Below are 56,507 nucleotides of genomic sequence, written 5' to 3'. Positions count from 1 at the left end.
GATCAGGATCGGAATGGTCCAGACCACGGCTTCCACTTTGTTGGAGTGTGACCAGTTAGGGCTGTATTTGGCATTAGTGTTCGACGCCCGATATTTCCAGGCAAACACCACGGCCATCAAGACTGCAGGTATCACGACGATCATCATCAGACCAAAAGCGGTCAGTATCAGCGAACGTTGCTCCAGCGCAATCTGTCCTTTGGGATTTAACAATGCATTATCGCAGCCACTCATTAATAAAGTGCCTGCGATTAATGACAAAATCCCCAAACTTTTATTGTATTTACTGAGTCTCATTTAACGACCTCAATGACAAAGGGCTCTATTGTCGTTTAAGTGTGCGCGCATTTTACGGGAAGGTTTATGCAGTGTAAACCAGCTTAAGGATGTGTCAGAACCATGTTGACACCTTTTGCTAAGGGTGTCACAGATGTTGTTCTCGGTGACAAATTATTAACGTGGACAAGCAGTTGGCGGCAATATAACAAAAAGAGATGGATATAGGGTTAAACAAAAGTAGTAATGGTATAACCCTGACTTTAATCACCCAATTATTTAACAATATTGCATCATTTATTCGATTAATTTTAACCTAATTAATTGCGCACCGGTTTTAAATATTCTGATCGAATGCACCCACTGACCGAAATATTTTTTTGTAAATTGACACGCAAAGACAAATTAGGCGCGCTTAACCGATTGTACGAAATTTAACCAAAATCCCACCCTGTTAGCGAATGCCGGGAAGATCCCCACGCTGATGCAGGGAGCGATAATCCAGCACCACACCGCAGAGTACACCACAGAGTGCCAACGTCATGCCGGCTTCAAACAGCGGGACCAGTGCTGTCGACAGACGGGGTAAGCCCGCTGCATTCAGCGCCAGTGCCAGCAGCCATAAAGCCAGCAACCCGCAGCCGCTGGCGAACAACCGGTTTGTCCAGCGGTAGCCCGCTGCGAAACGGGTACGCGGCAAAAACTGCCCGGTTGTTTGTGTGAAATCCAGCGTGCCACGGCAAAATGCTAACAGCACCAGACCCGGTAAGCCAGCCAGTACCGTAAACGCATAGAAGGTCGGCCAGCCCCACAGTTCAACTAAGAAGCCCGCCGCAGGGCCAACGTAAACCCGACCTACCGCCGACAGGGCCGACAGCAGCGCGAACTGCGTTGCCGAAAAGGACTTGTTGCACAGCGTCATCAGCAGCGCGACAAACGCAGCCGTGCCCATACCGCCACACAAGTTTTCGATAAATACTGCGCCTGCCATGCTCCACAGATGCTTGTCGGTGACTGCCAGCAGCCAGTAGCCAAAATTGGATACCGCCTGTAGCAGGCCAAAAATCATCAGCGCGCGAAACAGGCTCAGGCGCTGCATCAGCACGCCGCCATACAGCGCCCCGATGATAGTCGCCAGCAGGCCGAGCGTCTTATTAACCAACCCGACATCGCCCGGATTAAAGCCCACGCCGCGAATTAAGAAGGTGGTAGTGAGCGAGGCGGCAAACGCATCGCCGAGCTTGTAAAGGATGATCAGCGTTATCAGCAGCCAGGCATTATTACGGTTAAAAAAGTCTCGTAGGGGATCGACCACCGCCTGACGAAGCGACTGAGGCGCGGACTGTCGGTTATCCGGCTCGTTAGCCATAAAGGTTGCGACGATGCAGGGAACCAGTAACAGCGCCATCAGCCAGTAAGTTGCCCGCCAGCCCAGATAGCGATCGGCCAGCCACAGGGCGAGTCCACCCGATATCAACATGGCCAGTCGGTAGCCTAACACCGTGATAGCCGCGCCGCTTCCGCGTTGCTCAGGTGGCAAAACGTCCGTCTTCCAGGCGTCAAACACAATATCCTGAGACGCGGAACAGAACGCAATCAACACCGCCAGTGCCGCCATCAGGGTCAAATCCCGGCTGGGCTGCATAAATCCCATCGCGATGATGCTGGCGACCAGCGCTAGCTGGGTGATCAATAACCACCCTTTACGACGGCCCAGAAACGGCGGTGTGTAGCGATCCATCATCGGTGACCAGAGAAACTTAAACACGTAAGCCTGGCCCACGAGGGAAAAGAAACCGATGGTTTTCAGATCAATATTATCAACGGTCATCCACGCCTGTAAGGTCCCGCTCGTTAATGCCAGGGGCAAACCTGACGCGAATCCCAGAAGGAGTAACACAGCGGCATTTTTTTGACGGAAGACGCGAAAATAGTGATTCATACTGACCTTGAAAAGCGCCCGGCATCATGCCGGGCGAGGGGCAAAATTAGTGAGAGTTTTGTTTAATAAATTCGTTGACGCTGGTGTCCTGCGCCATATCGGCAATCACATCGCTCAGCGTTGAGTTCACCGCGTTGGTGATTTTCTGGTTACTGGCGCTGAAGGCACCTTCTACGCTGTAGGTCTGACGGTAGTTTTTAATCTGCTTGTTGCCGTTTTTCGCGGTGGCAACAATAGAGATATCTGCCTTGGTCGTAATGCTGTAACGCACGTCACCCTGGGTCACGTCGGCATACAGATTATTAACAATGATTTGCAGATCGACTGCGCCGTTGGGGCCAACCATATAGCCGCGTGCCGTCATCTGTTTTTCCAGCACTTCCTGCAGTAAGAAACGCAGGTCGCGGGACGGTGTGAGGCTGACCAGTTGCCCGTCGCGGTTCACTTTTGCCAGCGCCTGATCGCGGCGTTGGTCAGCACCGTTGATACTTACGGTGACGCCCATCAGGCTGGGATCGCGTTGCGGCAGCTGAATTTTAGGTTGAATCGTCAGTGTGTTGTTGCTGGAAGCACAGCCGGCCAGGATAAAAGCAGCCAGCAGTGGGAATAACAGTTTTTTCAACATACGCTTTCTCGTTAATGTAATGGGTTGGTGTGCAAAAACTGCGGCCATCATAGCAAAGCGGTGCAGTGAATAAAGCCCCCAGCGCGAGGTAAAGTCGCGGCAATGGTGTTTCGTCCGCGTTGTGTTGCGTAAAACGGCGACCGATAAGGCGCGCGCGCAGAAACCGCGGGAATGATAATATTCTGCCCGCCATCGCGTAGTGTGGCAGAAAACCGACTAATATTTAAACAGATGGGGCACCGCGCTCGCCATTGAGGGTAAAACCATGATTCGAGAACAGATAGAAGAAAAGCTGCGGCTGGCTTTTGCGCCGGCTCATCTGGAGGTCCACGATGAAAGCTACCGACACAATGTGCCTGCGGGTTCGGAAAGCCACTTTAAAGTTGTGATCGTCAGTGACAGTTTTACCGGCCAGCGTTTCCTGGCGCGTCATCGGGCGATTTACAGCGAACTCAGTGCAGAACTGGCGGGAAGCGTTCATGCCTTAGCGCTGCATACGTACACGCTTAAAGAGTGGGAAGGATTGCAGGATACGGTCCTGGCGTCACCCAACTGCCGCGGTGCCGGAACGCTAGCCTGAGTGCACCATTTTTAAACGGCCTGCGGGCCGTTTTTGGCGTTTAATTGTGGCTAAACGCGATCTGCGGCTCAAAAAAGCAGCAAACTCCCTAAAAAGTGGTGACTTAGCATCCTCGACTCATCTCAGCGATGCCGCTATAATGCTGCGTCTATTTTTCCGGAATGTCTTCGGGACGCTTCTGGTAACAGGGATCAGGTTCTCTTCACGGAAGCCGTCCCGGTTGTTAGATACGGCGCATTAACCAATGTGTGGTGTCTGAAGTTGACCGAGCACGTGATTTTTTGAGGTAACAAGATGCAAGTTTCTGTAGAAACCACTCAGGGCCTGGGCCGTCGCATTACGATTACTGTCGCTTCTGACAGCATCGAAAGCGCTGTTAAAAAAGAACTGGTGGATGTGGCGAAGAAAGTCCGTATCGATGGTTTCCGTAAAGGCAAAGTGCCAATGAACATCGTGGCACAGCGCTACGGTGCGTCTGTGCGCCAGGACGTGCTGGGCGATCTGATGACGCGTAACTTTGTTGACGCCATCATCAAAGAGAAAATCAATCCGGCTGGCGCACCTAACTACGTGCCAGGTGAATACACTGAAGGTCAGGACTTTACCTATGCGGTAGAATTCGAAGTGTATCCAGAAGTTGAGCTGAAAGGCCTGGAAAACATCGAAGTCGAGAAGCCACAGGTTCAGGTAACTGACGCTGACGTTGATACCATGCTGGAAACCCTGCGTAAGCAGCAGGCTAACTGGATTGAAACCGACGCCGCTGCGGGCGCAGAAGACCGCGCGACTGTCGATTTTACCGGTTCAGTTGACGGCGAAGAGTTTGAAGGCGGTAAAGCCTCAGATTTCGTTCTGGCAATGGGCCAGGGCCGCATGATCCCAGGTTTTGAAGAAGGTGTTGTGGGTCATAAAGCAGGTGAAACCTTCACTATCGATGTGAAATTCCCTGATGACTACCATGCTGAAAACCTGAAAGGGAAAGATGCTAAGTTCGAAATCGTGTTGAAGAAAGTTGAAACGCGCGAACTGCCAGAACTGACTGAAGACTTCATCAAACGTTTCGGCGTAGAAGATGGCTCAGTTGACGGTCTGCGTGCCGAAGTGCGTAAAAACATGGAACGCGAGCTGAAAGGCGCTATTCGTAACCGCGTGAAAACGCAGGCTATCGATGGTCTGGTTGACGCTAACCCAATCGACGTGCCTTCTGCACTGATCGACAGCGAAGTCGACGTTCTGCGTCGTCAGGCTGCACAGCGCTTCGGTGGTGATGAGAAGCAGGCGCTGGAACTGCCACGTGAACTGTTCGAAGAGCAGGCGAAACGTCGCGTTGTTGTCGGCCTGCTGCTGGGCGAAGTGATTCGCACCCACGAGCTGAAAGCTGACGAAGATCGCGTGAAAGTGCTGATCGAAGAGATGGCTTCTGCGTATGAAGATCCGCAGGAAGTGATCGAGTTCTACAGCAAAAATAACGAGCTGATGAACAACATGCGCAATGTCGCGCTGGAAGAGCAGGCTGTTGAAGCCGTGCTGGCAAAAGCCAAAGTTTCTGAGAAAGAAACTAACTTCCAGGAACTGATGAATCAGACCGCTCAGGCCTAATCGTCCGTTTAACCGGTTGTGCTGAAGCCCGCGCCTGAAAAGTCGCGGGCTTTTTTCTGTATCAGGCTCGCTGTCTGCCGGTTTGCCGCTATTTGGTTAATTTTTGGGCAAATTGTTCACGCATCGCTTTTTCCGGGTTAGCGATTGATGAAAAGGTTGTTATGCTTGAAACAACTGAGCAGCATCCCAAGATACAGGGAGTATGCAAAAAACAGTTCGGCTGACTGATTAACCGTCCTTGAGTTGTCGGTAAGAGGCAGAGCATAGTTTTTGACGCTCGTCTTACGTAAAATCGGTACAGAATGTTGCCAATGAAATTTATCCAGGAGACGGTAATGTCATACAGTGGCGATCGTGAGTTTACTGCACCGCACAATGCGTTGGTGCCAATGGTGGTCGAGCAAACCTCGCGCGGCGAGCGTTCATACGACATCTATTCCCGTCTGCTTAAAGAGCGCGTAATCTTCCTTACCGGTCAGGTAGAAGATCACATGGCGAACCTGATTGTGGCCCAGATGCTGTTTCTGGAAGCAGAGAATCCGGAAAAAGATATTTACCTTTATATCAACTCGCCGGGTGGCGTGATTACGGCAGGGATGTCAATTTATGACACCATGAAGTTTATCAAGCCGGACGTCAGTACAATTTGTATGGGCCAGGCCTGTTCAATGGGGGCTTTCCTGTTGACGGCCGGGACTAAGGGCAAGCGTTTCTGTCTGCCAAACTCACGCGTAATGATTCACCAACCGCTGGGTGGCTATCAGGGACAGGCGAGTGACATTGAAATCCATGCGCGCGAAATCCTGAAAGTGAAGCAGCGTATGAATGAACTCATGGCGGAGCACACCGGCAAGTCACTGGAAGAAATTGAGCGTGATACCGAGCGTGACCGTTTCCTCTCCGCCAGCGAAGCGGTAGAGTATGGATTGGTCGATTCAATCCTGACCCATCGCCAATAAGCCCTAACTTCGCCTTGTCTCTGGTCTATAGTTAACAGGACAGGGTTATAATGGGTTGAATGAACATCGGCCGTGTACCCACGGCCAGTGCTGTACCCCTGGTACGGCCTGAGAACAAGAAGAGGTTAACTGATGACAGATAAGCGCAAAGACGGTTCAGGAAAGTTGCTGTACTGCTCTTTTTGCGGCAAAAGCCAGCATGAAGTGCGTAAGCTGATTGCCGGGCCGTCAGTGTATATCTGCGATGAGTGCGTTGATCTGTGTAACGACATTATTCGCGAAGAGATTAAAGAGGTTGCCCCGCATCGCGAACGTAGTGCACTGCCTACGCCGCATGAGATTCGCCATCACCTCGACGATTACGTTATTGGTCAGGAAAGGGCCAAGAAAGTCCTGGCCGTGGCGGTGTATAACCACTACAAACGTCTGCGCAACGGGGATACCAGCAACGGAATCGAACTGGGCAAAAGTAATATCCTGCTCATCGGTCCTACAGGTAGCGGTAAAACGCTGCTGGCTGAAACCCTTGCCCGTTTACTGGATGTGCCTTTCACCATGGCGGATGCCACCACGTTAACCGAAGCCGGTTATGTAGGTGAAGACGTTGAAAACATCATCCAGAAACTGCTGCAAAAATGTGACTACGATGTGCAGAAAGCACAGCGTGGTATTGTCTACATCGATGAAATCGACAAAATTTCACGTAAGTCAGACAATCCTTCTATCACCCGTGATGTGTCGGGCGAAGGGGTACAGCAGGCGTTACTGAAGCTGATTGAAGGGACAGTGGCTGCGGTTCCTCCGCAGGGCGGCCGTAAACATCCGCAGCAGGAGTTTTTGCAGGTCGATACCTCGAAGATTCTGTTTATCTGTGGTGGTGCGTTTGCCGGGCTGGACAAGGTGATTTCCCAGCGTGTTGAAACCGGTTCGGGCATCGGATTTGGTGCAACGGTAAAAGGCAAATCGCAAAAAGCAACGGAAGGCGAGCTGCTGGCGCAGTGTGAGCCGGAAGATTTGATCAAATTTGGTCTGATCCCCGAGTTCATTGGTCGTCTGCCTGTCGTCGCAACGCTCAATGAACTGAGTGAAGAGGCGCTGATTCAGATCCTGCGTGAGCCAAAAAATGCACTGACCAAGCAGTATCAGGCGCTGTTTAACCTGGAAGGCGTGGATCTGGAATTCCGTGATGAAGCCCTGACGGCGATTGCTAAAAAGGCGATGTCACGTAAAACCGGTGCGCGTGGTCTGCGTTCGATAGTGGAAGGTGCGCTACTGGAAACGATGTACGATCTGCCCTCTATGGACGACGTCGAGAAAGTGGTGATTGATGAGTCAGTTATTGAAGGTCAGTCCGAACCTATGCTGATTTATGGCAAGCATGAAGCTCAGGCTTCTGGCGAATAAATAAACAAATCGTCCACATTGTGCCATCTAAAAAGGGGAAAATCTTTCCCCTTTTGCATTTCTCACCGTTGTGACATTGAATGTCTGACAATCATCCCCATATACTCAGACACCTGTGGGTTTGACCGCATACCTGCCTGATGCGGTACCCATCACCTGGCGGACACTAAACTAAGAGAGAGCTCTATGAATCCTGAGCGTTCTGAACGCATTGAAATCCCCGTCTTGCCTTTGCGCGACGTGGTAGTTTATCCGCACATGGTAATTCCGTTGTTTGTTGGCCGGGAAAAATCAATTCGGTGCCTCGAAGCCGCAATGGATCATGATAAAAAGATCATGCTGGTCGCACAGAAAGAGGCTTCAACGGATGAACCTGGCATAAACGATCTTTTTTCAGTGGGTACAATTGCCTCCGTCCTGCAGATGTTAAAACTGCCAGACGGGACGGTGAAAGTGCTGGTTGAAGGCTTGCAGCGTGCCAACATCACTACGCTTGCTGACAACGGCGACCACTTTGTGGCCCAGGCTGAATATCTGGTCTCACCAGAGATCGAAGAGCGCGAGCAGGAAGTGCTGGTGCGCACGGCGATCAATCAGTTTGAAGGCTACATCAAACTGAATAAAAAGATCCCACCTGAGGTCTTAACCTCACTGAATAATATTGACGATGCGGCACGCCTGGCGGATACGGTTGCGGCGCATATGCCATTGAAACTCGCAGATAAACAGTCAGTGCTGGAGATGTCAGACGTGAACGAACGTCTGGAATATTTGATGGCGATGATGGAATCTGAAATCGATCTGCTGCAGGTTGAAAAACGCATTCGCAACCGCGTTAAAAAGCAGATGGAAAAGAGCCAGCGTGAGTACTATCTGAATGAGCAGATGAAGGCCATTCAGAAAGAGTTGGGCGAGATGGATGATACGCCTGATGAGTACGAAGCATTAAAACGCAAAATCGATGCGGCCAAAATGCCGCAGGAAGCGCGTGAAAAAGCGGAAGCTGAACTGCAGAAACTGAAAATGATGTCACCGATGTCTGCGGAAGCGACGGTGGTGCGTGGCTATATCGACTGGATGGTGCAGGTTCCATGGAACGCGCGCAGCAAAGTGAAGAAAGATCTGCGCAAGGCTCAGGAAACCCTGGACATTGACCACTACGGTCTGGAACGCGTTAAAGACCGCATCCTTGAATATCTTGCGGTGCAAAGTCGCGTCAGCAAAATCAAAGGACCTATCCTTTGTCTGGTGGGGCCGCCGGGCGTCGGTAAAACCTCGCTGGGTCAGTCCATTGCGAAAGCCACCGGGCGTAAGTACGTTCGTATGGCATTGGGTGGCGTCCGTGACGAAGCGGAAATCCGTGGTCACCGCCGTACCTATATCGGTTCAATGCCGGGCAAGTTGATTCAGAAAATGGCGAAAGTGGGCGTGAAAAACCCTCTGTTCCTGTTAGATGAAATTGACAAAATGTCATCAGACATGCGCGGCGATCCGGCATCAGCCCTGCTGGAAGTGCTGGACCCGGAGCAGAACATCGCGTTTAACGATCACTATCTGGAAGTGGACTACGATCTCTCCGATGTGATGTTTGTGGCAACCTCTAACTCCATGAACATCCCGGCACCGCTGCTGGATCGTATGGAAGTGATCCGTCTGTCGGGTTATACCGAAGATGAGAAGCTCAACATTGCGAAACAGCATTTGCTGCCTAAGCAGATTGAGCGCAACGCATTGAAAGCTCCAGAGATCAGCGTCGATGACAGCGCAATCGTCGGTATCATTCGTTACTATACGCGTGAAGCTGGTGTGCGTAGCCTGGAACGTGAACTGTCCAAGTTGTGCCGTAAAGCAGTGAAAACGCTGCTGATGGATAAAACCAAAAAGCACATCACCATTAATGGTGAAAACCTGAAGGATTTTCTTGGGGTTCAGCGCTTTGACTATGGCCGTGCCGACAGCGAAAACCGTGTTGGTCAGGTTACCGGTCTGGCCTGGACGGAAGTTGGCGGTGATTTGCTGACTATCGAAACCGCCTGTGTGCCTGGTAAAGGGAAACTGACCTATACCGGATCGCTGGGTGAAGTGATGCAGGAATCCATTCAGGCAGCCTTGACCGTGGTACGCGCACGTGCAGAAAAACTGGGTATCAACGGTGATTTCTATGAAAAACGTGATATCCATGTGCACGTACCGGAAGGGGCAACGCCAAAAGATGGTCCAAGTGCCGGTATTGCGATGTGTACTGCACTGGTGTCCTGTCTGACCGGTAACCCGGTGCGCTCTGATGTGGCGATGACGGGTGAGATCACCTTACGCGGTCAGGTGTTACCTATCGGAGGGCTGAAAGAGAAGCTGCTGGCAGCACACCGTGGTGGCATCAAAGTGGTTCTGATCCCGGACGAGAACAAACGCGATCTGGAAGAAATTCCACAGAACGTGATTGCCGATCTGGAAATCCATCCGGTCAAGCGCATTGAAGAAGTGCTGAATCTGGCACTGGAAAATGCGCCTTACGGCATGCAGGTTGCTACCGCAAAATAGTGATTAATGGCATAAACCGTTAAAAAGCAGAGCTGGCAACACCAATTGGTGCTTGCCAGCTTTTTTTTGTGCCGTTAATTTAGGTTGCTGCTGGACTGACGTTATAAGAGGATTACCGTTGTTTCAGCTAATAAGGCTTGATATAACTTGCTGCGCGTTCGTACCCGACAGGAAGCGTGGGTACGATGTGAAATAATAAAGAGGGGATGAATAGAGTGAATAAGTCACAACTGATCGATAAAATTGCTGCCGATGCCGACATTTCTAAAGCAGCAGCAGGACGTGTGTTAGATGCATTTATGGGCTCTGTTTCTGATGCGCTGAAAGGCGGAGATGAAGTGGCGCTGGTGGGTTTCGGCACTTTCTCAGTACGTGAGCGTGCAGCGCGCACAGGCCGTAATCCGCAAACCGGTAAAGAGATTACTATCCCGGCAGGTAAAGTACCGGGTTTCCGTGCAGGTAAAGCACTGAAAGACGCTGTCAACTAATGACAACGCCACCACTCATTAACACATTTTCTTGAGTGGATTAGAGGACGGTTAACGCGTTCTCATGTAACATACGGGCACATCGATGAGATGTGCCTTTTTTATATCCAGAGAGGCAGTAAAGGTCGCGAGGCTTGTCTCAACAGGATTATTGCTGCCAGCCAGATTTGCAGCTGAGTAATGCGCCGGGAAGATGGCGTTATTGCGACAGGGCTTTACATTCACACTACAGCGGAGTGTTGTCATACCATGATGGACAATTTACGCGCGGCGTCGAACCATGTCGTGCTCAAGATTATTTTGGGGTTGATCATTCTCTCCTTTGTGCTGACCGGCGTTGGCAACTATCTGATTGGCGGCAACAATGATTATGCGGCCAAAGTTAACGGTCAGGAGATCAGCCGGGCGCAGTTAGATCGGGCATTTAACAGCGAACGGAACCGTCAGCAGCAGATGCTGGGCGATCAGTTCTCACAACTGGCAGGTAACGACGGTTACATGCAGCAGATGCGCCAGCAGGCACTGTCTCAGTTGATCGATCAGGCTTTACTGGACACCTACATTAAAGATCTGCACATCGCTATCAGTGACGATCAGGTCAAGCAGGCTATTTTCAATCAGGCCGCTTTCCAGACCAACGGTAAGTTTGATAACGCCAAATATAACGCGATGATTACCGATATGGGTTTCAACGCTGACCAGTACGCGGAAGCGCTGCGTAAACAACTGGCCACCCAGCAGTTGATTAACGCCATCGCGAACACCGACTTTATGCTTAAAAATGAAACCAGCAAGCTGGTGGATTTGGTGGCACAGAAGCGTGATATTCAGACCGCGACGATCGACGTGAATGCGCTGGCGGCAAAGCAAACCGTCAACGATGACGAAACCAGCCAGTACTATCAGCAGCATAAAAACAGCTTTATGGCCCCTGAGCAGTTCCGGGTCAGCTATATCAAACTGGATGCCGCCGGTATGCAGGAAAATGCCAGCGATGCGGATATTCAGGCCTGGTATGATAAAAATAAAGCGGACTACACGCAGCCACAGCGCGATCGTTACAGCGTGATTCAGACCAAAACGGAAGCCGATGCCAATGCGATTTTGGCTCAGCTGAAGAGCGGTGCTGATTTTGCCGAGCTGGCGAAGACCAAATCCATCGACCCGATTTCTGCCCGTAAAGGTGGAGACATGGGCTGGCTGGAGCCGTCAACCACGCCGGATGAGCTGAAAAATGCAGGGCTGAAAGAGAAAGGCCAGCTGTCAGGTGTGATTAAGTCTTCCGTTGGCTTCCTGATTGTGCGCCTTGACGATATCAAGCCTGAGCAGATCAAGCCGCTGGCTGATGTGCGCAGCGAAGTGGCGGATAAAGTTGAGCAGGAAAAAGCGCTGGACGCTTTCTATAAACTGCAGCAGAAGGTGAGCGAAGCAGCCAGCAATGACAATGAGTCGCTTGCCGGTGCTGAGCAGGCGTCAGGCATTAAAGCCACAGAAACAGGCTGGTTTAACCGTGATGACGTGCCAAAAGATCTCGACTTCGACGCGGTGAAGCAGGCTATTTTTAACGGCGGTCTTGTTGGTCAAAATGGCGCGCCGGGGAATAACTCTGACATCATCAGTGTCGATGGCGATCGCGCTTTTGTGTTGCGTATCAGCGAGCATAAACCTGAAGCGGTAGAGCCGCTGGAAAAGGTTAAAGCACAGATTGTCGATACGTTGAAACACGATAAAGCGACGCAGCAGGCAAAAGCCCAGGCAGATAAACTGTTAGCCGACCTGAAAGCCGGAAAACAGGATGTGCTAAAAGCCGCAGGCCTGACGCTGAGCGCCAGCAAAACGGTTGATCGTAATTCTCAGGACCCGGTGGCGCAGGCGGCGTTTAATCTGCCACAGCCTGCGGATAACAAACCGTCCTGGGGCGTAAGCGAAGATATGCAGGGCAATGTGGTACTGGTGGCGGTTAATAAAGTCAGCACCGGTAGCATGCCTCAGGCTCAGATTGATGAAATGGTCAAAGGTGTCACGCAGAACAATGCGCAACTTGCCTTTGAAGCATTGCTGCAAAATCTGCGCAAAGAGGCCAAAATTAAATACGGCGCTGCTGCCCAGATGCAGTAATCCTCGCAAAATTCAGGTAATCACTGAAACGACTAAAGGCCGCTTATGCGGCCTTTTCCATTTCTGTCGTTTGCGCTTTGAGTCCATTTTACCGACATGACAACCTGAGCCTGCTGTTTAACACAAGGAGAAACACAGCATGGCTAAAACCAACTTACAGGCCTTTTATCTTTCCCTCGCTCTGTGTGGCGCACTGTATCAAATGCCACTGTCAGCGGCAGAAACCCCAAGTGAAACGCAGGCCGCTCAGGTTTCCCTGCCGCATCAGGAGCAGGTCAGTATCAACGACGCGACGGCAGAACAGCTCTCGTCGGTGATGAACGGTGTGGGTCTGAAAAAGGCGCAGTCCATCGTCAGCTATCGTGAAGAATACGGCCCGTTCACGGCCATCGATCAACTTAAAGATGTGCCCGGCTTTGGTAATGCTCTGGTCGAGAGAAATGCGTCGCGTCTGAAATTGTGAGGTAAGGCGCAACTCTGATGCTTAACCTGCTGGCCTGGCCGGACTCTGCTAAAGTGAACAGGTCCAACCAGTTAATCTTTAGCAGCAGGAGAACAGGAATGCAGACCACGATAAAAGTGCGCGGTTATCATCTGGATGTCTATCAGCATGTTAATAATGCTCGTTATCTGGAGTTTTTAGAAGAAGCGCGCTGGCAATGGCTGGAGGAAGCAGACGCTTTTAACTGGCTGCTTGAGCAAAAACTGGCCTTTGTGGTGGTTAACATCAACATCAACTATCGTCGCCCGGCGGTGCTGGGCGATGTTCTGGAGATCAGCAGCGAGATGACGCAGCTCAATGGAAAAAGCGGCATTATGTCTCAACGTATTCTTTTAGCCGGAGGGGATACCGTGGTTGCGGATGCGGCACTGACCTTCGTGTGTATCGATCTTCGTTCACAAAAAGCCGTTCCGCTTGAAGGCGAACTGCGGCAGCGGCTGGAAAAATTAATAGCCTGACTGACAGGATCAACGCGGCGGCAATCGTTAGCCGCCGCTCACGTCTTTACTGTAAACCGGTTTTTGCCTTCATGGCTGACATGATGCCGGGACTATCCTGCAGATAAGCCTTCAGACCTTTTGCGCGCAGATGACAGGCGGCACATTCGCCACAGCCGTCACCTTTCACGCCGTTATAGCAGGTGAGCGTCTCTTCACGGATCAGCGTGAGCTGCTGCCAGTAATCGGCCAGCGCCCAGGTTTCGGCCTTATCGAGCCACATCAGCGGGGTTTCAAAACGGATATCGCGCGCCATGCCAAGCGTGACGGCGTGGTTAAGCGCTTTGACAAACTCATCGCGACAGTCGGGATAACCGGAGAAGTCCGTTTCGCAAACGCCGGTGATCACCGCCTCAGCCTCAACCTGATAGGCGTAAACGGAGGCCAGAGTCAGGAACAGAATATTGCGGCCCGGTACAAATGTGCTTGGCAGGCCCGTTGCCTGCGGGTCATAAGCAGGAACCGGGATGTTGTCTCGCGTCAGGCTACTGACGGCCAGCTCATTCAGCATGGTTACATCCAGCACTTTATGCGCCCGGGCACCCAGTTTTAACGCAAGCTCACGCGCTACCTCAATCTCTTCACGGTGACGTTGACCATAATCGAAGGTCACGCAGTGTACTTCATCGTAAAGCTGTAAAGCCTGAACCAGGCAGGTGGTGGAGTCTTGTCCACCGCTAAATACCACAACGGCGCGTTTCATGGCTCGTCCTAATAACAAAAATTGGTGCTTATGGTAATACCTCAGGGCGTTGCTGAACAGCTGCAAGCGGCGGTCACTATCAGGAGAATACCAATGAACGCTGGTTCTCAACGGTTTCCGCAGCGCGGCGGTTCCCGGGTGACGGGAACAGCACGCGCTCAGGTTAGTACCGTGGGGCTGGCGAGAAGCCCAACCGCGTCAGCGGAAAGGGGCAGGTGAGGGCGTTCGTTGACGTCAGCGGAATTGGGCGCTAAACAGATTGAGCCCGGCAGCGTCAACAGGATGGACTCGTCATCGCTGAGCCTGTCAGACAGGACGAGCTGCGAATCCTGGCACCGTGGTTACTCAGGCCGCTGTTATCCAACCCGCATGCCAGAAGACAGGCTTGATCGCCACCTCAGGCCAGCTCATGCTGCCATGGCGCAATCTCGCCAATATGCTGAGCCACCCATTCGGGTTGATAGTAGGTATCAAGATAACGTTCACCACTGTCGCACAGGAGCGTCACCAGCGAGCCTTGCTCATTGTTATCGCGTAAGCGTTTTGCTACCTGCATCATGCCCCAAAAATTCGTGCCGGTAGAGGGGCCCGGTTTACGTCCCAAGAGGGTTTCCAGCTTCAGCATGGCGGCAATTGTCGCGCCATCGGGCACTTTGATCATTTCATCAATCACATCAGGCATAAAGGAGGGTTCAACGCGTGGGCGACCAATACCTTCAATCATGCTGCCGCGATTGCTGGTCAGAGTGGCATCACGATTTTGCCAGTAGTCATAAAAAACCGAATGCTGCGGATCGACCACCAGTAAGCGCGTATCACATCCCTGATAGCGGATATAGCGCCCCAATGTGGCTGACGTACCACCGGTGCCCGCGCTCATAATTAACGTATGAGGAACAGGAAACGGCTCGTTCGCCATCTGGCGGAAAATACTTTCGGCAATATTGTTGTTGCCGCGCCAGTCGGTTGCCCGTTCAGCATAGGTAAACTGATCCATAAAGTGGCCGTTCAGTTCCCGGGCCAGACGCTCGGATTCGGCATAGAGCTGACAGGGATCGCTGACAAAATGGCACTGACCGCCGTAGAAGGTAATTTGCTCAATTTTACGCTTTGCAGTGCTGGCTGGCATCACGGCAATAAAGGGTAAGTCCAACAGGCGAGCAAAATAGGCTTCAGAGACGGCGGTACTGCCAGAAGAGGCTTCAATAACAGGCGTGCCTTGTTTGATCCAACCATTGGCAAGCGCGTAAAGAAACAGGGAACGCGCCAGGCGATGTTTCAGGCTTCCGCTGGGATGCGTACTTTCATCTTTCAGATAGAACCCAATGCCCGGAAAATCCGGCAAACTGAAGCGAATTAAGTGCGTGTCCGCTGAGCGTTGAAAGTCAGCGTTTATTTCGTTAATCGCGTGGCGTATCCAGCATGTTGACATAGGGTTCATTTCCGCTCGGGTGAAAGTCACTATCTTAAGGCACGTGCAGGAAAAAGAGCTTGCAGGTTTTGCGTTAAAATGGCGGTAATGGAGAAAATAATTCTACCGGAGGCCCATATGCCAGATAAAATTGACCTTAAATTGCTGGCTATGTTGCAGCAGGACTGCACTACCTCGCTCCAGGTGCTGGCGGACGCGGTGAATCTCACTACCACGCCCTGCTGGAAGCGCCTGAAAAAGCTGGAAGAAGATGGCATTATTCGCGGGCGGGTTGCACTACTGGACAATGAAAAACTTGGCCTTTCCCTGACGGCGTTTATGTTCGTCAAAACCACCCAGCACAGTAAGGCCTGGTATCAGGAGTTCGTCTCGGTGGTGCAGAGCATGCCGGAAGTGATGGGCTTTTACCGTATGGCCGGTGAGTACGATTATTTACTGCGTATTCAGGTTGCCGACATGAAAAGTTATGATGCCTTTTATAAGCGTTTAGTTAATGGTGTAACAGGCCTGATCGATGTGACCTCCAGCTTTGCGATGGAAGAGATTAAATACACGACAGCCCTGCCTGTTGGCCCTTGAGTACCAGAGATTGAGAGCAGCCTTGTGCGATTATTTAGCCAGTTAAGTTGGTATTTTATTCGTGAGTGGCGACGCTACCTTGGCGCCGTGACCTTACTGATCGTTATTGCCGTACTGCAATTACTGCCGCCCTGGGTCGTGGGCGTGATTGTTGACGGTGTCACCCATCAGAACATGAGCGCCCGCCACATAATGATGTGGATTGGCATTATGTTGCTGACGGCCGTGGTGGTTTATCTGCTGCGCTATGTCTGGCGCGTGCTGTTGTTTGGGGCGTCCTACCAGCTGGCCGTTGAGCTGCGTGAAGATTTTTATCGTCAGCTCAGCCGTCAGCAGCCAGCCTTTTATTTGCGTCACCGTACCGGCGATCTTATTGCCCGCGCCACCAATGATGTCGATCGTGTGGTCTTTGCCGCCGGTGAAGGCGTGCTGACGCTGGTGGATTCCCTGGTGATGGGATGCGTGGTGTTGATTGCCATGAGTACCCAAATCAGCTGGCAGTTGACGCTGGTGTCGCTGATACCCATGCCGTTTATGGCGCTGGTGATTCACCGCTATGGCGAGCAGTTGCATAACCGTTTCAAACTGGCGCAGGCAGCCTTTTCCAGCCTGAACGACCAGACGCAAGAGAGCCTGACCAGCATCCGAATGATCAAGGCGTTTGGCCTGGAGCAGCATCAGTCGGAGCAGTTTGCCGATATTGCTCGCGACACCGGCGAGAAAAACCTGCGTGTTGCGCGGGTAGATGCGCGTTTTGATCCCACCATTTATATCGCGATTGGCTTTGCCAACCTGCTGGCGATTGGCGGCGGAAGCTGGCTGGTGTGGCATGAGCAAATGACGCTCGGGCAGCTCACCAGCTTTGTGATGTATCTTGGTTTGATGATCTGGCCGATGCTGGCGCTGGCATGGATGTTCAACATTGTTGAGCGTGGCAGTGCTGCCTGGAGCCGGATTCGTGCGTTGCTCTCTGAGGCACCGGTGGTTGAAGACGGCGATAAAATGTTGCCCGAGCGGGCAGGAACGCTGCAGGTTGCCATTCGTGAGTTTCGCTATCCCGCCAGTTCGGGCGCGATCCTGAGCCACGTTGAGTTTCAGCTTAAGCCTGGCGATATGCTGGGCCTGTGTGGCCCGACCGGCAGTGGTAAAACCACCTTGCTGAGTTTGATTCAGCGCCACTTCGATATTCAGCAAGGGGATATTCGCTATCATGCGATTCCACTGCCGCAACTGCGTCTGGACAGCTGGCGCAGCCGCCTGGCGGTGGTCAGCCAGACGCCGTTTTTGTTTTCCGACAGCGTGGCCAATAACATCGCGCTGGGCAAGCCCGATGCCCGTCAGGAGGATATCGAGCAGGCGGCAAAAATGGCCTGCGTCCATGACGATATCTTACGCCTGCCGCAAGGGTACGAAACCGAAGTCGGGGAGCGCGGTGTCATGTTGTCGGGCGGCCAAAAGCAGCGTATCTCAATCGCGCGTGCCCTGCTGCTCAATGCCGAGATCCTGGTTCTGGACGATGCGCTGTCGGCGGTTGACGGGCGCACCGAGCATGACATTCTGCATAATCTGCGCCAGTGGGGGAAAGGGAAAACGTTGATCATTAGCGCCCATCGCTTATCTGCACTGACTGAAGCCAGTGAGATTCTGGTGTTACATCAGGGAACCGTAGCGCAACGCGGCGACCATGCCGCCCTGAGCAACAACGCGGGCTGGTATCGGGATATGTACCGCTATCAGCAACTGGAAGCCGCGCTGGATGATGATGAAACTGAAAAAGGAGTGCCACATGACTAAGTCACAACCGATGTGGCCAACACTCAAACGCCTGCTGAGTTACGGTAAACCCTGGCGCAAATCCCTGTCGCTGGCGGTATTAATGCTGTGGGTTGCCGCCGCCGCCGAAGTCACCGGTCCCGTACTGGTGAGTTATTTTATCGATAATCTGGTGGCGAAGCATCACATGCCCTGGGGCATTGTGGCGGGCCTGGTGGTGAGTTTTATTCTGTTGCAACTGCTGGCCGCTGCGCTGCATTACGGCCAGGCGCTGCTGTTTAACCAGGCCGCTATTGGCGTGGTACAGCGTTTACGCACCGATGCCATGGACGCGGCCCTGCGTCAGCCCCTTGCCGCGTTTGATACCCAGCCGGTTGGACAACTGATTTCCCGGGTGACCAACGACACCGAAGTCGTGAGGGATCTGTATGTGACCGTTGTGGCAACCGTTCTGCGCAGTGCGGCACTGGTGGGCGCAATGATGGTGGCCATGTTCAGTCTGGACTGGCGCATGGCGCTGGTGGCCATGTTGATTTTCCCTATGGTGCTTATCGTAATGCTGATTTATCAGCGCTTCAGCACGCCGATAGCCCGGCGCGTTCGCAGCTATCTGGCCGATATCAATAACGGCTTTAACGAAGTGATCAGTGGGATGAGCGTGATACAGCAGTTTCGCCAGCAGGCGCGCTTTGGCGAACGCATGGGTGAGGCCAGCCGCTCTCATTATCTGGCGCGCATGCAAACGCTGCGGCTTGATGGTTTCCTGCTGCGGCCACTCTTAAGCCTGTTTTCGGCACTGGTGCTGTGTGGCTTACTGCTGTTGTTCAGTTTTTCGATGCCGGGTGTTTTCGAAGTCGGCGTACTGTACGCATTTATCACCTATCTGGGACGGCTTAATGAGCCGCTGATCGAACTCACGACGCAGCAGTCCATGTTGCAGCAGGCGGTCGTGGCGGGTGAACGTATTTTTGAACTGATGGATGCACCGCAACAGCATTATGGTGACAGTGACCAGCCGATGACGTCCGGGCGGATTACGCTGAATAACCTCAGTTTTGCCTATCGCGATAATCGCGACGTGCTGAGCAATATTAGTCTGGATGTCCCTTCACGCGGTTTTGTTGCCCTGGTCGGTCATACCGGTAGCGGTAAAAGCACGCTGGCGAACCTGTTAATGGGTTACTACCCGGTGACGCGCGGCGAGGTCAGGCTTGACGATCGCCCGCTGGGCGAGTATTCCCACCACGCGCTACGACGCGATATCGCTATGGTGCAACAGGACCCGGTGGTGCTGGCCGATTCGCTGCTGGCCAATGTGCGTCTGGGCCGGGATATCAGTGAAGACGCGGTGTGGACAGCGTTGGAGCAGGTGCAACTGGCACCGCTGGCCCGCGCCTTGCCCGACGGCATTCACACCCGACTGGGCGAGCAGGGGAATAACCTGTCCGTGGGGCAAAAGCAGTTACTGGCGCTGGCGCGTGTGCTGGTGCAGTTGCCGAAGATTCTGATTCTTGATGAAGCCACTGCCAATATCGACTCCGGTACAGAGCAGGCGATTCAGCACACTCTGCGTACCCTGCGTCAGCATACGACGCTGGTAGTGATCGCTCATCGCCTCTCGACTATCACCGAAGCCGACAACATTCTGGTGCTGCACCGCGGTAACGTGGTGGAGCAGGGCACGCATCAGCAACTCCTGGCATTACAGGGGCGCTATTGGCAAATGTACCAGCTGCAACAGGCAGGTGAGGAGCTGGAACTGGCCGCGCCGTTAGTCAGCGCCGTCTGATTGCACCTTTTTTGCACATATTTTCTCCCTTGATCCGTTTGGATGCACGTCTTTGAGCCTGAGCGCACCAAAGATGTGCATCCGCTTCGCTTATCTGTCCTTCTGACTTTTCCTGTCCACATATTCAGCATTAACTGAGCCTTATTCCGTCGCGGCCTGATAACTGATTTCATCCTTTAATTACATCTGGCACAGGCTTTGCTTAAGTCTCTGCGTGTCCATGAGACTTACTTATTTCAAACCCTTAAGGAGAGGCTATGAAGCTGGTTACCGTCGTAATTAAGCCGTTCAAGCTTGAAGATGTGCGAGAGGCATTATCCTCAATTGGTATTCAGGGACTGACCGTCTCCGAAGTGAAAGGTTTTGGGCGTCAGAAAGGGCACGCCGAACTGTACCGTGGTGCGGAATACAGCGTGAACTTTCTGCCTAAAGTAAAAATTGATATCGCCATTGCCGATGACCAACTGGACGAAGTGGTGGACGTAATCAGTAAATCGGCTTACACCGGAAAAATTGGCGACGGTAAGATTTTCGTTGCTGAACTGCAGCGCGTGATTCGCATACGTACCGGCGAAACCGACGAAGCCGCACTGTAAACAAGACTCAGTAATGTGATGGGATGGAAAAAAAATGAATAAAATGCTGACCAAGTTGGGCCTCACCAGCCTGGCACTGTTACCGTCGCTGGCAATGGCTGCTGCACCTGCCGTTGCAGACAAAGCCGATAACGCCTTTATGATGATTTGCACCGCGCTGGTGCTGTTTATGTCAATTCCTGGGATTGCGCTGTTTTACGGTGGCCTGATCCGCGGTAAAAACGTCCTTTCTATGCTGACCCAGGTGGCTGTGACCTTTTCGCTGGTGTGCGTGCTGTGGGTCATTTATGGCTACTCACTGGCTTTCAGTGAAGGTAACGCCTTCTTTGGTAGCTTTAACTGGGTGATGCTGAAAAACATTGCTCTGACAGCGGTGATGGGCAGCTTTTATCAATATATCCACGTGGCATTCCAGGCCTCGTTTGCCTGTATTACCGTAGGGCTGGTTGTCGGTGCTATTGCTGAACGTATTCGCTTCTCCGCGGTACTGATTTTTGTCCTGGTGTGGCTCACGCTGGCCTATGTGCCTATCGCACATATGGTATGGGCGGGCGGTTTGCTGGCTCAGGATGGCGCACTGGACTTTGCAGGCGGCACGGTGGTGCACATTAACGCTGCGGTTGCAGGCCTGGTCGGTGCTTACCTGGTGGGTAAACGTGCCGGTTTTGGTAAAGAGGCATTTAAACCGCATAACTTGCCGATGGTGTTCACCGGTACGGCGATTCTGTATGTCGGCTGGTTTGGTTTTAACGCAGGGTCGGCGTCTGCCGCTAACGAAATTGCTGCACTGGCCTTCCTGAATACCGTTGTTGCAACTGCGGGTGCCGTGCTGGCATGGACCTTTGGTGAGTGGGCGATGCGCGGCAAACCTTCGCTGTTAGGTGCCTGTTCTGGCTTCATTGCTGGCCTGGTCGCCATCACTCCAGCCTGTGGTTATGTCGGTGTCGGTGGCGCGTTAATTATCGGTTTAGTGGGTGGTCTGGCTGGCATCTGGGGCGTGACAACGCTGAAAAGATGGCTGCGGGTTGACGATCCTTGCGACGTATTCGGTGTTCACGGCGTCTGTGGCATCATCGGTTGTATCCTGACAGGTGTATTCGCGTCTTCCTCGCTGGGCGGCGTAGGTTATGCCCCAGGCGTCACCATGGGTCATCAGGTTTCGATTCAGTTGCTGAGCGTGGGTGTCACGATTGTCTGGTCCGGTGTGGTGGCCTTCATTGGCTTCAAACTGGCGGATATGATTGTGGGTCTGCGTGTACCAGAAGAGCATGAGCGCGAAGGCCTGGACGTCAACAGCCATGGCGAGAACGCTTACAACCAATAAGTTATTTCTACAGCGATACTGATAAAACAAAGGGGCGATTTCGCCCCTTTTGCTATTCGTGACGCTGGCGCATCACCCCTTCCTGCACCGTTGACGCCACCAGCTCGCCTTGCCGGTTATAAAATTCGCCACGTACAAAGCCACGCGCACCTGACGCGGAAGTACTCTCCACGCTATACAGTAGCCAGTCATTGAAGTTCAGCGAACGATGAAACCACATAGAGTGATCTATCGTCGCTACCTGCATATCGGCTTCCAGAAAACCTTTACCATGTGGCTGTAGCGCCACCGGTAAAAAGTTGAGATCGGAGGCATAGCCCAGCAGATACTGATGGATGCGCAAATCGTCTGGCAGCGTTCCGTTGGCCCGAATCCATACCTGACGCTGTGGTTTATCAACATGACCTCTCAGCGGGTTGTGGATCTGCACCGGGCGAATTTCCAGCGGCCGTTCGGCAATAAATTTTTCACGCAGTTTTTCTGGCAGCATATGGGCCATTTTTTGCGCCATCTGCTGTTCATTAGGTAAGTTATCGGGCCCTTTTACCTGCGGCATCGGCTTTTGATGTTCAAACCCGTTCTCCGGTGCCTGGAAGGAGGCCGTCATATAAAAAATCGGCTGGCCGTTTTGAATGGCGCTAACCCGACGGGCGCTAAAGCTTTTACCATCGCGCAGGCTTTCCACATCGTAAATAATGGGCTTCTGGCTGTCGCCAGGGCGGAGAAAATAGCTGTGGAAGGAATGGATAATGCGATCGTCGGGGACAGTCTGTTTGGCCGCAAAGAGTGCCTGTCCCACGACCTGACCACCAAAGACCTGACGCAGTCCCAGATCTTCGCTCTGGCCGCGAAACAGACCTTCTTCGATTTTTTCCAGATGGATTAAAGTAAGCAAATTTTCGAGTGCCTGACTCATGGCGCTTTCCTGATTATCAGTATTTACCTCAGTGTGAAAGATCCGACCAGTTTCCGTCAATCAGACTTTCTGTCTTTCATCGAACCAGGCAAACTTCTGATTTTGTGCCAACATTAAGGCATACGGCGAGTGAAACGCTGTAATGAAGATTCACTGCTAAAAATCATTTTGATCAAAAGGAGACGACATCAATGAAATTCTGGCATGTGTTAAGTGGCGTAGCGATGGCAATGGCTCTCGCAGGTTGTGCACACAAAGGCAAACCGGTGCCAACCCCGACGTTGGGTTCGGCGGTTGCAGGACAAACAGCAACGATTGCTCAGCCTAACGTCAGTGGATCGGTCTATATCCGCCAGCGTATCGCGCTTCCGCCGAATGCGGCGCTGACTGTGACGCTGTCCGATGCGTCGGTGTCTGACGCACCGTCAAAAGTGCTGGCACAGCGCGTCGTACGTACGGATGGGAAACAGGCACCGTTCCACTTTGTGCTGCCTTTCAACCCAGCGGATATTCAGCCAAATGCACGTATCCTGTTGAGCGCCGCGATTACCGTTGACGGCAAAATGGCCTTTATCACTGAAGAGGTTAAACCGGTCATTAATCAGGGCGGAACGAAAGCCGATCTGGTGTTAGTGCCGGTACCATCAATGGCGATGGCGACACAACCTGGTGCAGCGACCAGCGTGCCGTCCACCTCACCGACTCAGGTTACCCCGTCAGCCGCCGTGCCTGCGCCGACGACCATGTAATGCCTTAGGGCGATATGTTCAGGGCGACCTCGTTGTCGCCCTGATGCATTAAAACCGCCAGCGATATTTTTCTAAATCAATCTCACCGCCGTCACTCACTTCAACGCCTTCTGCTTCCAGCGCGTCTCGCTGACGGAATAAACGGTCACCCTGCAACGAAATCGTGCCATGACGGTTAATCACCCGATGCCAGGGAAGCGTGCTGCCCTCGGGTAAGCGACTGAGTACGCCACCGACCTGACGTGCTGCTCTGGGCGAGCCGGCCAACAATGCGACGTCACCATAGGTGGTGACTTTACCGGGTGGAATCGCGGCGACAATTTGCCAGATTCGCTGTTTGAAGCTGTCAGTGCTGTCCATCGGCTTACCCTGCCCAAAAAAAGACGATGATTTTATCACAATGCAGGTTAATTATCGGCGATCGTACAAGAAACCAACGGTCATCCCCACCAGGCTTGCAATTGCCGGGGGCTTCCCCGATAATGCCTCCGCTCTCGAAATGAGGGCTAGTCAATGGAGGCCCTGTTGGTTCTCCCGCAATGCTAGCTTGTGAACTCGGTCAGGTCCGGAAGGAAGCAGCCGCAGCAGGTGACGTGTGTGCCGGGATGTAGCTGGCAGGGCCTCCACCATTTCATCTCTGTCACATCCCTTTCTTCAGATGATAAACAGCCGAAGCTCGCCTGGGCCGTTCCATTGCCGGCAGGCGAGTTATGCAGATACTGGCTGGTGAAATCAGATTAAACGTAAAGAAAAAATAACTTAGCGTACAAATTTCCAGACTGAGACCGGTACTTTGTCATAAAGCTTGTTCATCGTCAGTTCCGCCAGACGATGGTCGGCTGCTGAGTAGAATACTGCTAATTCGTCATCGGGTAATTCGTACTTATTTTTTTCAATCACTCTTTCCAGCGTGTCAATTGAACGACAGCGCCTCAGTCGCATCAAATAATCAGTTTTAGTTAGGGTTTTGTTCATAAATAAACCGTTCTCACGTCAGTACTATAATGAATGGCTTGGCTGTTGAAGAAAAGCGCACTCTTCAGTAAACAGATTAAATAAACGTTTCGCTGAGCGTTGCCAGCGCTGAAGGTCCTGAGTATTTACACTATAGTTACTGAACAGCATAAAGGTATCATCAAGATATTCATCGATTTGGGTAATCAGTGCTTCGTCTTCAACATGCTTAATTTTGTAATTCATGGTGAAAGAGGCGATATGCTCAATCAGATCGTTTAGCTGTAAATTGCTTTCGGCAGTAGGATCATTAACCCAGCCATGATGACTGTCAGTTAATGTCGCCATGCTTGCGTCAAACAAACTCTCACACAAGTATTTAAGCTGGGCAATATCATGCCGTTTCGGTGAGTATTCGTCCATCTTTTTCCCCTCCGTAGCAAGCAAAGTTACCGCAATGCGGCAAGATTAGGTGAAGTGGCAAAGAAGTGGTTGTCGGGTTTGTAAATAACGGGCTGAGTTAAGAATAGTGTAAAATCATTAGTTCTGCTCACCTCCATTACTAAATATTACAATTCATCGCCAGGTGAGGGGCGCTGATTCTCGATCGGCTCAAACACAAGCGCAGCAGGGCTGATATGAAAGCTGACTTGTTCATTCTGCGTAATGGTTTCATTTAAATCCAGGCAGGGATTAAATACATTCCACTGAAAATCGTAAAGTAACTTAAATCTATTCGACCCCGTCATCTCAACAGCAATAACTTTTAAACTGTCTGGCACTAACATGGCATTAGCTGAATACCATTGTAAATCGCCAACCAGAGAATCTGTTATTTTGAGAATATTCCGCCCAATAATTGTGGCTAATTTTGCGCAATCCGTTTCATCCTGCGCGACATTGCATTCAATTCTTACTGACATGGCCTGCTCATAAATAACGCCTGTAAACCCATCATTGATGTTCTTCTGGCGGTTTGCAAGTAGCAGTGCGCCTGTAATAAGAGATTAGTAGTGCCAGTTTTAAGCAAGTGATTGATTCGTTACTGCTTATCAAACGTGGCTTTACAGGCAATTTGTGCGCTGATTTATTTTTTGAAACACATTGCTGTGCCTCTGGCACCACAACATCGGATATCATGGTTGTTATGTTATAACATTTTTCCTGGTGCAGTGATGAATCAAAGTGGGCTGTTAATGTCACTCGGTGGGCGGTTAGTCGTAGCACTCATGTTAATCGCTGTTCTGGCAATAGCGATGTGGTGGGGAATGCAGCCGTGATAGCGTTCAGAAATTTGCAGGTGGGCTATCAGGGGCAATCGGTGACGCCCGTTGTGACGACGGAGCTGGCTCAGGGCAGCATGACCGCTCTGATGGGGGCTAACGGGAGCGGAAAATCCACGCTGATTAAAACCATTGCCGGCTTATTGCCGCCGGTGAAAGGACAGTGTGAGCTGCATGTCCCACGTCGCGAAGTCGGGTGGCTACCTCAGCGCAGCGAGCTGGAAACACGTTTCCCGCTCACCGTCTATGAACTGGTTTCGATAGGCTGCTGGCCGCGCTGTGGATGGTTTGGTGGTATCAACCGGGCATTACGCAAAGAGATCAGCGACGCGCTGGATGCGGTGCAGATGAGCGACTATGCCGATGCTCAACCCTCCACCTTATCTGGTGGGCAGCTGCAGCGCGTGCTGTTTGCCCGGCTCATGCTGCAACGCAGTCGCCTGTGGTTGCTTGATGAACCCTTTAACGGCATTGACAGCAAGACGGTGACGTTGCTGATGTCTATTTTGCAGCAGCAGCAGCAGGCCGGTACCACGCTCATGGTGGTGCTGCATGACCATCCCCTGGTGGAGCGCTACTTCACGGATGTTCTGTCTATGGATGATGGTTCTCATCGACGTAGCATGGTCGACACCGCTCCGTTACGGAGCGTCGCGCCGTGACAATTATTCAACCTTTCATTGAGTTCAGCTTTATGCGACGGGCGCTGGTGGCCTGTGTCGCGCTGGCGTTCAGTGCCACGCCGCTGGGCGTTTTCCTGTCTCTGCGCCGGATGAGCTTAATCGGGGATGCTTTATCCCATGCCGTGCTGCCCGGTGCCGCCATCGGCTATTTAATCTCGGGTTTATCCCTGGTGGCGATGGGCGTTGGCGGACTGATTGCAGGCCTGGCGGTGGCGCTGCTGTCGGGGGCCGTCAGTCGTTATACGCCGCTTAAAGAAGATGCCAGCTTTGCCGGATTTTACCTCGGCTCGCTGGCGCTGGGCGTCACGCTGGTTTCACTGCGTGGCTCCAGCGTCGATCTGCTGCACGTTCTGTTTGGATCGCTGCTGGCGGTGGATAATCCTGCCCTGGCGGTGGTCGGCGGCATCGCCGCGTTTACGCTGCTGATGCTGGCCGTCATCTACCGTCCTCTGGTCATTGATGCATTCGATTCAGATTTTCTGCGCGCGCAGGGCAAATGGAGTGCGCCGCTGGTGCACGGTATTTTCCTGACGCTGGTGGTGCTTAACCTGGTCGCGGGTTTTCAGGTGCTGGGCACATTGATGTCGGTCGGGCTGATGATGTTGCCCGCCGCCAGCGCACGCTTCTGGAGTCGTCACCTCGTCGTCATGCTGGGTTCAGCCATGTTGATGGCCGTGCTGTCTGCGTTCGCGGGGCTGGTACTTTCCTGGCACTTTTCACTGCCGGCAGGCCCGGCGGTGGTATTGAGTGCCGCGATGCTGTTTTTTCTCTCCATCTTAACAGGGCCGTGCGGTGGCATTCTGCGCCGCCATTAATCAGAGGTAGCTATGAAGATATTACCCATTAGTCTGGCAATCGGGGCGTTAGTCATTAGTCCATTATCAATGGCAAAAACGGTAGATGCGGTAGCCAGTTTTACCGTGCTGGCCGATATCGTGAAACAAATTGGGGGCGATCACGTTCACGTAAAAAGCCTGGTAGGGCCGAATGGTGATCCCCACACGTTTGAACCCACGCCACAAGACAGCGAAGCACTGGCAAAAGCCGACGTTGTCTTTGTCAGTGGTTTGGGGCTGGAAGGCTGGATGAATCGTCTGGTGAGTGCGTCGGGCTATAAAGGGCAACCTGTGGTGGCCTCAACGGGCATTGAAACACGGACGATGGAAGAGGATGGCAAAACCATCACCGATCCCCATGCGTGGAACAGCATGTACAACGGCACGATTTATGCCAAAAACGTGATGGATGCGTTGATTAAGGCTGACCCGCAGGATGCTGATGATATCCGTAAGCGCGGCGAAAATTATATTCAGCAGCTACAGAAACTGGACAGCTGGGCCAAAACGTCTTTCGCGGCAATTCCACAACAAAAACGTAAAGTGCTGACCAGTCATGATGCTTTTGGGTACTTCGGGCAACGCTATGGCGTTACCTTCCTGGCACCTGTCGGTTTCTCAACGGAAGCGGAAGCCAGCGCCAGCGATGTGGCCAGCCTGATCACCCAGCTTAAGCAGCAACATATTAAAACCTACTTTATGGAAAACCAGACCGATCCTCGCCTTGTAAAACAGATTGCCAGCGCCACCGGTGCTAAACCTGGGGGTGAGCTGTATCCTGAAGCGCTGTCAACGGCTTCCGGCCCTGCGCCCACCTATGAAGCGGCTTTTAAACACAATGTTGAGGTCATGCTCAAAAGCATGCACTGAGCATAAAAAAAGCCGGAATGGCGGGTGAGCGACATTCCGGCTAAGGTTCACGACACATCAACGTTTTTTCTTTCTTCCCTGCACGGCTTTAAAGCGCGGATTCGTTTTGCAGATGACATAGATGCGGCCTTTACGGCGTACCACTTTACAATCCCGATGCCGGTTCTTGGCGGAACGCAGCGAACTCAATACCTGCATGATGTCCTCTCTTATCGACGGCCCAGAAAACGGCCGAAGCGCTGGTTAAAGCGCGCGGTACTGCCTTCTTTAGCAAAGTCTTTCTGTTTACCGGTATAAAACACATGGGATGCCGACGAGACGTCAAGTGTAATGTAAGGCAGGGTTTCGCCTTCAAACTCAACGGTGCGGTCAGTCTTAATGGTTGAACCGATTTTGAAATACACGTCAGCAGAGGTGTCATGGAACACCACGGCACGATACGAGGGATGAATACCTGCTTTCATAATTGCCACCAATGTAATGTTATAATATAACAATATTATGCGCTGCACCTGATCCGAATGCAACCCTCGAAAAACCAGGGGCAAACAGCGTCGAGGCAGGGAGAAAACCGCATGCAGGTTACAAGCCAACGCAAGCAAACCGAAAAGCGTAAAGGCAGGTTGATACCGGCGATGTTCCGACGAAGGTCAGAGGCGCAAGCTAAAGCACGTGAAGGCTGGCAGAGATCAATCTGTGGCAAGGGAAGTCAGCGTGGCGGTAAACAGTGAAGGGATTAAAAAAGGCCGCTGACGCGGCCTTTATGTTTACAGATTAGTGCGTGTGGTTATCGACAGGATGATCCTTTTCGATGTCCGCTTTGTTCTTACCGAAGCGACGGCGTACCACAACAAAGAACACCGGTACAAAGAAGATAGCCAGCGCGGTAGCGGTAACCATACCGCCCATTACGCCGGTACCGACCGCATTCTGCGCACCTGAACCTGCACCGGTGCTGATGGCCAGAGGCAGTACGCCAAGAATAAAGGCCAGCGAGGTCATCAGGATAGGACGCAGACGCATACGACAGGCTTCAAGCGTCGCTTCCACCAGACCTTTACCTTCTTTCTCCATCAGATCCTTCGCGAATTCCACGATCAGAATGGCGTTCTTCGCCGAGAGGCCAACGGTTGTCAGTAACCCCACGACAAAGTAAACGTCATTACTCAGGCCACGTAAGGTGGTGAAGAGTAACGCACCGACCACGCCAAGCGGCACGACCAGCATGACGGAGAACGGAATTGACCAGCTCTCATAGAGTGCGGCAAGACACAGGAATACCACAATCAGCGAAATGGCATACAGAGCCGGTGCCTGGTTGCCTGACAGACGTTCCTGATAGGACATTCCCGTCCAGTCATAACCGATGCCCGTTGGCAGCTTAGAGGCCAGCTCTTCCATCATGTTCATGGCTTCACCTGAACTCTTGCCCGGTGTAGGCTGACCCAGAATTTCCATGGCTGGCAAACCGTTATAGCGTTCCAGACGCGGTGAACCATACTGCCAGTGAGCGGAGGAGAAGGCGGAGAAGGGCACCATCTCGCCGTTGCTGTTACGAACGAACCACTTATTAATGTCGTCCGGCAGCATACGTGCGTCGGCTTTACCCATCACGTAGACCTTCTTCACACGACCACGGTCAATAAAGTCATTGACGTAAGAGCCGCCCCAGGACGCGCCGAGCGTGGTGTTAATGTCACTGAGTGACACGCCCAATGCCTGCGCTTTCTCCTGGTCAATATCCAGTTTGAACTGCGGGGTATCTTCCAGACCATTTGGACGGACACCGACCAACGTATCCGGATGCTGGGCAATCATGCCTAACAGCTGGTTACGCGCCTGCGTCAGTTTTTCATGACCAAGGTTTGCCTGATCGATTAGCTCAAAGTCAAAGCCCGTGGCGTTACCTAATTCAATAATCGCTGGCAGGTTAAACGCAAACACCATACCGTCTTTGATTTGGCCCAGAGCCTGCATGGCACGTCCCTGGATAGCCGGAACTTTCATGTTGCTGCTGGTACGCTCATCCCAGGGCTTCAGGCTGACAAAGGCGATACCGGTGTTCTGTCCACGACCCGCAAAACCAAACCCGGCAACGGTAAAGACCGATTTCACCGAGTCCTTTTCTTTTGTCAGGAAGTAGTCAGAAACCTGATCCAGTACCTTCTGCGTACGTTCCTGGGTTGCACCCGCAGGGAGCTGTGCCTGAGCCAGTAACAGGCCCTGATCCTCTTCCGGCAGGAAGGAGGAGGGCAGGCGCAGGAACAGAAACGCCATTCCCACCACAATCAGCAGGTAAAGCAGCAGATAACGACCGGTGCCGCGAACGATATGGCCCACGCTATCGACATAGTGATGCGTGCTCTTGTCGAATAGACGGTTAAACCAACCAAAGAAACCGGTGGTTTTACCATGGTCGCCTTTTTTCACCGGTTTGAGCATGGTGGCGCACAGTGCCGGCGTCAGAATCAATGCGACCAGCACCGACAGCGCCATCGCGGACACAATGGTGATAGAGAACTGACGGTAAATGACACCGGTTGAGCCACCAAAGAAGGCCATCGGAATAAATACCGCTGACAGCACCAGGGCAATACCGACCAGCGCGCCCTGAATTTGTCCCATCGACCGCTTCGTGGCCTCTTTGGGCGGTAGCCCTTCCTCCACCATGACGCGCTCGACGTTCTCGACCACCACGATGGCATCATCCACCAGCAAGCCGATGGCAAGCACCATCCCGAACATCGTCAGGGTGTTTATCGAGTAGCCAAAGGCGCTGATAATCGCAAAGGTACCCAGCAATACAACAGGGACGGCGATTGTCGGAATCAGTGTGGCACGGAAGTTTTGCAGGAACAGATACATCACCAGGAACACTAACAGAATGGCTTCCATCAGCGTCTTCACCACTTCGAAAATAGAGATTTTTACGAAAGGTGTGGTGTCATAAGGATAAACAACCTTCATGCCTGCCGGGAACGTGGGCTGCAGTTTTGCCAGCTCCGCCTTCACCGCATCTGCCGTATTAAGGGCATTCGCGCCGGTGGCCAGTTTGATACCAATACCGGAAGCCGGTTTGCCATTATAACGCGCGATGATCTCGTAGTTTTCACCCCCCAGTTCAATCTGCGCCACATCGCGCAGGCGAACCTGAGAACCATCACTGTTCACTTTCAGCAGAATGTTGCCGAACTCTTTGGTGGAGGTCAGACGGGTTTGCGCAATGATGGAGGCGTTTAACTGCTGTCCCGGTACTGGTGGCGTGCCGCCTAACTGACCGGCAGCCACCTGGGCATTCTGAGTTTTCAGCGCATTAATAACGTCAACAGGGGTTAACTGGTAGTTATTAAGCTTGTTGGGGTCCATCCAGATACGCATCGCATACTGCGCACCAAATACCTGAGTATCACCTACGCCAGGCGTACGGCTGATAGGATCTTTGATATTGGAGGCCACATAGTCAGAAATATCGTTCTGCGTCATGCTGCCGTCATCGCTGATAAAACCGGCGACCATCAGGAAGCTACTGGAGGATTTTTTAACCTGAATCCCCTGTTGTTGCACTTCCTGAGGCAGCAACGGCATGGCCAGCTGCAGTTTGTTCTGCACCTGGACCTGGGCGATATCTGCATCGGTACCTGACTCAAACGAAATCGTCAGTGTCAGTGCACCTGATGAGTCACTGCTTGATGACATATACATCAGGCCATCAATACCATTCATATTTTGTTCGATGACCTGCGTCACCGAGTCTTGCAGCGTTTTGGCGTCAGCACCGGGGTAGTTGGCCTGAATCTCAATTGCCGGTGGCGCAACATTGGGATATTGCTCAATCGGTAATTTGAGAATCGATAACGCGCCCGCTAGCATCACGATAATAGCAAGGACCCACGCAAAGATGGGGCGATCGATAAAGAACTTAGCCATGTATCAACGGCTCCTGTTATGACGATGTTTTAGCAGACTGCGCTTTGGACGGATCACCGCTCGCGGCTTTGGCATCATCTGTGGCTTCTTTAGGCGTAACCTGTGCACCCGGTTTCGCGCGCTGCAGACCGGTAAAGATCACGCGCTCGCCCGCTTTAAGCCCTTCGGTCACCAGCCATTTGTCCCCAATAGCCTGGGCAGCTTTGATCTTACGCGCTTCAACCTTGTTATCCGCACCCACGACCATCACGGACGCATCCCCCGTTGGCGTGCGGCTAACCGCCTGCTGTGGCACTAACAAGGCATTCGGATTGGTGCCTTCATCCAGACGGGCACGCACAAACATGCCTGGCAGGAGTGATTTGTCAGGATTCGGGAAAATGGCGCGCAGGGTAATTGAGCCAGTGGTTTGATCAACGGTGACGTCAGAAAACTCCAGCGTACCGGGCTGAGAATAGTCCTTGCCGTTTTGCATCAGCAGGGTGACCTTCGCTTTACCGTCGTTCTGCTTGAGCTGACCCGATTCCAGTTCCGAGCGTAACCGCAGGAAATCTTCACTGGACTGGGTAACATCGACATACATCGGATCAAGCTGCTGTACGGTCGCCAGCGCCGTAGTCTGTCCACTTTGCACCAGCGCGCCCTCTGTAACGGAAGACTTACCGATACGGCCGCTGATTGGCGAGGTCACTTTGGTGTAAGCAAGATTGATGCGTGCTGTTTCCACATTGGCTTTGGCTGACTGAACCGCAGCATTGTTCTGCGCGGCGGTAGCGACAGCCGTATCGTAATCCTGCTGGCTGATATATTTAGTGCCAAGCAGCGGCTTGTAGCGATTCACCGTAAGCTGAGCAATGCGCGCATTCGCTTCTGCCTTGGCTAAATCGGCTTTTGCACTGTCATAGGACGCCTGATAGGTTGCGGGATCGATCTGATACAGCGATTCACCGGCTTTAATCTCACCGCCTTCAATAAAGTTACGCTTCAGAATAATACCGGAAACCTGCGGGCGGACTTCAGCGATGCGATAAGCAGACGTGCGGCCAGGCAGTTCAGTAGAAATGTTTAACGGTTCGCTTTTAACCGTAACAACACCCACTTCTGGCGGCTGTTGCTGTTGAGCGGCCTGGTCGGATTTATTTCCGTCACATCCTGTTAACACAAAGCTGCCTGATAGCATCAGGACGGCCGCCAGAGGCGTTAACCCTCTGAATTTAGTCATAAATAAACCTCTAGAGTCCGATATCAAATGATCAATGGATCACAAAGCCAGGAACCCATTGCTGCGTAAGAGTGTAGGTCGTGCTATGGTACATACATTCACAAATGTATGTAAACTTACTCGATTGTAAAAAAAGTCCCCTATGGCACGAAAAACCAAAGCGCAAGCACTTGAAACCCGGCATCAAATTCTTGACGCTGCACTTGCCCTGTTTTCAAAAGAGGGGGTTTCAGCCACTTCCCTGGCGGATATCGCATCCGCAGCCAGCGTAACCCGGGGAGCAATCTACTGGCATTTCAAAAACAAAGCCGACCTGTTGAACGAAATATGGCTTCGCAGTGATGCAGGGCTGGATGACGTGAAACTTGAGTATCAAACAAAATACCCCGGTGATCCACTCTCCATTTTGCGGGCGATGCTCGTGTATATTTTCCAGGCGACCGCCCGAGATCCACAGCGCCGGGCGTTGATGGAAATCATCTTCCACAAATGCGAGTTTGTGGGTGAAATGGCGGCGGTAAAAAGCATTCAGCAAAGCCTGTTACTGGAGCGTTACAATGAGATTGAAGATGTTCTGCGCCAGTGCATTGATGCCGGACAACTCCCAGAAACTTTCCAGACACGTCAGGCTGCATTGATTATGCGCAGCTATGTGAATGGCATGATGGAGAGCTGGCTGTTTACGCCCGATAAATTTGATCTGGTTGCCGATGCGCCTGAGCTGGTTGATGCGCTGATTGATATGCTGCGCTTAAGTCCGACGCTGGCAAAAAAAGCTTAATCTTTACGCTGCGCCTCACGCTTCCTTTCATAATCGCGCTGAACAATGGCTAATGCCGACAGCACGGTTTCTACAGAGAGCTGATTCTCTTCAAAAAGCTGAATCAAATCCACTGCCAGCTTGACCTCTTCAGGTGCCGTATCCAGGGACATCTTTCCTCCAGAGCAGTTGTATCATGGGCCAGATAAGCGTGCCATCTGGGAATACCGTCCAGCAAAGATAGCGCATTAACTGCTAAAGGGGCTGTTTGATAACGACATCGCCCATTCCACTGAACGAATAGCCTGTTTACAGCGTGCCATCCGACCTTCCAGCACCTCCAGATCTTTCTTCAACTGCTGCTGAATCGCCAGCGTTTCTGCCTGCGCCATTCGCTGTTCACGCTGATCAATCATCTCCTGCAGTCGACGCGCATATTCGCAGTATTCCTGATATTTTAACTGCCGCGATGAGGGCTGAACGCGTTCCTGTCGGCTGCGCAACTGCTGTGTGCTGGCTTCGCGTTGTAGCGCGGCAATCTGATCCACCAAATGGCTTGCCAGCCACTGGCTGCGAGCGACGTCACCGCTGTGCTGGCAAAGGCGCTGGTAATTTTGTTCTATCTCCTGCAAATAATCCGCCAGCCGGGTGCCTTTAGTGGTAAAGAGCTGGCTGTCAAAGCGGGGTGAACGGCAGCGTCCATCTGGCTGGCGCGCGATATCCTGGCGCAGAGCCACAATGCAGTTAAGCAGTCGTTGTGATGCCGTGGCGTTACTCATCGCCCGGCACTCAGGTATGCTAAGGTTATGGGACTGGAAACGCGCTGAGCGACCTTTATGCAACGCATTGTGTTATTAACCCTTGGCTGGCTGGCGATTGTGCTTGGCATACTGGGCATTGTATTACCTTTATTACCTACCACGCCATTTATGCTGTTGGCGGCCTGGTGTTTTGCGCGTTCTTCTCCCCGTTTTCATCACTGGCTGCTCTGGTCATCCCCTTTTGGCCGTTATATCCGGCACTGGCAACAACACCGTGGCATGCCGCCTGGTGCAAAAAGCCGGGCGATGCTACTGATTGTGGTGACCTTTGCGGTTTCGCTCTGGCTGGTGCCGCTGTGGTGGGTACGTATCATGCTACTTATTATGTTGTGTCTGCTATTGCTGTTTATGTGGCGTATTCCGGTGGTGGCAGAAACAGCGGATGAACCCTTACCACCGCGATAAAGTTGCAATTAGTTGGCCATTTGCTTAGATTTGGGCCTCTTCGTGCGTAGCTTCCCATTATTGATGTATCTCCGCTGAGCCTTTACCCCGGTATTGGCGCTATTGAAGCTGCGCAAAACAGAACAGAATTTTTTTACCAGGCTTAAGATTATGACCGACACTGCGCAGCAGCTTGAACTGATTAAAAACAGTATCAAAAGTATTCCTGATTACCCGAAGCCGGGTATTCTTTTCCGTGACGTCACCAGCCTGTTGGAAGATCCTGTCGCCTATGCGGCGTCTATCTCACTGCTGGTGGAACGGTACCGTAATAAAGGCATCACCAAAGTAGTCGGCACGGAAGCGCGCGGTTTCCTGTTCGGGGCACCGGTTGCTTTGGGGCTGGAACTGGGTTTTGTACCGGTACGCAAGCCGGGCAAACTGCCACGTGAAACCTACAGCGAAGCTTACGAGCTGGAGTACGGCACCGATCGGCTGGAATTGCACAAAGATGCTATCCAGCCAGGCGATGTGGTGCTGGTGGTCGACGACCTTCTCGCCACCGGCGGGACGCTCGAAGCGACCATCAAACTGATTCGTCGTGCCGGCGGTGAAGTTAAAGATGCGGCATTTATTATCAACCTGTTCGATCTGGCAGGTGAAGCACGTCTCAAGGCGCTGGGCGTTGACAGCTACAGCCTGGTCAATTTCCCCGGCCACTAAGCCTCGCTTATGGCCTCACAATCTGCTGAGGCCGTTCATCTTTCCCTGTTCAAGATAACGAGTGATAGGTGAAAGCGTAGCTGGTAGACTACTGCAATCATATACAGGGGTTGCAGTGCGTCTGCGCTCACATTTCCATCCAAATTCGTCGAAACCACATGAGCTATCAGGTACTTGCCCGAAAATGGCGTCCACAGGCGTTTGCTGATGTTGTCGGTCAGGAACACGTTCTGACGGCGCTGGCGAATGGATTGTCTCTGGGACGCATCCATCATGCTTATCTCTTCTCCGGCACGCGGGGCGTAGGGAAAACGACCATTGCCCGTCTGCTGGCGAAAGGCCTTAACTGCGAAACGGGCATTACCGCCACGCCGTGCGGCCAGTGCGATAACTGTCGCGAGATTGAGCAGGGGCGTTTTGTCGATTTAATTGAAATTGATGCCGCCTCGCGCACCAAAGTTGAAGACACGCGCGATCTGCTCGACAACGTGCAGTACGCGCCGGCGCGTGGCCGCTTCAAGGTCTACCTGATCGATGAAGTGCACATGCTGTCGCGCCACAGCTTTAATGCGCTGCTGAAAACCCTGGAAGAACCACCTTCACACGTTAAGTTTTTGCTGGCGACAACCGATCCCCAGAAGCTGCCGGTGACAATTCTGTCGCGCTGTCTCCAGTTTCATCTCAAAGCGCTCGACGTCGATCAGATTCGCCAGCAGTTGGATCGTGTTTTAGAGCAGGAGCAGATTTCGCGTGAGCCGCGTGCCCTGCAACTGCTTGCCAGAGCCGCCGATGGCAGTATGCGTGATGCGTTAAGCCTCACCGATCAGGCGATTGCGATGGGCGAGGGCTGCGTGACCAGCGCCACCGTGGGTACGATGCTGGGTACGCTTGACGATGAACAGCCGCTGGGTCTGCTTGAAGCGGTGGTCGAAGGCAACGGAGAGCACATGATGGCGCTGTTGGCCCAGGCGGCATCACGTGGCGTTGAGTGGGAAGCATTGTTGGTTGAGATGCTGCGCCTGCTGCACCGCATTGCTATGGTGCAGCTACTGCCTGCGTCGCTCAATGACGACGAAGAGAGTAATGCGCTGCGCCTGCGTGAACTGGCGCGCGCCGTGCCACCGGCCGATCTTCAACTGTATTACCAAACCCTGCTTATGGGGCGCAAAGATTTACCACTCGCGCCCGATCGGCGCATGGGCATCGAGATGACGCTGTTGCGTGCACTGGCGTTTCATCCTAAGGCGGCAATCGCCGAACCGGTTGCGCGTCCTACGCTGACCGCGCAGTCTGCCCCGGCACCAGTGCAGACTGTGGCGGCTCAACCTACAGAGAAAACGCCCGCCGCGCAGCCGCAAATGGCAGCACCGGAACCGGCTGTCACTCAGCAGGCTGTGCCGCCTGCGTCGCCCGATCCCTCACTATCCAGTTCCACCAGCCAGCTCCTGCAGGCGCGCACCCAGTTGCTGCGCCAGGGAGCAAACAAAGCAAAAAAGAGTGAGCCGGCAGCGCCAGGTGCGCGGCCGGCTCACTCCGCGCTGGAACGACTGGCCTCTGTTACCGAACGTAGCCAGCAGCGCGTGCGTGACAGCGCGCCTGCGGCACCGGTAAAAAAAGAGGCATACCGCTGGAAAGCGCAAACGCCGGTGACCGAGGTCGTCGTCGAGCCGGTCGCGACGCCAAAAGCCTTGCGTTCTGCGCTTGAGCATGAGAAAAATCCTGAGCTGGCCGCGCGGTTGGCGGAGGAAGCCCAGCAGCGAGATGAATGGGCGGCAGAAGTCGCAGGTTTACCGCTGCCTAAGCTGGTTCAGCAACTGGCACTGAATGCATGGAAAGAAACCACGGATAACGGCATTTGCCTGCATTTACGTTCCAGCCAGCGCCACCTGAATTCTGCGTCGGCGCAGCAGGCCCTGAGCGCCGCATTGAGTCAGGCAGCAGGGCATCAGGTTGAACTGTCGGTAATTGAAGACGATAATTCTACGGTATTGACGCCACTGGAGTGGCGTCAGGCCATTTATGAAGAGAAGCTGGCGCAGGCGCGTCAGTCAATCTTGAGTGACACCCACATTCAAACCCTTCGTCGCTTTTTTGATGCCGATTTGGATGAGGAAAGCATTCGACCCGTTTGAACACGCTGCAACGGTCTGAATAAACCGCGTTGTAGCCTCAGCAGAGAGAGAAAACTATGTTTGGTAAAGGCGGATTGGGCAACCTGATGAAACAGGCCCAGCAGATGCAAGACAAAATGGCCCAGGTTCAGGAAGAAATTGCCGCCCTGGAAGTCACGGGTGAATCAGGTGCTGGCATGGTTAAGGTCACGATCAACGGTGCCCATAACTGCCGCCGGGTAGAAGTCGATCCGAGCCTGCTTGAGGACGACAAAGATATGCTGGAAGACCTGATTGCCGCCGCGTTCAACGACGCCGCTCGCCGCATTGATGAAGTGCAGAAAGAGAAAATGGCCTCTGTCTCTTCAGGTATGCAGCTGCCACCAGGCTTCAAGATGCCGTTCTGATGCAAACCAGCCCACTGCTAGAGTCATTAATGGAGTCATTGCGCTGTTTACCCGGCGTTGGGCCTAAGTCGGCACAACGCATGGCGTTTCAACTGCTACAGCGCGATCGGAGTGGCGGAATGCGGCTGGCGCAGGCACTGACCCGGGCCATGTCGGAAATCGGCCACTGTGCCGATTGCCGCACCTTCACCGAGCAGGAAATCTGTACCATTTGCGCCAATCCACGGCGTCAGCAAAATGGTCAAATCTGCGTGGTGGAAAGTCCGGCCGACATCCATGCTATTGAGCAAACCGGGCAATTTGCCGGCCGTTATTTCGTGTTAATGGGCCATCTTTCGCCGCTTGACGGCATTGGTCCGGGCGATATCGGTCTTGACCGACTGGAACAACGGCTGGAAAAAGAAACGCTTCATGAAGTGATTCTGGCCACCAATCCTACCGTGGAAGGCGAAGCCACCGCGAACTACATCGCTGAATTGTGCGGTCAGTATGGCGTTGATGCCACCCGTATTGCGCATGGGGTTCCGATGGGCGGTGAACTGGAAATGGTGGATGGCACCACGCTGTCCCACTCGCTGGCCGGTCGGCAAAAGATTAAATTTTAAACGCTTGCCGGTGTTGTGAAAGACACCGGCTTGAAAACCTCTCATTTATCCCCACATCCTCCTCAACGTTCGTTAAATCTGATTCTGTTGAGGTAGCAATGACCATGAAAGGACAAGAGACTCGTGGCTTTCAGTCAGAGGTAAAACAACTTCTGCACCTGATGATCCATTCTCTCTATTCAAACAAAGAGATTTTCCTGCGTGAGCTGATTTCCAATGCTTCGGATGCGGCAGATAAACTGCGCTTCCGCGCGCTGTCTGATGCCAGCCTGTATGAAGGCGATGGCGACCTGCGTGTGCGTCTCTCTGTGGATAAGGACAACCGGACCATTACACTCAGCGATAACGGTATCGGCATGCGTCGTGATGAAGTGATTGAAAACCTGGGAACCATTGCTAAGTCAGGTACCAAATCCTTCCTGGAATCTCTGGGTTCAGACCAGGCAAAAGACAGCCAACTGATTGGTCAGTTTGGTGTGGGTTTCTACTCTGCATTTATCGTCGCAGATAAAGTCTCTGTGCGCACCCGTGCGGCGGGCGCGGCAGAAGACGAAGCCGTTTTCTGGGAATCGGCTGGCGAAGGGGATTACACCATTGCTGATATCAGCAAAGCCGAGCGCGGTACTGAGATTACCCTGCACCTGCGCGAAGGCGAAGATGAGTTCCTCGACAGCTGGCGCGTCCGCAATATTATTGGAAAATACTCCGATCACATCGCCCTGCCGGTAGAAATCGAAAGCAAAGATGAAGAAACCGGCACCACCACCTGGGAGAAAATCAATAAAGCCCAGGCACTGTGGACCCGCAATAAATCAGACATCAGCGATGAAGAGTACAACGAGTTTTATAAACACATCGCCCACGATTTCAGCGACCCGGCTATCTGGAGCCACAACCGCGTAGAAGGTAAACAGGAGTACACCAGCCTGCTTTACATCCCGGCTCGCGCGCCCTTTGACATGTGGAACCGCGATCATAAACACGGCCTGAAGCTGTACGTGCAGCGCGTGTTTATCATGGATGACGCTGAGCAGTTTATGCCGAATTACCTGCGCTTCGTGCGTGGCCTGATTGACTCAAACGATCTGCCGCTTAACGTATCGCGTGAAATCCTGCAGGACAGCCGCGTAACCCAGAGCCTGCGTGGCGCGCTGACCAAACGTGTTCTTCAGATGCTGGATAAACTGGCGAAAGACGATAGCGAGAAATACCAGACGTTCTGGAAAGAATTCGGTCTGGTGTTGAAAGAAGGTCCGGCGGAAGATCACGCAAACAAAGAAACGATTGCCAAACTGCTGCGCTTTGCCAGTACTCAAAGCGAAGGCGCGGCGCAAACTGTCTCGCTGGAAGACTACGTCAGCCGCATGGTAGAAGGGCAGGAGAAGATCTACTACATCACGGCCGACAGCTATGCCGCCGCTAACAGCAGCCCGCATCTGGAGCTGTTCCGTAAGAAAGGTATCGAAGTTCTGTTGCTGTCCGATCGTATTGACGAGTGGATGATGAGCTACCTGACCGAGTTCGACGGTAAAACCTTCCAGTCTGTCAGCAAAGCTGATGATACGCTGGATAAACTGGCTGACGAAGAGACGGAAGAGCAGAAAGAAGCCGAAAAAGCTCTGGAGCCGTTTGTTGAGCGCGTGAAGACCTTGCTGGGTGAGCGTATTAAAGACGTGCGCCTCACGCACCGTCTGACCGATACGCCAGCGATTGTGACCACGGATGCGAACGAAATGACCACCCAAATGGCTAAACTGTTCGCCGCAGCAGGTCAGGACGTGCCAGAAGTGAAATACATCTTTGAAATCAATCCCGATCACCCGTTGGTGAAACGCGTGGCGGAGACGCAGGATGAAACTGGCTTTGGTGAGTGGATTGAGCTGTTACTGGATCAGGCACTGCTGGCAGAGCGCGGTACGCTGGACGATCCTAACCAGTTTATCCGCCGTATGAACCAGTTACTGACGGCGTAAAACGATAAAACCGGTGATAACCTCACCGGTTTTTTTCTTTCTGTGACGCTGGCCGGCTGTCGGTACGCGGTTTTGTTGCGCAAACGCCACGAAATCCCTTCAGCTTAAGCCACCAGTCCGAAAATGGCCTTTGACTGACCTGACGCACTGCTATCGCGCGCTAAAGCCAGTACACTAGTTTTTCCTGACCCGCCGTTTTCTTGTGATGGGCGGGTCATAATGGTATGTTCTTCCGCTTCTCAGATTCATCAATGCGATTCGCAAGGGGATTTACGCAATGCGTATTATTCTGCTCGGAGCTCCGGGCGCAGGTAAGGGGACTCAAGCCCAATTCATCATGGAGAAATACGGCATTCCGCAGATCTCCACTGGCGACATGCTGCGTGCAGCGGTTAAAGCTGGCACCGAACTTGGCAACCAGGCGAAAGCCATCATGGATGCCGGCAAGTTGGTTACTGATGAGCTGGTCATTGCGCTGGTTAAAGAGCGCATCACGCAGGAAGATTGCAAAAACGGTTTCCTGCTTGATGGTTTCCCACGCACCATTCCTCAGGCTGACGCAATGAAAGAAGCCGGTATTAAAGTGGATTATGTGCTGGAGTTCGCCGTACCGGATGAACTGATTGTTGAGCGTATTGTGGGCCGCCGTGTTCACGCGCCGTCAGGCCGCGTTTACCATGTCAAATTCAATCCACCGAAAGTGGAAGGCAAAGATGACGTGACCGGTGATGAGCTGACCACACGTAAAGACGATCAGGAAGAAACGGTCCGCAAACGTCTGGTGGAATACCATCATCTGACTGCGCCGCTGATTGCTTACTACAGTAAAGAAGCGGAAGCGGGCAACACCGAGTATCACAAAATTGACGGTACACGCAATGTGGCCGACGTGAGTGCAGAGCTGGCTAAGATTCTCGGCTAAGCTTATTGGGGCCGGGTTCGCTGGCCCCTTTTGCCGTTATCGCTTTTCTCTCCTGCCTCTCCGTGACCATTCCCTTCGTTTTCTCGCCTCCCCTCATCAAGAAACCTTAATCAGCAAGATAAGCCCGGCTGCTACGGGTCAATTTAGTGCCAGAATGCGTCCTGCTTGTCAGCAGGCAGTCTGGCAACCCTGACAGAGATGCGCAGTGAAAACGTGATGCACGGCGTTGGGTTGAAAGGTGCCGATATCTCTGTGCTGAATGCCGATGAAGAACACATTGAGATGATGATGCAATGGGTCAACGCGCGCCGTTAAAGTCATGGCAGAGAATGTGATATGCTTCTCTGCCTGTTTTTCCTCACGGCAGTTACCATGAAATTTCCCGGCAAACGTAAATCCAAACACTACTTCCCCGTTAGCGCCCGCGATCCGCTGTTGCAGTCCTCCCCGTTTGATAGTGAAGACGGCAGTTGGGTGGTCGGCATCGATCAGACGCTGGTCGATATCGAAGCTAAAGTCGATGATGCTTTTCTTGTTCGCTACGGCCTAAGCGCCGGTCATTCGCTGGTGATTGACGATGCCGTTGCGGAAGCGCTGTATGCTGAACTCATGCGTGACGAACTGGTGACCCATCAGTTCGCGGGCGGCACGATTGGTAATACGCTGCATAATTTCTCGGTGCTGGCGGATGACCGTTCCGTACTGCTGGGCGTGATGTGTAACAATATCCAGATTGGCGGTTATGCCTACCGTTATCTCTGTAATACCTCCAGCCGAATGGACCTTAACTATCTGCAGGGCGTAGACGGCGCGATAGGTCGCTGCTTTACGCTGATTGGCGATCAGGGCGATCGTACCTTTGCCATCAGCCCGGGGCAAATGAACCAGCTTAAGGCGGAAAACGTCCCGGAAGACGTTATCGCAGGCGCTTCTGCCCTGGTCTTGACCTCCTATCTCATCCGCTGTGAAGCAGGTGAGCCCATGCCAGAGGCAACGTTAAAAGCGATTGAATACGCGAAGCGCCATAACGTGCCCGTGGTACTGACGCTGGGCACCAAACATGTGATTGGCGACAATCCACAGTTCTGGCGCGATTTTCTGCGCGATCATGTTTCTATTGTGGCGATGAATGAAGAAGAAGCCCTGGCGCTGACGGGCGAAGCCGATCCTCTGCTGGCATCGGATATCGCACTGGAATGGGTTGATCTGGTGTTGTGTACCGCAGGACCGACTGGATTGTATATGGCCGGTTATACCGAAGATGCGTTTAAGCGCAAAACGAATCATCCGCTCTTGCCGGGCGCGATTGCAGAATTCAACCTGTACGAATTTAGCCGCGCGATGCGCAAACAGGATTGCCAGCAGCCGTTACGCATTTTCTCTCATATCGCCCCTTATATGGGCGGGCCGGAGAAGATAATGAATACCAACGGGGCAGGGGATGGCGCGCTCGCGGCGTTACTGCACGATATTACGGCAAATAACTATCATCGCCGTAATGTGCCTAATTCCAGTAAACATGCGCGCGCTTATCTGACCTATTCGTCGCTGGCTCAGGTCTGTAAATATGCGAATCGGGTCAGTTATCAGGTGCTGAATCAGCACTCGCCCCGACTGACGCGCGGTTTACCCGAGCGGGAAGACAGTCTGGAAGAGTCTTACTGGGATCGTTAAGTCCGGAGAGATAAACCGCCCCGCATCGACGCAATGTGATACGGGGCGTGAGTCAGGCTGCGGCGCTTAGCAGTGGCCTTCACTGGCCAGCTTGTGCTGCTCCTGCGCCATGTCGTCCTGCAGTTTCTGAATAATGCTGGCGGCAATCTCGCGCTCGCCCATCACCACATAGTTTGCGCCGCGTTCCAGAATGTACTCCACCTCATCGTCGTAATGTGCATGCACAATGATGTTGATGTCCGCTTTTTTCTGGCGGGCGGCGGTGACGATTTCTCCCACCTCGTAACCGTTGGGAATCGTGATCAGCAGCCAGGACGCACAGTCTACGCGGGCTAACGCCATGGTGTCGGCACGGGCAGCATTGGCCAGCACCGCCCGGACACCCTGATCGCGTAACGCTTTCACGCGTGGAATCGAACTTTCAACCACGACTACCGGGATATTGAGCGCCGTCAGTTGTTCACACAGCAGGTTGCCTACGCGGCCATAGCCGACAATCACCGCATGCTGACAGACATCAACGGGAATCTGCTGCTCTTCTTCCAGCGCCTCTTCCAGCGTCTGTTGCTCCATCGTTTCGTTACGGGACAGGTAACGGCCCAGCAACGTAAACAGGACCGGGTTGATCATAATCGAAAGGATCGCGGCAGCCAGTACCAGACTACGCCCTTCTTCATCCAGCAGGCCGAGTGAGATGCCAAGCCCGGCGAGAATAAAGGCAAACTCACCAATTTGCGCCAGGCTGACCGAGATGGTCATTGCAGTTCGGCGTGAATGGCCCAGCAGCGATACCAGCAGCCAGGCTGCCGCAGATTTCCCTATGACGACAATCACCAGCGCGCCCAGCACCGCCAGCGGCTCTTTTACCAGAATCATCGGATCAAACAGCATCCCGACAGAGACAAAGAACAGCACCGCAAAGGCATCACGAAGCGGCAGCGTGTCACGGGCAGCGCGCTGGCTTAACTCGGATTCGTTCAGCACCATACCGGCAAAGAAAGCGCCCAGGGCAAAGGAAACATCAAAGAACTCGACGGCACCAAATGCAATCCCCAGCGCCAGGGCCAATACGGCCAGCGTAAACAGCTCACGCGAGCCGGTGGCGGCACTTTTCGCCAGAATCCAGGGCACAGCACGGCGGCCCACCACCATCATTAACACCATAAAGGCGGCAACCTTACCGATGGTCCAGACCAGATCCCATATCACCAGGCTGGCGCTGGCATTTCCCTGCTCCATCATGCCGGCAATGGCGGGTAACAGGACCAGCGTGAGCACCATTACCAGGTCTTCAACAATCAACCAGCCAATCGCGATTTGGCCGCGCTGGCTTTCAATAAGCTGGCGTTCCTCCAGTGCGCGCAGCAACACCACGGTACTGGCGGTAGAAAGACACAAACCGAACACTAAGCCCGTCATCCATGACCAGCCCATCGCCCACGACATCAGCATTCCCAGCAAGGTCGCCACGGCGATCTGCGCGATAGCACCGGGAATGGCTATCCGCTTTACCGACATCAGGTCCTTCAGTGAGAAGTGCAGACCGACGCCGAACATCAGCAGGATAACGCCAAGTTCCGCGAGTTCGGGTGCCAGATTGGTATCTGCCACGAACCCCGGCGTAAAAGGCCCCGCCAGCACGCCGGCGACTAAATAACCCACTAAGGGTGAAATTCGTAATCGGTTTGCCAGCATGCCAAGGAGAAAAGCCAGGACCAGAGCCCCGACGATAGTCGTAATCAACGGTGTGGTGTGATGCATGCCAGTCTCCTTGGATGTAAATGTATCCGGTTGTAACAAATGAGTTTAATGCATATCGGAAAGGATCGCTGAATAATTTGTGGGATTAACAGAAAAAAATATGAAAATACAAGAAAAATGCAATCGAAAGGCTGTTTTTATCACTTATCCCGCTTATCGACTGATTCAGCGCTGAGCCGAGAGCACAAGATTAAAATTTTACTCCCCTTAAATGACACAGAGGTGACGTCGATGACGCGCTAATGCGCTGACAACAGTCACTAACCGCAACCAGATCGGGATTTGCTGAAGCCATTTAGCCGCCTGGGTCGGAGGGGCAGATTACGCACCGACCTGACGTATAGCTGCCTGCCGTGGAAGTGATGCTAAAACAATCTATTGTGATGGCATAACGGAACCGCGCGGTGGAGATCTCGGGTATGTTTATTTTTACGACGTACGCATCAATGCGGAAAATCATTATGATGTTAACTTCATCAACATAACGATGAAGCTGTTAACCCTGCTGGTCATTTAATGAACAACAGGATCACAGTGCGTCAACATACACGCGCCCTGTATTCGCGGTGTTAGGGTGCGTGGCAGGTAAAATCGAACCACTGGGGTTGCCTGTCGGGCCACATTATCGGCCATACTGGAACAGACAACGCCTTATGGACGCTGGGCCACCGCGGTTAAGATGCAATACAGAAAGGGCCTGTTTCCCGCAGGATTAAACGGACAATCATTAAAGGAGAAGGGCTGTGGTGTTATCTCGATGGGCAAGAGCAGGTCTGGCACTACTGGTGATGCTGTCATCCATATTAACCCAGGCCGCCCAGCCTGACCGGAGCTACCGTTTCAGCATTCTGCACACCAACGATCAGCATGGTCATTTTTGGTTTAATGAGCAGGGCGAATATGGGCTGGCTGCGCAAAAAACGCTGATGGATACGCAACGTTACGCCATCCAGGCCAAAGGCGGTGGCGCGCTAATTTTGTCTGCGGGCGATGTTAACAGCGGCGTGCCTGAATCGGATGAACTGGATGCTGAACCCGATATCCGCGGTATGAACCTGATTGGCTATGATGCCATGACATTGGGTAATCACGAGTTTGATAAACCGCTCGCCGTCCTGCGTAAACAGGAAAAATGGGCCAAATTCCCTTTCCTGGCCGCTAACGTCTACCAAAAAAGCACTGGTAAACGCCTGTTTAAACCCTGGGCTGTCTTTCAGCGCATGGGGCTGAAAATCGCTGTGCTCGGGTTGATCACGCCGGATACCGCCAAATTGACGAACCCTGCACAGCTAACCGACATCGAATTCCGCGATCCCGTTACCGAAGCAGAAAAGGCCGTGGCCGAGCTGCGTGCCAGCGACAAGCCAGACGTTATCGTGGCATTAACTCATCTTGGTCATTACGACGATGGTAAGCACGGCAGTAACGGTATAGGTGACGTGACGCTGGCGCGCAGTCTGCCGAAAGGCATGCTTGATGTGATCGTCGGGGGGCACTCTCATGATGCGGTATGTATGGAAAAAGAGAATGTCAGTCGTAAAGACTACCTGCCAGGCCAACCCTGTCAGCCTGACCGTCAGAACGGCGTATGGATTATGCAGGCGGAAAAATGGGGCAAATACGTGGGCCGCGGCGATTTTATCTATCGCAATGGGGAATTAACCCTGGAGGCCTATCAACTCATACCGGTTAACCTCAAGCACAAAATCAAAAACCATGATGGCAGTGAGTCCTGGCTTACCTGGCAGCAAGCGATCCCCAATAACACCGCAATGATGAAATTACTGACGCCTTTTCAAAAGCGAGCTGATGCCAAACTATTGGTGAATGTCGGCAGCATGAAAGGGGATTTCCCCGGTGAAAAAGAGACAGTGCGCTTTACACAAAGCGCTATCGGGCAGTTGATATTGCGAGCACAGATGGCGGCGACGCAGGCTGACTTTGCTGTGATGAGCGGCGGCGGTATCCGCACTTCGCTTAAATCAGGCCCGGTAACCTGGCGCGATCTGTTACAGGTACAACCTTTCGGCAATCATGTGGTTTCCGTGACGATGACCGGCGCAGAAATCAGACGCTATCTGGCGGTGGTGGCAAATATCAAACCCGATTCAGGCGGCTTCGCCCAGTTAGCCAATGTCAGCCTCATCGCTAACGGCAATGCAGTCAGTCAGGTGAGCATCAACGGCCAGCCGTTGGCGGATGAAAAAACCTACCGTATGGCGACGAACAGTTTTAATGCCGCAGGTGGTGATGGCTATCCGCGAATTGATACGCATCCGGGTTATGTTAACAGCGGCAAGCCAGATGCCCAGGTGTTGCGAGACTGGGTGAGCACGCATTCTCCGGTGAACGTCAACGACTACCAGCCGCATGAAAGTGTTATCTATCAGGCTGAGCCCGCGGCCACGCCGCAGAATGGCGCGAAAGAAGCGACGCCGCTTCGGCGCTATCCCAAAATGGTGCTGACATGGATCCGACACTGGAACAGTGAGAGCGCGACGCAGCATTAAGCACGAGCAGGGAGGCGGCCTCCCTGCTGTTTATCAGACGCGGCAGGATTTGCGGGCTAACCAGTGCGGACGCAGCTTGTCCCAGACCAGGTTGTAGGCAAAGGTGTAGGGCAGAAAGAACAGAAAAAACGCCACTTCGATCAAAAAGGCCTGCCACAGCGAAATCTCCAGCATCCAGGCGGCCAATGGCAAACCTATCAGGATAAAACCGCCCTCAAAACCCAGCGCGTGCAGGATACGAAGCAGGGCGCTGCGTTTCTGCCCGGCCGGGTAAAACCGATCAAACACGCTGTTGTAAATCATATTCCACAGCATCGCCACCGTAGACAACATGATCGCCAGCGCACCCATTTGAAACAGGGGTTTATCCATAATCCATGCCGCCAGCGGGGCGATAGTGACGATGGCCAGGCCTTCAAACAGGGTGGCATGTGCGATGCGTTCTGTGATTGAACGGGTTTGCATTTCGATCTCCTTTGTTCAGGTTGCACATTCTCCCACGACAAAATGCTAAGATAAAATGATCATCTATCGATAAAAGCGATGGTTTACATGCGTTATTCACCGGAATCTCTGGAAGCTTTTGTGCAGACCGTTGCCAGCGGATCGTTTTCTGCCGCCGCTCGTGCACTGAAAAAAAGTCAGTCCACCATCAGTGTGGCCGTGGTCAATCTGGAAGAAGATCTGGGTTTTGCCCTCTTTGACCGGCGCGGTCGCCAGCCACAGCTCACCGAGCAGGGGCAACGCGTGTTGCCTCAGGTGCAGCAAATTCTTGCCGCCAGTGAGCGACTGGACGCGCTGGCAACGCGGCTGTCTGAAGGCGTTGAGCCGCGGCTGAGCGTGGCGGTGTCAGACTTTTGGCAAACCGACTACCACCAGCGTTTACTGAAGCAGTTTGAGGCGCACTACCCGGATGTGGAGCTGGAAGGGATCGCGGCGGAAGATGCGGATGTCCTGGAACTGTTGCAAGAGGGACGGGCCCACATTGGAGTGATACGTGCCCAGCCGACGCTTCCTGCCGACATCGCGGTCGCCCGGCTGCAGGTCGATGCCGAGTTAGGTATTTACCTGCATCGGGATCATCCCGTGGCCCAACAATCCTCGGTAAACGAAAGTCAGCTTGAACCGCTTCGTCATCTTCGTCTTAATACCTGGACAGCGAAACGTGAGAGCGCGCCGAAAGGGCGCGCCTGGTCTGCGCAAACCTATTATGTGCTGCTGGAAATGGCGGAACAGGGTTTTGGCTGGAGTATTTTACCCCGCTGGCTGGTGAAACAGTGCGGGCACGGCGTGCTGCGGGAACTGCCAATAGCGGGATGGCCGCAGCGCATTGCCGTCGAAGTGGTGTGGTCACGCCGCAATCCGCCCGGTCCCGCTGGGCGCTGGATGATCGATCAACTCTGTGCGCTGCCACCGGCTTAATCGCGCCGGGCGATATCCGCTAACGGGGCATCCAACAGCCGGGAGAGATCCTGTGGGCTCAATTCAATATCCAGCCCGCGCTTACCGCCTGAAATAAACAGCGTGGCAAAGTCGTTAGCCGAGCTGTCGATCACCGTTGGCAACCGCTTTTTTTGCCCCAGCGGACTGATGCCGCCCACCAGATAACCGGTGATGCGCTGCGCCAGTATGGGATCGGCCATCTCGGCTTTTTTGGCATTGAACGCCTTTGCCACCTTCTTGAGATCGAGCTGGGTGGCGACAGGCGTGACCGCCACAGCAAGGTGTTTAGCCTCGCCATTCAGCGCCACCAGCAAGGTTTTGTACACCTGCCGGGCATCCAGATTTAGCTTACGGACCGCTTCGTCACCAAAACTGGTTTCGTTGCTTTCATGTTCATAAGGATGCAAAGTGAAGCTGACTTTTTGTTTTTCCAGCATTTTTACCGCAGGCGTCATTGTAGTCTCTTATTCGGAAAAATCTTATTACGTATTATTGAACAATAAATGTGGCGAAATAATGTGCTTTAGGCGAGAATTGCCTCGCGCCAGCAATCCTGTTGTTGGCGACAACTAAAATCATTAACACATTCCTCTTTGAAGAGCCGATATGACTGTCGGCTCTCTTTTTTTCTGCGTTTTATTCCGCGCGCATCAAGCCCGGCAGGTTGTTCTCGCCGTATAAATGCAGTGCTCCGACCGCTACCACGTACTGACCAGCAGGCAGAGTGCGTAAATAATCGCACCACTGGCTGTTACGCTGGCTAATCAGCGTGTCGTTCAGTGTCTGACTGAAGGTCGCAGGCAGAGCAATTTTCGGCTCGCGCGGCGGGCTTTCCAGCCACCAACTCACCATCGTTTGCAACATGCGCGCGTTAGTGTGCCAATGGGTGAGCGTATCTGCCAGCAGCGCCATGCCGTCGTCAGGTAATGATTTCAGCAGGGTGATTTGTGCCTGCGCACCTTCCAGTTCAATCACGGGTTTATCCATCGCCCGCGCCGCCTGCAGTAGCTGATAATCAATGCCGTAATCAGGACGCAAACCCAGCCGCTGCGCCTGCTGCGCCTGTAACATCAGGGCAATTTGCCAGGCCGGTAACGTATCGAACCGGCTCAGGGATAAACCGGTTTCATTACACAGTGTTTCAAGCTTCGCCAGCGCCTCATCATCCATTCTGGCGGTCAGTGGCGGACGTTCCTCCGTGTTTTCGAACGGCGATCCTCCCTGAGTAATATCCGCCTCAACAACCAGCGCGTCGGCTTTTTGTAACTGCTGTAGCAGCCGGACCGGCAGGGGCTGCATGTCACGAGTGCCCATATGAATGCTTCCCACCAGATGAAACCGGCATTCGCCAGACTGAATATCTACGGCTGGCCAACGATAACTGGTAGGGAAAAGCGGGTTAATCCAGTTACGTAAACGTTGCAAAAGGCGCGCTGTCATTCCCTGTCCTTCACTGTGTTAAAGAAACCATGCTAGCGGGATCGCGTCACGAAAGACAGAGCAGGGCAGTTATTGCTAAACGCGGGGCTTATAGCGCAGCAGGCGGTTAGCATTACTCACCACGGTGATGGACGACAGCGCCATCGCTGCCCCGGCAAACACCGGGCTGAGCAGCAGGCCAGTAAAGGGAAAGAGCACGCCCGCTGCCAAGGGAATGCCGATAATGTTATAGATAAACGCACCAAACAGGTTCTGCCGGATATTGCACAGAGTGGCGGAGGCAATTTTCAAGGCATCGACTACGCCATGCAGATCGGCTCGCATCAGGGTAATTGCTGCGGTTTCCACAGCTACGTCGCTGCCGCCGCCCATCGCAATACCGACATCAGCCTGCGCCAGCGCCGGGGCATCATTAATGCCATCGCCCACCATCGCGACGCGTTGCCCTTGCTGTTGCAACTGGCTAATCGCATCGGCTTTGCTTTCGGGCAGCACGCCAGCAATCACCTCATCAATACCGGCCTCATGAGCAATAACCTGGGCCGTATTTTCATGATCCCCGGTCAACATAATCAGTCGGTAGCCCGCATGATGCAGCCTCTGCAAGGCCGCTTTTGCCTCGGACCGCAGCGTATCACGCAAGCCAATCAGTCCCGTAAGCTGCCCATCTTCTGCCAGCAATACCGGCGTCGCGCCTTGCCGGGTGAGTCTGTCAATCTCTGCCAGAGCCGGTTGGCAATCCACGCCGTGCGCAGTCAGCAGGCTGACATTGCCGAGTAATAGCGTCCTGTTGTCCAGTATGCCGCTTACGCCTTTGCCGCGTATTGTACGAAATTGCGCAATATCGGCTCGAACAGCCTCCCCTGTTTCTGCAAGGATCGCTTTCGCCAACGGATGACCCGACATCTGCTCTAGCGCTGCCGCCGCAGACAGGACCGATTGACGCGTACTGCCGTTCCAGTTCACCACGTCGGTGACCTGCGGCGTGCCTCTGGTCAGCGTTCCGGTTTTATCAAACACCAGCGTATCAATATGGCTGGCGCGCTGCAGTGCATCCGCATCGCGCACCAGCACACCATATTCGGCGGCGCGTCCGGTACCGGCGATGATCGACATCGGCGTGGCCAGGCCCAGCGCACAGGGACAGGCAATAATCAGTACCGTGGTCGCCACGACCAGAGCATAAGCCATTTGTGGCGCTGGCCCCGCGATATACCAGATCGCGGCGCTGAGCAGAGCGATAAGCACGACCACCGGCACGAACACGGCAGAGATACGATCGGCCAGACGGCCCACATCCGGCTTACTGCTTTGGGCCTTACGCACTAACTGAATAATGCGCGCCAGCGTGGTGTTGCCGCCGGTTGCGCGGGCAATAAAGCGCACCGTTCCGTCCTGCACCAGCGTGCCGGCAAACAGGCTATCGCCCTGCGTTTTACTTTGCGGCACCGCCTCACCGGTGAGCATTGCCTCGTCGCACCAGGCCTCGCCCTCCTGCACTTCGCCATCGACGGGTACGCGATCGCCCGCCACCAGCCGCAGAGTCATACCGGGTTGTACCGCACTGACCGGCATCAGGGTTTCCCCCTGGTCTGTTATCACTCTGGCCTGATCCGGTGTCAGATCGAGCAGGCGCTCCAGGGCTCGGGATGAGCGCTGACGTGCACGTTGCTCAAGCGCATGACCCAGATTGATCAGGCCGAGAATCATCACGCTGGCTTCAAAGTAGAGATGGCGCGCCTGCTGCGGGAAAAAATCAGGCCAGATCACCACGCTGAAGGAGTAAATCCAGGCGGCGGCCGTGCCGAGCGCCACTAAGGTATCCATCGTTGCGCTGCGGTTAACCAGGCTGCGCCAGGCGCTGCGATAGAAGTGACCGCCTGCGGCCACCATCACCAGTAGCGTTGCGATGCCGAGCACCCGCCAGGTGGTGTGATTATCCGCAGTGAGCATCATATTGTCGCCCAGCATGCCCCAGATCATCAGCGGCACGCCAAACAACAATGCGATACCTGCCTGCCAGCTAAAGCGTTGCATGGCACGTCGGGCGCTGCGCTGCTGCTTCTCGCGGCGTTGCTGTTCGTCGTCGACCACTTCAGCCCCGTAGCCGGCTGCATCCACGGCGGCGACCAGCTGATGGGGTTCAACGTTACCCATCACCAGCGCACTGCGCTCGGCCAGATTCACCCGGGCCTGCTGCACGCCACTGACCTGCTCAAGGGCTTTCTCTACCCGGCTGACGCAGCTGGCACAGCTCATCCCCTCGATGAGCAGCACGTGAGCGGCCAGGTTTTCGGTTGCCGGAAGAGAAGGGGACTCCGTTGTCAGCGCCTCCGGCGGCGGCTCTGCTGCTGTCAACGGCTCAGGCTTTGGGCGGGTGCCCGCAGCTTTTAATGTTGCATGGTAGCCCGCCTGTTCAACGGTGGCGATCAGGGCTGTCGCCTCTGCATAGCCCGACACGCTGGCTTCCTGCTGTGTAACCTCAGCCTGCTCGACATCGTCGCGCCCTTCGAGCGCTTCCTTGACGCGTTTTACGCAGTGGCCGCAGGACAATCCGTCCAGCGCCAGAACAATCGTGTTTGACATGGTTGACTCCTTTGTCAGAGGTACGGGGGTGCTCGTTCAGATATGAATGTGGCTCAGGTTAAACCTTCCATCAAGGGGAAGGTCAAATGCTGAATGACTGAATTAATAAATTTTAATCACAGCTGGAATACCGCGACTCGCGCGTCGGCACTCGTGGGGATTCCATAACGAAAAAGCCCCGCTTAATAAGCAGGGCTTTTATAACTTTCATCAGGCCTGAGTCAGTAAACGCTTTCTGAGGGAAAGCTGTAGCTGGATAGCTTGCCGCCACGCGCCTTTTGCAGAAGCTTCACCGCAAGCGAAGCTTTGTTTCGAGCAACAACGCGCAGGCGCGCAGTGTAGGTTAATCATCTCTTGGGGCGAGTGAAGAAGACAAGCGTCCCGATAATTATGTCGCCAATAACCCAAAAGGTGCCAATCACCATTAAACCTAAACCAGCGCCAACCGCGGCACCGGCTTTTTCTGCATCGGAAGCTGCGTTATTTATCACATCGCCACTTCCACCTAATCCCGCGAAAAGGCAATAGGCCATGAAAATGTTAAACAGGATGAAAACCCACTTAACCATTTTGCCAAAAAAAGAACGACGCGGCTTTTTAAGCTGCTTTGCACATGATGGACAACGTAATGCTGAATCACTCACTTCCTTATGACATTCTGGACAGCTGACTAACGCCATAATCCAATCCCCTTTATATTTTTTAGGAATAGTTATTTGTTACAAATCGGCGGTATTTTATCGGATTTTTCCGTATCGACAAGGTTTTTATTCTTATATTTTAGTGGGTTGATGTCGAAATGAAAGGCGGTCCAGAATTTGAGCTGGTATAAGGTGGTTATGCTTCATTCACGTTTATTGAAACTAAAAGTTGAGCGATGCTGAAGCTTTCGCATGGCTTCTAATACAAAGACATAGCCCGTTTTACTCGGCACGGTGAGCTATAATTTTCTTTATGAACTGCCCTTGCTGAGCCGGTTCTCGGGGCAAAACGGTAAATCCGGGGTTGAGTGAAGTATAATGAAATACTGATTTAGCCCGGCAGCTCGCGGGCTGTGCTTTTTAGAATCCCCCTGTTAAGGGGAAGGTCAGGAAAACTGTTATGAACATTAGTGCCGTGGCAAAAAAGACCGGATTAACCAGCAAGGCCATCCGTTTCTATGAAGAAAAGGGCGTGGTAACGCCACCATTACGCGGCGATAACGGCTACCGGCATTATAATTCGCACCATCTTGATGAACTGAATTTATTGCGGCAGGCACGCCAGGTGGGTTTTACCCTGGATGAGTGCCGCGAGCTGGTCGGGCTGTTTAACGATCCCGATCGCCACAGCGCGGATGTGAAAGCCCGCACGTTGCAAAAATCCGATGAAATTGCTGCACATATTGAAGAGCTGCACGCCATGCGCGCTCGGCTGCTGGCGCTGGCGGCGGCGTGTCCGGGCAACGACAGCGCTGACTGCCCCATCATTAATAACCTGGCAGGCTGCTGCAGTCAGGTTGGCGGCAAGCGTGACTGAATGCGCAGGGTGATCCCTTCCACCGCGACGACCTCGACCAGCGCGCCTGCTGGCAAATTCTGGTCTGCCTGAACACGCCAACTGCTGTCACCGATGCGAACATGACCAATGCCATTTTGCAACGCGCTGTCCAGGGTTAGCTGCAGGCCGATCATCTGGTTGCCGCGCTGGTTAAGTGAGTTTGGCTGCTGGTTACGCTCACGGTAACGCATCACGCGATGCCAGATAAATACACTGGCCAGCGTCAACGCGGCAAACAGACAGCCCTGTGCGGTCCAGCTCAGCGGCAAAAACCATTCCGTGATGCCGACCAGCATGGCGGCCAGCCCGCTCCAGAGCAAATAGCCGTTTGTGCCGAGCATTTCTGCCGCCAGTAATAACCCGCCCAGCGTCAGCCAGAACCAGTGCGGATGTGCGACGATCTCGCTCACCATCAGCGTTTCGACTCGTTGCGGGTTTCTTTTAACAGCTCACTGATACCACCAATCGCACCCAGCAGGCTGCTGGCTTCCAGCGGCATCATGACGACTTTACTGTTGCTGGATTCACCAATTTTTTGCAGCGCATCCGTGTATTTCTGCGCCACAAAATAATTCACCGCCTGAATATCGCCAGCGGCAATGGCTTCTGACACCATCTTCGTGGCGCGAGCCTCCGCTTCAGCCTGGCGTTCGCGCGCTTCAGCTTGCAGGAAGGCGGAGGTCCGCTCCCCTTCGGCTTTCAGTATCTGTGCCTGCTTTTCACCTTCTGCGCGTAAAATTTCGGCCTGACGCACGCCTTCCGCCGTCAGAATATCGGCACGTTTGGTCCGCTCCGCCTTCATCTGCGCGTTCATGGCACCAATCAGTTCCTGTGGTGGGCGGACATCACGAATTTCGATTCGGGTGATCTTCACGCCCCACGGATTGGTGGCTTCGTCAACAATATGCAGTAAGCGGGTATTGATACTGTCACGTTGAGACAGCATTTCATCCAGCTCCATGCTGCCCAGCACGGTACGCATATTGGTCATAGTGAGGTTAAGGATCGCCAGTTCCAGATTGCTGACTTCATAGGCTGCCCGCGCCGGATCGATAGCCTGCACAAAACAGACGGCATCAATGGTGACGTTGGCATTGTCTTTGGAGATGATCTCCTGAGAGGGAATATCCAGCACCCGTTCCATCATATTAATCTTATGGCCGACGCGATCCATAAAGGGAACAACAAGGCTAAGGCCGGGCTGAAGCGTGCGGGTATAACGGCCAAAGCGTTCGACTGTCCACTGATAGCCTTGTGGAACAATTTTCACGCCGGACCAGACGGTGACCAGGGCGACCAGGATAAGTACAGGAATGACGGTGAGCATATAACCTCCAGGTTGTCAGATGAACGGGCCAAATCGTTCGGCCCGTTTTCTGCTTACATCAGTAAAGCAGGGAATAAAGCTGACGGCGATAGCGTGCGGCAAGCGCATCGCCCGTGCCTAATGCCGCCAGAATCTCCTGCAACATTTTACGCGCCTGGCCGTCAGCGGCGTTCAGATCACGCTTAATGACGTTAAACAGCAGTTCCAGTGCTTCTTCATTACGACCGACCTGATGCAGTTGCAGCGACAGTTTGGTCGCCAGTTCGGCGTTTTCCGGGTCAGTTTCCAGTTGGGATTGCAGTTGCTGAATTTCGGGTGTGTCAGCCGCCTGTTTCAGTAAATCGATCTGGGCGA

At 53.3% G+C, this 56,507-nt stretch carries 56 protein-coding genes, 1 other RNA gene and 1 other annotated feature (2 of these 58 running past the window's edge); of the genes, 32 read left to right on the top strand and 25 right to left on the bottom strand.

The features are described 5' to 3' along the window. The 3 genes from cyoA to QNH99_RS16650 all read right to left on the bottom strand — a co-directional run. Nucleotides 1–297, bottom strand: partial view of a cytochrome o ubiquinol oxidase subunit II gene (cyoA, locus tag QNH99_RS16660; RefSeq protein WP_063878645.1) — the beginning only. Its footprint begins 630 nt before the window's first position; the window shows 297 of its 927 coding nt (coding positions 1–297); its start codon is at nt 295–297; its stop codon lies beyond the left edge, outside the window. A 433-nt stretch (nt 298–730) separates the two neighbouring features. Continuing rightward, nucleotides 731–2,218, bottom strand: a complete 1,488-nt coding sequence (gene ampG / locus QNH99_RS16655) for a muropeptide MFS transporter AmpG (protein ID WP_172897417.1) — start codon at nt 2,216–2,218, stop codon at nt 731–733. A gap of 46 nt (nt 2,219–2,264) precedes the next feature. Further along, complete coding sequence (locus tag QNH99_RS16650; RefSeq protein ID WP_063878647.1) at nt 2,265–2,843, bottom strand: lipoprotein; 579 nt, start codon at nt 2,841–2,843, stop codon at nt 2,265–2,267. Nucleotides 2,844–3,108: 265 nt separating this feature from the next. Between QNH99_RS16650 and bolA the strand changes: the two genes are divergently transcribed. The 9 genes from bolA to QNH99_RS16605 all read left to right on the top strand — a co-directional run bounded on the left by bolA (nt 3,109) and on the right by QNH99_RS16605 (nt 13,492). Next, nucleotides 3,109–3,423, top strand: a complete 315-nt coding sequence (bolA, locus tag QNH99_RS16645; RefSeq protein ID WP_063878648.1) for a transcriptional regulator BolA — start codon at nt 3,109–3,111, stop codon at nt 3,421–3,423. Nucleotides 3,424–3,717: 294 nt separating this feature from the next. Continuing rightward, complete coding sequence (gene tig / locus QNH99_RS16640) at nt 3,718–5,022, top strand: trigger factor (protein ID WP_063878649.1); 1,305 nt, start codon at nt 3,718–3,720, stop codon at nt 5,020–5,022. A 335-nt stretch (nt 5,023–5,357) separates the two neighbouring features. Next, the gene (gene clpP, locus QNH99_RS16635) at nt 5,358–5,981 is read left to right on the top strand and encodes an ATP-dependent Clp endopeptidase proteolytic subunit ClpP (RefSeq protein ID WP_096011996.1); all 624 of its coding nucleotides are present in this window, start codon (nt 5,358–5,360) and stop codon (nt 5,979–5,981) included. Nucleotides 5,982–6,113: 132 nt separating this feature from the next. Further along, complete coding sequence (clpX, locus tag QNH99_RS16630) at nt 6,114–7,385, top strand: ATP-dependent protease ATP-binding subunit ClpX (protein WP_063878651.1); 1,272 nt, start codon at nt 6,114–6,116, stop codon at nt 7,383–7,385. Nucleotides 7,386–7,571: 186 nt separating this feature from the next. After that, complete coding sequence (gene lon / locus QNH99_RS16625) at nt 7,572–9,926, top strand: endopeptidase La (RefSeq protein ID WP_241567242.1); 2,355 nt, start codon at nt 7,572–7,574, stop codon at nt 9,924–9,926. A gap of 215 nt (nt 9,927–10,141) precedes the next feature. Then, entirely contained in the window at nt 10,142–10,414 is a 273-nt protein-coding gene (gene hupB / locus QNH99_RS16620) for a nucleoid-associated protein HU-beta (RefSeq protein ID WP_014606441.1), read from the top strand. Nucleotides 10,415–10,663: 249 nt separating this feature from the next. Beyond that, nucleotides 10,664–12,532, top strand: coding sequence for a peptidylprolyl isomerase (gene ppiD, locus QNH99_RS16615; protein WP_410516942.1), 1,869 nt, complete (start codon nt 10,664–10,666; stop codon nt 12,530–12,532). A 139-nt stretch (nt 12,533–12,671) separates the two neighbouring features. After that, nucleotides 12,672–12,995: a helix-hairpin-helix domain-containing protein gene (locus QNH99_RS16610; protein ID WP_063878654.1), complete on the top strand. Its 324-nt coding sequence runs from the start codon at nt 12,672–12,674 to the stop codon at nt 12,993–12,995. A gap of 98 nt (nt 12,996–13,093) precedes the next feature. After that, on the top strand, nt 13,094–13,492 hold the full coding sequence (locus tag QNH99_RS16605) for an acyl-CoA thioesterase (protein WP_410516941.1): 399 nt from the start codon (nt 13,094–13,096) through the stop codon (nt 13,490–13,492). 46 nt (nt 13,493–13,538) lie between these two features. Here the strand turns inward: QNH99_RS16605 and queC are convergent, their stop codons facing one another. Further along, complete coding sequence (gene queC / locus QNH99_RS16600; RefSeq protein WP_063878656.1) at nt 13,539–14,234, bottom strand: 7-cyano-7-deazaguanine synthase QueC; 696 nt, start codon at nt 14,232–14,234, stop codon at nt 13,539–13,541. 397 nt (nt 14,235–14,631) lie between these two features. After that, the gene (locus QNH99_RS16595) at nt 14,632–15,666 is read right to left on the bottom strand and encodes a PLP-dependent cysteine synthase family protein (protein ID WP_410516940.1); all 1,035 of its coding nucleotides are present in this window, start codon (nt 15,664–15,666) and stop codon (nt 14,632–14,634) included. 117 nt (nt 15,667–15,783) lie between these two features. Between QNH99_RS16595 and QNH99_RS16590 the strand changes: the two genes are divergently transcribed. The 5 genes from QNH99_RS16590 to amtB all read left to right on the top strand — a co-directional run bounded on the left by QNH99_RS16590 (nt 15,784) and on the right by amtB (nt 21,727). Beyond that, complete coding sequence (locus tag QNH99_RS16590; RefSeq protein ID WP_015700832.1) at nt 15,784–16,245, top strand: Lrp/AsnC family transcriptional regulator; 462 nt, start codon at nt 15,784–15,786, stop codon at nt 16,243–16,245. 24 nt (nt 16,246–16,269) lie between these two features. Next, on the top strand, nt 16,270–18,039 hold the full coding sequence (locus tag QNH99_RS16585) for a SmdA family multidrug ABC transporter permease/ATP-binding protein (RefSeq protein WP_410516939.1): 1,770 nt from the start codon (nt 16,270–16,272) through the stop codon (nt 18,037–18,039). Next, nucleotides 18,032–19,807, top strand: coding sequence for a SmdB family multidrug efflux ABC transporter permease/ATP-binding protein (locus QNH99_RS16580; RefSeq protein ID WP_145393742.1), 1,776 nt, complete (start codon nt 18,032–18,034; stop codon nt 19,805–19,807). Before QNH99_RS16585 ends, QNH99_RS16580 begins: the two co-directional genes overlap by 8 nt. Before the next feature lie 257 nt (nt 19,808–20,064). Further along, nucleotides 20,065–20,403, top strand: a complete 339-nt coding sequence (gene glnK, locus QNH99_RS16575; protein ID WP_013024898.1) for a P-II family nitrogen regulator — start codon at nt 20,065–20,067, stop codon at nt 20,401–20,403. Between the two features lie 34 nt (nt 20,404–20,437). Further along, complete coding sequence (gene amtB / locus QNH99_RS16570; RefSeq protein ID WP_063878660.1) at nt 20,438–21,727, top strand: ammonium transporter AmtB; 1,290 nt, start codon at nt 20,438–20,440, stop codon at nt 21,725–21,727. A 52-nt stretch (nt 21,728–21,779) separates the two neighbouring features. Here amtB and tesB read toward each other — a convergent pair whose 3' ends face one another. Then, on the bottom strand, nt 21,780–22,643 hold the full coding sequence (gene tesB, locus QNH99_RS16565) for an acyl-CoA thioesterase II (RefSeq protein ID WP_256852932.1): 864 nt from the start codon (nt 22,641–22,643) through the stop codon (nt 21,780–21,782). Nucleotides 22,644–22,834: 191 nt separating this feature from the next. On the opposite strand from tesB, the gene QNH99_RS16560 reads away from it, so the two are divergent. Continuing rightward, a complete protein-coding gene (locus QNH99_RS16560) occupies nt 22,835–23,392 on the top strand; it encodes a YbaY family lipoprotein (RefSeq protein ID WP_063878662.1) in 558 nt (185 codons plus the stop codon). A 48-nt stretch (nt 23,393–23,440) separates the two neighbouring features. Here the strand turns inward: QNH99_RS16560 and QNH99_RS16555 are convergent, their stop codons facing one another. Then, entirely contained in the window at nt 23,441–23,752 is a 312-nt protein-coding gene (locus tag QNH99_RS16555) for an MGMT family protein (RefSeq protein ID WP_063878663.1), read from the bottom strand. Between the two features lie 163 nt (nt 23,753–23,915). Between QNH99_RS16555 and ffs the strand changes: the two genes are divergently transcribed. Then, nucleotides 23,916–24,012: signal recognition particle sRNA small type (gene ffs, locus QNH99_RS16550), an RNA gene on the top strand. A gap of 139 nt (nt 24,013–24,151) precedes the next feature. Here the strand turns inward: ffs and QNH99_RS16545 are convergent. From QNH99_RS16545 to QNH99_RS16535, 3 genes are all read right to left on the bottom strand, one after another. Continuing rightward, nucleotides 24,152–24,367, bottom strand: coding sequence for an HHA domain-containing protein (locus tag QNH99_RS16545; protein ID WP_063878664.1), 216 nt, complete (start codon nt 24,365–24,367; stop codon nt 24,152–24,154). A 24-nt stretch (nt 24,368–24,391) separates the two neighbouring features. Then, nucleotides 24,392–24,769, bottom strand: a complete 378-nt coding sequence (gene tomB, locus QNH99_RS16540) for an Hha toxicity modulator TomB (protein ID WP_063878665.1) — start codon at nt 24,767–24,769, stop codon at nt 24,392–24,394. A 146-nt stretch (nt 24,770–24,915) separates the two neighbouring features. After that, nucleotides 24,916–25,269 carry a hypothetical protein gene (locus QNH99_RS16535; protein ID WP_063878666.1) on the bottom strand — a complete coding sequence of 118 codons (354 nt, stop codon included), beginning with the start codon at nt 25,267–25,269 and terminating at the stop codon, nt 24,916–24,918. A 353-nt stretch (nt 25,270–25,622) separates the two neighbouring features. Between QNH99_RS16535 and QNH99_RS16530 the strand changes: the two genes are divergently transcribed. The 3 genes from QNH99_RS16530 to QNH99_RS16520 are packed head-to-tail and all read left to right on the top strand — an operon-like array spanning nt 25,623 to nt 28,018. Then, nucleotides 25,623–26,291: a metal ABC transporter ATP-binding protein gene (locus tag QNH99_RS16530; protein ID WP_096011991.1), complete on the top strand. Its 669-nt coding sequence runs from the start codon at nt 25,623–25,625 to the stop codon at nt 26,289–26,291. Further along, a complete protein-coding gene (locus tag QNH99_RS16525; RefSeq protein WP_063878667.1) occupies nt 26,288–27,127 on the top strand; it encodes a metal ABC transporter permease in 840 nt (279 codons plus the stop codon). Before QNH99_RS16530 ends, QNH99_RS16525 begins: the two co-directional genes overlap by 4 nt. Before the next feature lie 12 nt (nt 27,128–27,139). Further along, entirely contained in the window at nt 27,140–28,018 is an 879-nt protein-coding gene (locus QNH99_RS16520) for a metal ABC transporter substrate-binding protein (protein WP_096011990.1), read from the top strand. Nucleotides 28,019–28,075: 57 nt separating this feature from the next. On the opposite strand, the gene ykgO is transcribed toward QNH99_RS16520, so the two are convergent. The 4 genes from ykgO to QNH99_RS16500 form a co-directional block, all read right to left on the bottom strand. Next, the gene (ykgO, locus tag QNH99_RS16515; RefSeq protein WP_063878669.1) at nt 28,076–28,216 is read right to left on the bottom strand and encodes a type B 50S ribosomal protein L36; all 141 of its coding nucleotides are present in this window, start codon (nt 28,214–28,216) and stop codon (nt 28,076–28,078) included. 11 nt (nt 28,217–28,227) lie between these two features. After that, complete coding sequence (locus QNH99_RS16510; RefSeq protein ID WP_096012062.1) at nt 28,228–28,482, bottom strand: type B 50S ribosomal protein L31; 255 nt, start codon at nt 28,480–28,482, stop codon at nt 28,228–28,230. A gap of 310 nt (nt 28,483–28,792) precedes the next feature. Next, nucleotides 28,793–31,945 (bottom strand): multidrug efflux RND transporter permease subunit AcrB, encoded by a 3,153-nt coding sequence (locus tag QNH99_RS16505; protein ID WP_096011989.1) that lies wholly within the window; start codon nt 31,943–31,945, stop codon nt 28,793–28,795. Between the two features lie 16 nt (nt 31,946–31,961). Next, entirely contained in the window at nt 31,962–33,167 is a 1,206-nt protein-coding gene (locus QNH99_RS16500) for an efflux RND transporter periplasmic adaptor subunit (RefSeq protein ID WP_063878671.1), read from the bottom strand. A gap of 142 nt (nt 33,168–33,309) precedes the next feature. Here QNH99_RS16500 and acrR point away from each other — a divergent pair, with 142 nt between their 5' ends. Then, on the top strand, nt 33,310–33,948 hold the full coding sequence (acrR, locus tag QNH99_RS16495) for a multidrug efflux transporter transcriptional repressor AcrR (protein ID WP_109717113.1): 639 nt from the start codon (nt 33,310–33,312) through the stop codon (nt 33,946–33,948). On the opposite strand, the gene rsmS is transcribed toward acrR, so the two are convergent. Both rsmS and priC read right to left on the bottom strand, forming a co-directional pair. Next, nucleotides 33,945–34,100 (bottom strand): pleiotropic regulatory protein RsmS, encoded by a 156-nt coding sequence (gene rsmS, locus QNH99_RS16490; protein ID WP_410516938.1) that lies wholly within the window; start codon nt 34,098–34,100, stop codon nt 33,945–33,947. The genes acrR and rsmS overlap by 4 nt on opposite strands. Nucleotides 34,101–34,175: 75 nt before the next feature. Next, the gene (gene priC / locus QNH99_RS16485; protein WP_410516937.1) at nt 34,176–34,706 is read right to left on the bottom strand and encodes a primosomal replication protein PriC; all 531 of its coding nucleotides are present in this window, start codon (nt 34,704–34,706) and stop codon (nt 34,176–34,178) included. Between the two features lie 57 nt (nt 34,707–34,763). Between priC and QNH99_RS16480 the strand changes: the two genes are divergently transcribed. The 9 genes from QNH99_RS16480 (at nt 34,764) to QNH99_RS16440 (ending at nt 43,547) form a co-directional block, all read left to right on the top strand. After that, a complete protein-coding gene (locus QNH99_RS16480) occupies nt 34,764–35,153 on the top strand; it encodes a DUF454 family protein (protein ID WP_063878674.1) in 390 nt (129 codons plus the stop codon). 150 nt (nt 35,154–35,303) lie between these two features. Beyond that, nucleotides 35,304–35,855 carry an adenine phosphoribosyltransferase gene (apt, locus tag QNH99_RS16475; protein ID WP_063878675.1) on the top strand — a complete coding sequence of 184 codons (552 nt, stop codon included), beginning with the start codon at nt 35,304–35,306 and terminating at the stop codon, nt 35,853–35,855. Nucleotides 35,856–36,013: 158 nt separating this feature from the next. Beyond that, nucleotides 36,014–37,987, top strand: a complete 1,974-nt coding sequence (dnaX, locus tag QNH99_RS16470) for a DNA polymerase III subunit gamma/tau (protein WP_410516936.1) — start codon at nt 36,014–36,016, stop codon at nt 37,985–37,987. Beyond that, nucleotides 37,326–37,387, top strand: a sequence feature (DnaX frameshifting element). Its footprint overlaps the gene before it by 62 nt. Nucleotides 37,988–38,043: 56 nt before the next feature. Continuing rightward, nucleotides 38,044–38,373, top strand: a complete 330-nt coding sequence (locus QNH99_RS16465; RefSeq protein WP_013024920.1) for a YbaB/EbfC family nucleoid-associated protein — start codon at nt 38,044–38,046, stop codon at nt 38,371–38,373. Then, nucleotides 38,373–38,978, top strand: a complete 606-nt coding sequence (gene recR, locus QNH99_RS16460) for a recombination mediator RecR (protein WP_063878677.1) — start codon at nt 38,373–38,375, stop codon at nt 38,976–38,978. The genes QNH99_RS16465 and recR overlap by 1 nt, the downstream gene beginning before the upstream one ends. 98 nt (nt 38,979–39,076) lie before the next feature. Beyond that, on the top strand, nt 39,077–40,951 hold the full coding sequence (htpG, locus tag QNH99_RS16455; RefSeq protein WP_109717116.1) for a molecular chaperone HtpG: 1,875 nt from the start codon (nt 39,077–39,079) through the stop codon (nt 40,949–40,951). Nucleotides 40,952–41,228: 277 nt separating this feature from the next. Then, a complete protein-coding gene (gene adk / locus QNH99_RS16450; protein WP_063878679.1) occupies nt 41,229–41,873 on the top strand; it encodes an adenylate kinase in 645 nt (214 codons plus the stop codon). A 165-nt stretch (nt 41,874–42,038) separates the two neighbouring features. Further along, nucleotides 42,039–42,188 carry a hypothetical protein gene (locus QNH99_RS16445; RefSeq protein WP_283350260.1) on the top strand — a complete coding sequence of 50 codons (150 nt, stop codon included), beginning with the start codon at nt 42,039–42,041 and terminating at the stop codon, nt 42,186–42,188. Between the two features lie 57 nt (nt 42,189–42,245). After that, nucleotides 42,246–43,547 carry an inosine/guanosine kinase gene (locus QNH99_RS16440; protein WP_063881119.1) on the top strand — a complete coding sequence of 434 codons (1,302 nt, stop codon included), beginning with the start codon at nt 42,246–42,248 and terminating at the stop codon, nt 43,545–43,547. A gap of 66 nt (nt 43,548–43,613) precedes the next feature. On the opposite strand, the gene ybaL is transcribed toward QNH99_RS16440, so the two are convergent. Next, nucleotides 43,614–45,308, bottom strand: coding sequence for a YbaL family putative K(+) efflux transporter (ybaL, locus tag QNH99_RS16435; protein WP_410516935.1), 1,695 nt, complete (start codon nt 45,306–45,308; stop codon nt 43,614–43,616). A gap of 788 nt (nt 45,309–46,096) precedes the next feature. Here ybaL and ushA point away from each other — a divergent pair. Next, on the top strand, nt 46,097–47,818 hold the full coding sequence (ushA, locus tag QNH99_RS16430) for a bifunctional UDP-sugar hydrolase/5'-nucleotidase UshA (RefSeq protein WP_410517679.1): 1,722 nt from the start codon (nt 46,097–46,099) through the stop codon (nt 47,816–47,818). Between the two features lie 33 nt (nt 47,819–47,851). On the opposite strand, the gene QNH99_RS16425 is transcribed toward ushA, so the two are convergent. Next, nucleotides 47,852–48,283: a multidrug/biocide efflux PACE transporter gene (locus tag QNH99_RS16425; protein WP_218995600.1), complete on the bottom strand. Its 432-nt coding sequence runs from the start codon at nt 48,281–48,283 to the stop codon at nt 47,852–47,854. Between the two features lie 87 nt (nt 48,284–48,370). On the opposite strand from QNH99_RS16425, the gene QNH99_RS16420 reads away from it, so the two are divergent. After that, a complete protein-coding gene (locus tag QNH99_RS16420; RefSeq protein WP_063878683.1) occupies nt 48,371–49,240 on the top strand; it encodes a LysR family transcriptional regulator in 870 nt (289 codons plus the stop codon). Here the strand turns inward: QNH99_RS16420 and ybaK are convergent. The 4 genes from ybaK to QNH99_RS16400 form a co-directional block, all read right to left on the bottom strand. Continuing rightward, nucleotides 49,237–49,716, bottom strand: coding sequence for a Cys-tRNA(Pro)/Cys-tRNA(Cys) deacylase YbaK (ybaK, locus tag QNH99_RS16415; protein ID WP_410516934.1), 480 nt, complete (start codon nt 49,714–49,716; stop codon nt 49,237–49,239). The genes QNH99_RS16420 and ybaK overlap by 4 nt on opposite strands. Before the next feature lie 181 nt (nt 49,717–49,897). After that, entirely contained in the window at nt 49,898–50,701 is an 804-nt protein-coding gene (locus tag QNH99_RS16410; RefSeq protein WP_410516933.1) for a TraB/GumN family protein, read from the bottom strand. Nucleotides 50,702–50,776: 75 nt separating this feature from the next. Beyond that, nucleotides 50,777–53,287: a copper-exporting P-type ATPase CopA gene (gene copA, locus QNH99_RS16405; protein ID WP_410516932.1), complete on the bottom strand. Its 2,511-nt coding sequence runs from the start codon at nt 53,285–53,287 to the stop codon at nt 50,777–50,779. Nucleotides 53,288–53,634: 347 nt separating this feature from the next. Continuing rightward, a complete protein-coding gene (locus QNH99_RS16400; protein WP_109717122.1) occupies nt 53,635–53,967 on the bottom strand; it encodes a hypothetical protein in 333 nt (110 codons plus the stop codon). A gap of 421 nt (nt 53,968–54,388) precedes the next feature. On the opposite strand from QNH99_RS16400, the gene cueR reads away from it, so the two are divergent. After that, nucleotides 54,389–54,805 carry a Cu(I)-responsive transcriptional regulator gene (gene cueR / locus QNH99_RS16395; RefSeq protein WP_410516931.1) on the top strand — a complete coding sequence of 139 codons (417 nt, stop codon included), beginning with the start codon at nt 54,389–54,391 and terminating at the stop codon, nt 54,803–54,805. On the opposite strand, the gene QNH99_RS16390 is transcribed toward cueR, so the two are convergent. The 3 genes in view from QNH99_RS16390 to QNH99_RS16380 are tightly spaced (at most 58 nt apart) and all read right to left on the bottom strand, a layout consistent with a single transcriptional unit that may run on beyond the window. Beyond that, the gene (locus QNH99_RS16390) at nt 54,781–55,239 is read right to left on the bottom strand and encodes an NfeD family protein (protein ID WP_410516930.1); all 459 of its coding nucleotides are present in this window, start codon (nt 55,237–55,239) and stop codon (nt 54,781–54,783) included. The two genes, cueR and QNH99_RS16390, sit on opposite strands and share 25 nt — an antisense overlap. After that, on the bottom strand, nt 55,239–56,153 hold the full coding sequence (locus tag QNH99_RS16385) for an SPFH domain-containing protein (RefSeq protein ID WP_063878689.1): 915 nt from the start codon (nt 56,151–56,153) through the stop codon (nt 55,239–55,241). Before QNH99_RS16385 ends, QNH99_RS16390 begins: the two co-directional genes overlap by 1 nt. Before the next feature lie 58 nt (nt 56,154–56,211). After that, on the bottom strand, nt 56,212–56,507 hold the 3' end of the coding sequence (locus tag QNH99_RS16380; protein ID WP_063878690.1) for a thioredoxin family protein. Its footprint extends 562 nt past the window's final position; 296 of the gene's 858 nt are visible here — the last part of the coding sequence; its start codon lies off the right edge, out of view; the stop codon is at nt 56,212–56,214.

The sequence above is a fragment of the Pantoea allii genome, assembly GCF_046529425.1.
Classification (GTDB): Bacteria; Pseudomonadota; Gammaproteobacteria; order Enterobacterales; family Enterobacteriaceae; genus Pantoea; species Pantoea allii.
The sequence above is the reverse complement of the archived record's forward strand: the minus strand, read 5'-3'. Positions and strand labels throughout refer to the sequence as shown.

What these genes read in the sequence shown, in the direction of transcription:
- apt (WP_063878675.1), top strand. Translation starts at nt 35,304, where the DNA reads ATGACCGACACTGCGCAGCAGCTTGAACTGATTAAAAACAGTATCAAA.
- QNH99_RS16605 (WP_410516941.1), top strand. Translation starts at nt 13,094, where the DNA reads ATGCAGACCACGATAAAAGTGCGCGGTTATCATCTGGATGTCTATCAG.
- QNH99_RS16465 (WP_013024920.1), top strand. Translation starts at nt 38,044, where the DNA reads ATGTTTGGTAAAGGCGGATTGGGCAACCTGATGAAACAGGCCCAGCAG.
- QNH99_RS16555 (WP_063878663.1), bottom strand. Translation starts at nt 23,752, where the DNA reads ATGGACAGCACTGACAGCTTCAAACAGCGAATCTGGCAAATTGTCGCC.
- QNH99_RS16535 (WP_063878666.1), bottom strand. Translation starts at nt 25,269, where the DNA reads ATGTCAGTAAGAATTGAATGCAATGTCGCGCAGGATGAAACGGATTGC.
- QNH99_RS16560 (WP_063878662.1), top strand. Translation starts at nt 22,835, where the DNA reads ATGAAATTCTGGCATGTGTTAAGTGGCGTAGCGATGGCAATGGCTCTC.
- htpG (WP_109717116.1), top strand. Translation starts at nt 39,077, where the DNA reads ATGACCATGAAAGGACAAGAGACTCGTGGCTTTCAGTCAGAGGTAAAA.
- ppiD (WP_410516942.1), top strand. Translation starts at nt 10,664, where the DNA reads ATGATGGACAATTTACGCGCGGCGTCGAACCATGTCGTGCTCAAGATT.
- ampG (WP_172897417.1), bottom strand. Translation starts at nt 2,218, where the DNA reads ATGAATCACTATTTTCGCGTCTTCCGTCAAAAAAATGCCGCTGTGTTA.
- QNH99_RS16410 (WP_410516933.1), bottom strand. Translation starts at nt 50,701, where the DNA reads ATGACAGCGCGCCTTTTGCAACGTTTACGTAACTGGATTAACCCGCTT.
- amtB (WP_063878660.1), top strand. Translation starts at nt 20,438, where the DNA reads ATGAATAAAATGCTGACCAAGTTGGGCCTCACCAGCCTGGCACTGTTA.
- clpP (WP_096011996.1), top strand. Translation starts at nt 5,358, where the DNA reads ATGTCATACAGTGGCGATCGTGAGTTTACTGCACCGCACAATGCGTTG.
- QNH99_RS16520 (WP_096011990.1), top strand. Translation starts at nt 27,140, where the DNA reads ATGAAGATATTACCCATTAGTCTGGCAATCGGGGCGTTAGTCATTAGT.
- QNH99_RS16595 (WP_410516940.1), bottom strand. Translation starts at nt 15,666, where the DNA reads ATGTCAACATGCTGGATACGCCACGCGATTAACGAAATAAACGCTGAC.
- QNH99_RS16385 (WP_063878689.1), bottom strand. Translation starts at nt 56,153, where the DNA reads ATGCTCACCGTCATTCCTGTACTTATCCTGGTCGCCCTGGTCACCGTC.
- QNH99_RS16590 (WP_015700832.1), top strand. Translation starts at nt 15,784, where the DNA reads ATGCCAGATAAAATTGACCTTAAATTGCTGGCTATGTTGCAGCAGGAC.
- ybaL (WP_410516935.1), bottom strand. Translation starts at nt 45,308, where the DNA reads ATGCATCACACCACACCGTTGATTACGACTATCGTCGGGGCTCTGGTC.
- QNH99_RS16610 (WP_063878654.1), top strand. Translation starts at nt 12,672, where the DNA reads ATGGCTAAAACCAACTTACAGGCCTTTTATCTTTCCCTCGCTCTGTGT.
- acrR (WP_109717113.1), top strand. Translation starts at nt 33,310, where the DNA reads ATGGCACGAAAAACCAAAGCGCAAGCACTTGAAACCCGGCATCAAATT.
- QNH99_RS16440 (WP_063881119.1), top strand. Translation starts at nt 42,246, where the DNA reads ATGAAATTTCCCGGCAAACGTAAATCCAAACACTACTTCCCCGTTAGC.
- QNH99_RS16500 (WP_063878671.1), bottom strand. Translation starts at nt 33,167, where the DNA reads ATGACTAAATTCAGAGGGTTAACGCCTCTGGCGGCCGTCCTGATGCTA.
- dnaX (WP_410516936.1), top strand. Translation starts at nt 36,014, where the DNA reads ATGAGCTATCAGGTACTTGCCCGAAAATGGCGTCCACAGGCGTTTGCT.
- cueR (WP_410516931.1), top strand. Translation starts at nt 54,389, where the DNA reads ATGAACATTAGTGCCGTGGCAAAAAAGACCGGATTAACCAGCAAGGCC.
- tomB (WP_063878665.1), bottom strand. Translation starts at nt 24,769, where the DNA reads ATGGACGAATACTCACCGAAACGGCATGATATTGCCCAGCTTAAATAC.
- queC (WP_063878656.1), bottom strand. Translation starts at nt 14,234, where the DNA reads ATGAAACGCGCCGTTGTGGTATTTAGCGGTGGACAAGACTCCACCACC.
- QNH99_RS16510 (WP_096012062.1), bottom strand. Translation starts at nt 28,482, where the DNA reads ATGAAAGCAGGTATTCATCCCTCGTATCGTGCCGTGGTGTTCCATGAC.
- ushA (WP_410517679.1), top strand. Translation starts at nt 46,097, where the DNA reads ATGCTGTCATCCATATTAACCCAGGCCGCCCAGCCTGACCGGAGCTAC.
- ybaK (WP_410516934.1), bottom strand. Translation starts at nt 49,716, where the DNA reads ATGACGCCTGCGGTAAAAATGCTGGAAAAACAAAAAGTCAGCTTCACT.
- QNH99_RS16420 (WP_063878683.1), top strand. Translation starts at nt 48,371, where the DNA reads ATGCGTTATTCACCGGAATCTCTGGAAGCTTTTGTGCAGACCGTTGCC.
- QNH99_RS16545 (WP_063878664.1), bottom strand. Translation starts at nt 24,367, where the DNA reads ATGAACAAAACCCTAACTAAAACTGATTATTTGATGCGACTGAGGCGC.
- QNH99_RS16480 (WP_063878674.1), top strand. Translation starts at nt 34,764, where the DNA reads ATGCAACGCATTGTGTTATTAACCCTTGGCTGGCTGGCGATTGTGCTT.
- QNH99_RS16650 (WP_063878647.1), bottom strand. Translation starts at nt 2,843, where the DNA reads ATGTTGAAAAAACTGTTATTCCCACTGCTGGCTGCTTTTATCCTGGCC.
- ykgO (WP_063878669.1), bottom strand. Translation starts at nt 28,216, where the DNA reads ATGCAGGTATTGAGTTCGCTGCGTTCCGCCAAGAACCGGCATCGGGAT.
- copA (WP_410516932.1), bottom strand. Translation starts at nt 53,287, where the DNA reads ATGTCAAACACGATTGTTCTGGCGCTGGACGGATTGTCCTGCGGCCAC.
- priC (WP_410516937.1), bottom strand. Translation starts at nt 34,706, where the DNA reads ATGAGTAACGCCACGGCATCACAACGACTGCTTAACTGCATTGTGGCT.
- clpX (WP_063878651.1), top strand. Translation starts at nt 6,114, where the DNA reads ATGACAGATAAGCGCAAAGACGGTTCAGGAAAGTTGCTGTACTGCTCT.
- adk (WP_063878679.1), top strand. Translation starts at nt 41,229, where the DNA reads ATGCGTATTATTCTGCTCGGAGCTCCGGGCGCAGGTAAGGGGACTCAA.
- QNH99_RS16580 (WP_145393742.1), top strand. Translation starts at nt 18,032, where the DNA reads ATGACTAAGTCACAACCGATGTGGCCAACACTCAAACGCCTGCTGAGT.
- QNH99_RS16390 (WP_410516930.1), bottom strand. Translation starts at nt 55,239, where the DNA reads ATGGTGAGCGAGATCGTCGCACATCCGCACTGGTTCTGGCTGACGCTG.
- QNH99_RS16400 (WP_109717122.1), bottom strand. Translation starts at nt 53,967, where the DNA reads ATGGCGTTAGTCAGCTGTCCAGAATGTCATAAGGAAGTGAGTGATTCA.
- QNH99_RS16505 (WP_096011989.1), bottom strand. Translation starts at nt 31,945, where the DNA reads ATGGCTAAGTTCTTTATCGATCGCCCCATCTTTGCGTGGGTCCTTGCT.
- lon (WP_241567242.1), top strand. Translation starts at nt 7,572, where the DNA reads ATGAATCCTGAGCGTTCTGAACGCATTGAAATCCCCGTCTTGCCTTTG.
- tig (WP_063878649.1), top strand. Translation starts at nt 3,718, where the DNA reads ATGCAAGTTTCTGTAGAAACCACTCAGGGCCTGGGCCGTCGCATTACG.
- QNH99_RS16425 (WP_218995600.1), bottom strand. Translation starts at nt 48,283, where the DNA reads ATGCAAACCCGTTCAATCACAGAACGCATCGCACATGCCACCCTGTTT.
- rsmS (WP_410516938.1), bottom strand. Translation starts at nt 34,100, where the DNA reads ATGTCCCTGGATACGGCACCTGAAGAGGTCAAGCTGGCAGTGGATTTG.
- bolA (WP_063878648.1), top strand. Translation starts at nt 3,109, where the DNA reads ATGATTCGAGAACAGATAGAAGAAAAGCTGCGGCTGGCTTTTGCGCCG.
- glnK (WP_013024898.1), top strand. Translation starts at nt 20,065, where the DNA reads ATGAAGCTGGTTACCGTCGTAATTAAGCCGTTCAAGCTTGAAGATGTG.
- recR (WP_063878677.1), top strand. Translation starts at nt 38,373, where the DNA reads ATGCAAACCAGCCCACTGCTAGAGTCATTAATGGAGTCATTGCGCTGT.
- tesB (WP_256852932.1), bottom strand. Translation starts at nt 22,643, where the DNA reads ATGAGTCAGGCACTCGAAAATTTGCTTACTTTAATCCATCTGGAAAAA.